48 protein-coding genes, 1 tRNA gene and 4 pseudogenes are annotated in these 50,629 nt (G+C 72.4%); 30 read left to right on the top strand and 23 right to left on the bottom strand.

Annotation, left to right across the window (positions count from 1 at the left end; genetic code table 11):
* Window positions 1–567 (bottom strand): annotated as a pseudogene (locus tag IG94_RS43795) (hypothetical protein); the annotation flags it as partial.
* 31 nt (window positions 568–598) lie between these two features.
* Here IG94_RS43795 and IG94_RS42675 point away from each other — a divergent pair.
* The 9 genes and pseudogenes from IG94_RS42675 to IG94_RS43790 form a co-directional block, all read left to right on the top strand.
* Complete coding sequence (locus IG94_RS42675; RefSeq protein ID WP_224326460.1) at window positions 599–1,456, top strand: hypothetical protein; 858 nt, start codon at window positions 599–601, stop codon at window positions 1,454–1,456.
* Window positions 1,457–1,535: 79 nt separating this feature from the next.
* A complete protein-coding gene (locus IG94_RS0132470) occupies window positions 1,536–1,958 on the top strand; it encodes a phage tail protein (protein WP_031045606.1) in 423 nt (140 codons plus the stop codon).
* A gap of 32 nt (window positions 1,959–1,990) precedes the next feature.
* The gene (locus IG94_RS0132465) at window positions 1,991–2,710 is read left to right on the top strand and encodes a CIS tube protein (RefSeq protein ID WP_031045602.1); all 720 of its coding nucleotides are present in this window, start codon (window positions 1,991–1,993) and stop codon (window positions 2,708–2,710) included.
* A complete protein-coding gene (locus IG94_RS0132460) occupies window positions 2,710–4,626 on the top strand; it encodes a VgrG-related protein (RefSeq protein WP_031045598.1) in 1,917 nt (638 codons plus the stop codon). Before IG94_RS0132465 ends, IG94_RS0132460 begins: the two co-directional genes overlap by 1 nt.
* A gap of 70 nt (window positions 4,627–4,696) precedes the next feature.
* A complete protein-coding gene (locus IG94_RS0132455) occupies window positions 4,697–5,167 on the top strand; it encodes a GPW/gp25 family protein (RefSeq protein ID WP_031045595.1) in 471 nt (156 codons plus the stop codon).
* A complete protein-coding gene (locus IG94_RS0132450; RefSeq protein WP_031045592.1) occupies window positions 5,167–7,125 on the top strand; it encodes a putative baseplate assembly protein in 1,959 nt (652 codons plus the stop codon). The genes IG94_RS0132455 and IG94_RS0132450 overlap by 1 nt, the downstream gene beginning before the upstream one ends.
* 59 nt (window positions 7,126–7,184) lie before the next feature.
* Entirely contained in the window at window positions 7,185–7,694 is a 510-nt protein-coding gene (locus IG94_RS0132445; protein ID WP_051159849.1) for a phage tail protein, read from the top strand.
* Window positions 7,691–9,067, top strand: a complete 1,377-nt coding sequence (locus IG94_RS0132440) for a zinc ribbon domain-containing protein (protein WP_031045588.1) — start codon at window positions 7,691–7,693, stop codon at window positions 9,065–9,067. The genes IG94_RS0132445 and IG94_RS0132440 overlap by 4 nt, the downstream gene beginning before the upstream one ends.
* 239 nt (window positions 9,068–9,306) lie before the next feature.
* Window positions 9,307–9,660: pseudogene (locus tag IG94_RS43790) on the top strand (NF041680 family putative transposase); the annotation flags it as partial.
* 23 nt (window positions 9,661–9,683) lie between these two features.
* On the opposite strand, the gene IG94_RS0132435 reads toward IG94_RS43790, so the two are convergent.
* The gene (locus IG94_RS0132435) at window positions 9,684–10,145 is read right to left on the bottom strand and encodes a hypothetical protein (protein WP_224326458.1); all 462 of its coding nucleotides are present in this window, start codon (window positions 10,143–10,145) and stop codon (window positions 9,684–9,686) included.
* Between the two features lie 106 nt (window positions 10,146–10,251).
* Here IG94_RS0132435 and IG94_RS44140 point away from each other — a divergent pair.
* Together IG94_RS44140 and IG94_RS0132425 are read left to right on the top strand one after the other, a co-directional pair.
* Window positions 10,252–10,563: pseudogene (locus tag IG94_RS44140) on the top strand (alpha/beta hydrolase); the annotation flags it as partial.
* A gap of 124 nt (window positions 10,564–10,687) precedes the next feature.
* Window positions 10,688–11,530, top strand: coding sequence for a putative protein N(5)-glutamine methyltransferase (locus tag IG94_RS0132425; RefSeq protein ID WP_078892517.1), 843 nt, complete (start codon window positions 10,688–10,690; stop codon window positions 11,528–11,530).
* A 35-nt stretch (window positions 11,531–11,565) separates the two neighbouring features.
* Here IG94_RS0132425 and IG94_RS0132420 read toward each other — a convergent pair.
* Window positions 11,566–11,642 (bottom strand) — tRNA-Thr (locus tag IG94_RS0132420).
* 218 nt (window positions 11,643–11,860) lie between these two features.
* Between IG94_RS0132420 and msiK the strand changes: the two genes are divergently transcribed.
* From msiK to IG94_RS0132405, 3 genes are all read left to right on the top strand, one after another.
* Window positions 11,861–12,997, top strand: a complete 1,137-nt coding sequence (gene msiK, locus IG94_RS0132415; protein ID WP_031045577.1) for a diacetylchitobiose ABC transporter ATP-binding protein MsiK — start codon at window positions 11,861–11,863, stop codon at window positions 12,995–12,997.
* 265 nt (window positions 12,998–13,262) lie between these two features.
* Entirely contained in the window at window positions 13,263–13,718 is a 456-nt protein-coding gene (locus IG94_RS0132410; protein WP_031045575.1) for a hypothetical protein, read from the top strand.
* Window positions 13,719–13,796: 78 nt separating this feature from the next.
* On the top strand, window positions 13,797–14,534 hold the full coding sequence (locus IG94_RS0132405) for a nucleotidyltransferase family protein (protein WP_031045573.1): 738 nt from the start codon (window positions 13,797–13,799) through the stop codon (window positions 14,532–14,534).
* Window positions 14,535–14,603: 69 nt separating this feature from the next.
* Here the strand turns inward: IG94_RS0132405 and IG94_RS0132400 are convergent, their stop codons facing one another.
* The 3 genes from IG94_RS0132400 to IG94_RS0132390 all read right to left on the bottom strand — a co-directional run bounded on the left by IG94_RS0132400 (window position 14,604) and on the right by IG94_RS0132390 (window position 16,201).
* Window positions 14,604–14,861 (bottom strand): hypothetical protein, encoded by a 258-nt coding sequence (locus IG94_RS0132400; RefSeq protein WP_031045570.1) that lies wholly within the window; start codon window positions 14,859–14,861, stop codon window positions 14,604–14,606.
* Window positions 14,858–15,205, bottom strand: a complete 348-nt coding sequence (locus IG94_RS0132395) for a hypothetical protein (RefSeq protein ID WP_031045568.1) — start codon at window positions 15,203–15,205, stop codon at window positions 14,858–14,860. Before IG94_RS0132395 ends, IG94_RS0132400 begins: the two co-directional genes overlap by 4 nt.
* 87 nt (window positions 15,206–15,292) lie before the next feature.
* A complete protein-coding gene (locus tag IG94_RS0132390) occupies window positions 15,293–16,201 on the bottom strand; it encodes a helix-turn-helix domain-containing protein (RefSeq protein WP_052410968.1) in 909 nt (302 codons plus the stop codon).
* Window positions 16,202–16,581: 380 nt separating this feature from the next.
* Between IG94_RS0132390 and IG94_RS0132385 the strand changes: the two genes are divergently transcribed.
* Both IG94_RS0132385 and IG94_RS0132380 read left to right on the top strand, forming a co-directional pair.
* Window positions 16,582–17,457, top strand: a complete 876-nt coding sequence (locus IG94_RS0132385; protein ID WP_031045563.1) for a helix-turn-helix domain-containing protein — start codon at window positions 16,582–16,584, stop codon at window positions 17,455–17,457.
* Window positions 17,454–17,651 carry a DUF397 domain-containing protein gene (locus IG94_RS0132380; protein WP_031045561.1) on the top strand — a complete coding sequence of 66 codons (198 nt, stop codon included), beginning with the start codon at window positions 17,454–17,456 and terminating at the stop codon, window positions 17,649–17,651. The genes IG94_RS0132385 and IG94_RS0132380 overlap by 4 nt, the downstream gene beginning before the upstream one ends.
* 70 nt (window positions 17,652–17,721) lie before the next feature.
* Here the strand turns inward: IG94_RS0132380 and IG94_RS0132375 are convergent, their stop codons facing one another.
* The 6 genes and pseudogenes from IG94_RS0132375 to IG94_RS0132350 form a co-directional block, all read right to left on the bottom strand.
* The gene (locus tag IG94_RS0132375) at window positions 17,722–19,434 is read right to left on the bottom strand and encodes a DoxX family protein (RefSeq protein WP_078536020.1); all 1,713 of its coding nucleotides are present in this window, start codon (window positions 19,432–19,434) and stop codon (window positions 17,722–17,724) included.
* A gap of 128 nt (window positions 19,435–19,562) precedes the next feature.
* Window positions 19,563–20,504, bottom strand: a complete 942-nt coding sequence (rlmB, locus tag IG94_RS0132370) for a 23S rRNA (guanosine(2251)-2'-O)-methyltransferase RlmB (RefSeq protein ID WP_031045556.1) — start codon at window positions 20,502–20,504, stop codon at window positions 19,563–19,565.
* Between the two features lie 122 nt (window positions 20,505–20,626).
* On the bottom strand, window positions 20,627–22,027 hold the full coding sequence (cysS, locus tag IG94_RS0132365) for a cysteine--tRNA ligase (RefSeq protein WP_031045554.1): 1,401 nt from the start codon (window positions 22,025–22,027) through the stop codon (window positions 20,627–20,629).
* A gap of 311 nt (window positions 22,028–22,338) precedes the next feature.
* Window positions 22,339–22,815, bottom strand: a pseudogene (gene ispF, locus IG94_RS44440) (2-C-methyl-D-erythritol 2,4-cyclodiphosphate synthase); the annotation flags it as partial.
* Complete coding sequence (gene ispD / locus IG94_RS0132355) at window positions 22,805–23,593, bottom strand: 2-C-methyl-D-erythritol 4-phosphate cytidylyltransferase (RefSeq protein WP_031045548.1); 789 nt, start codon at window positions 23,591–23,593, stop codon at window positions 22,805–22,807. The pseudogene ispF and the gene ispD, both read right to left, overlap by 11 nt.
* A 342-nt stretch (window positions 23,594–23,935) precedes the next feature.
* Window positions 23,936–24,418: a CarD family transcriptional regulator gene (locus IG94_RS0132350; protein ID WP_003953493.1), complete on the bottom strand. Its 483-nt coding sequence runs from the start codon at window positions 24,416–24,418 to the stop codon at window positions 23,936–23,938.
* 642 nt (window positions 24,419–25,060) lie between these two features.
* On the opposite strand from IG94_RS0132350, the gene IG94_RS0132345 reads away from it, so the two are divergent.
* Window positions 25,061–25,786, top strand: coding sequence for a copper chaperone PCu(A)C domain-containing protein (locus IG94_RS0132345; protein ID WP_031045545.1), 726 nt, complete (start codon window positions 25,061–25,063; stop codon window positions 25,784–25,786).
* A gap of 95 nt (window positions 25,787–25,881) precedes the next feature.
* Here the strand turns inward: IG94_RS0132345 and phoP are convergent, their stop codons facing one another.
* The gene (phoP, locus tag IG94_RS0132340; RefSeq protein WP_011029519.1) at window positions 25,882–26,553 is read right to left on the bottom strand and encodes a two-component system response regulator PhoP; all 672 of its coding nucleotides are present in this window, start codon (window positions 26,551–26,553) and stop codon (window positions 25,882–25,884) included.
* A 5-nt stretch (window positions 26,554–26,558) separates the two neighbouring features.
* On the bottom strand, window positions 26,559–27,830 hold the full coding sequence (gene phoR, locus IG94_RS0132335) for a two-component system sensor histidine kinase PhoR (protein ID WP_031045533.1): 1,272 nt from the start codon (window positions 27,828–27,830) through the stop codon (window positions 26,559–26,561).
* Window positions 27,831–28,054: 224 nt separating this feature from the next.
* On the opposite strand from phoR, the gene phoU reads away from it, so the two are divergent.
* The 5 genes from phoU to IG94_RS0132310 all read left to right on the top strand — a co-directional run bounded on the left by phoU (window position 28,055) and on the right by IG94_RS0132310 (window position 31,940).
* On the top strand, window positions 28,055–28,744 hold the full coding sequence (gene phoU, locus IG94_RS0132330) for a phosphate signaling complex protein PhoU (protein ID WP_031045531.1): 690 nt from the start codon (window positions 28,055–28,057) through the stop codon (window positions 28,742–28,744).
* A 116-nt stretch (window positions 28,745–28,860) separates the two neighbouring features.
* A complete protein-coding gene (locus IG94_RS42135; RefSeq protein ID WP_164711395.1) occupies window positions 28,861–29,016 on the top strand; it encodes a hypothetical protein in 156 nt (51 codons plus the stop codon).
* A 303-nt stretch (window positions 29,017–29,319) separates the two neighbouring features.
* Window positions 29,320–29,676 (top strand): SCO4225 family membrane protein, encoded by a 357-nt coding sequence (locus tag IG94_RS0132320; RefSeq protein WP_043485210.1) that lies wholly within the window; start codon window positions 29,320–29,322, stop codon window positions 29,674–29,676.
* A gap of 49 nt (window positions 29,677–29,725) precedes the next feature.
* Window positions 29,726–30,994, top strand: a complete 1,269-nt coding sequence (locus IG94_RS0132315; RefSeq protein ID WP_031045527.1) for a lanthionine synthetase LanC family protein — start codon at window positions 29,726–29,728, stop codon at window positions 30,992–30,994.
* Between the two features lie 76 nt (window positions 30,995–31,070).
* The gene (locus IG94_RS0132310) at window positions 31,071–31,940 is read left to right on the top strand and encodes an AraC family transcriptional regulator (protein WP_031045524.1); all 870 of its coding nucleotides are present in this window, start codon (window positions 31,071–31,073) and stop codon (window positions 31,938–31,940) included.
* Window positions 31,941–32,008: 68 nt separating this feature from the next.
* Here the strand turns inward: IG94_RS0132310 and IG94_RS0132305 are convergent, their stop codons facing one another.
* Window positions 32,009–32,389: a VOC family protein gene (locus IG94_RS0132305; protein WP_031045521.1), complete on the bottom strand. Its 381-nt coding sequence runs from the start codon at window positions 32,387–32,389 to the stop codon at window positions 32,009–32,011.
* A 252-nt stretch (window positions 32,390–32,641) separates the two neighbouring features.
* Between IG94_RS0132305 and IG94_RS0132300 the strand changes: the two genes are divergently transcribed.
* The 4 genes from IG94_RS0132300 to IG94_RS0132285 all read left to right on the top strand — a co-directional run bounded on the left by IG94_RS0132300 (window position 32,642) and on the right by IG94_RS0132285 (window position 37,727).
* Entirely contained in the window at window positions 32,642–34,144 is a 1,503-nt protein-coding gene (locus IG94_RS0132300) for a peptide MFS transporter (RefSeq protein ID WP_211269706.1), read from the top strand.
* Between the two features lie 18 nt (window positions 34,145–34,162).
* The gene (locus IG94_RS0132295; protein ID WP_031045516.1) at window positions 34,163–36,169 is read left to right on the top strand and encodes a CocE/NonD family hydrolase; all 2,007 of its coding nucleotides are present in this window, start codon (window positions 34,163–34,165) and stop codon (window positions 36,167–36,169) included.
* Window positions 36,170–36,257: 88 nt separating this feature from the next.
* Window positions 36,258–37,289 (top strand): helix-turn-helix domain-containing protein, encoded by a 1,032-nt coding sequence (locus IG94_RS0132290; RefSeq protein WP_224309939.1) that lies wholly within the window; start codon window positions 36,258–36,260, stop codon window positions 37,287–37,289.
* 3 nt (window positions 37,290–37,292) lie between these two features.
* Window positions 37,293–37,727, top strand: coding sequence for an SgcJ/EcaC family oxidoreductase (locus IG94_RS0132285; protein WP_031045512.1), 435 nt, complete (start codon window positions 37,293–37,295; stop codon window positions 37,725–37,727).
* A gap of 159 nt (window positions 37,728–37,886) precedes the next feature.
* On the opposite strand, the gene IG94_RS0132280 is transcribed toward IG94_RS0132285, so the two are convergent.
* Window positions 37,887–38,858 (bottom strand): TetR/AcrR family transcriptional regulator C-terminal domain-containing protein, encoded by a 972-nt coding sequence (locus tag IG94_RS0132280; protein ID WP_031045509.1) that lies wholly within the window; start codon window positions 38,856–38,858, stop codon window positions 37,887–37,889.
* Window positions 38,859–39,044: 186 nt separating this feature from the next.
* Here IG94_RS0132280 and IG94_RS0132275 point away from each other — a divergent pair, with 186 nt between their 5' ends.
* Genes IG94_RS0132275 through IG94_RS0132265 form a run of 3 tightly spaced genes read left to right on the top strand, consistent with a single transcriptional unit; the run spans window position 39,045 to window position 41,891 of the window.
* Window positions 39,045–40,274: an FAD-dependent monooxygenase gene (locus IG94_RS0132275; RefSeq protein ID WP_031045506.1), complete on the top strand. Its 1,230-nt coding sequence runs from the start codon at window positions 39,045–39,047 to the stop codon at window positions 40,272–40,274.
* Between the two features lie 49 nt (window positions 40,275–40,323).
* On the top strand, window positions 40,324–40,779 hold the full coding sequence (locus IG94_RS0132270) for a VOC family protein (protein ID WP_031045504.1): 456 nt from the start codon (window positions 40,324–40,326) through the stop codon (window positions 40,777–40,779).
* A gap of 26 nt (window positions 40,780–40,805) precedes the next feature.
* A complete protein-coding gene (locus IG94_RS0132265) occupies window positions 40,806–41,891 on the top strand; it encodes a hypothetical protein (RefSeq protein ID WP_078892515.1) in 1,086 nt (361 codons plus the stop codon).
* A 90-nt stretch (window positions 41,892–41,981) separates the two neighbouring features.
* Here IG94_RS0132265 and IG94_RS0132260 read toward each other — a convergent pair whose 3' ends face one another.
* Window positions 41,982–42,944, bottom strand: coding sequence for a phosphotransferase family protein (locus IG94_RS0132260; protein WP_031045499.1), 963 nt, complete (start codon window positions 42,942–42,944; stop codon window positions 41,982–41,984).
* 329 nt (window positions 42,945–43,273) lie between these two features.
* Here IG94_RS0132260 and IG94_RS0132255 point away from each other — a divergent pair, with 329 nt between their 5' ends.
* A complete protein-coding gene (locus IG94_RS0132255; RefSeq protein ID WP_224326454.1) occupies window positions 43,274–44,755 on the top strand; it encodes a S1 family serine peptidase in 1,482 nt (493 codons plus the stop codon).
* Between the two features lie 89 nt (window positions 44,756–44,844).
* Here IG94_RS0132255 and IG94_RS0132250 read toward each other — a convergent pair whose 3' ends face one another.
* The 6 genes from IG94_RS0132250 to IG94_RS0132225 all read right to left on the bottom strand — a co-directional run bounded on the left by IG94_RS0132250 (window position 44,845) and on the right by IG94_RS0132225 (window position 50,500).
* Entirely contained in the window at window positions 44,845–46,605 is a 1,761-nt protein-coding gene (locus IG94_RS0132250; protein ID WP_031045493.1) for an endo-1,4-beta-xylanase, read from the bottom strand.
* A 60-nt stretch (window positions 46,606–46,665) separates the two neighbouring features.
* Complete coding sequence (locus IG94_RS0132245; RefSeq protein WP_063763425.1) at window positions 46,666–47,748, bottom strand: NADP-dependent oxidoreductase; 1,083 nt, start codon at window positions 47,746–47,748, stop codon at window positions 46,666–46,668.
* Between the two features lie 56 nt (window positions 47,749–47,804).
* The gene (locus IG94_RS43205) at window positions 47,805–48,395 is read right to left on the bottom strand and encodes a TetR/AcrR family transcriptional regulator (RefSeq protein ID WP_031045488.1); all 591 of its coding nucleotides are present in this window, start codon (window positions 48,393–48,395) and stop codon (window positions 47,805–47,807) included.
* Window positions 48,396–48,498: 103 nt separating this feature from the next.
* Window positions 48,499–48,777, bottom strand: coding sequence for a hypothetical protein (locus tag IG94_RS0132235; RefSeq protein ID WP_031045485.1), 279 nt, complete (start codon window positions 48,775–48,777; stop codon window positions 48,499–48,501).
* A 302-nt stretch (window positions 48,778–49,079) separates the two neighbouring features.
* On the bottom strand, window positions 49,080–49,631 hold the full coding sequence (locus IG94_RS0132230; protein WP_031045483.1) for a hypothetical protein: 552 nt from the start codon (window positions 49,629–49,631) through the stop codon (window positions 49,080–49,082).
* A 110-nt stretch (window positions 49,632–49,741) separates the two neighbouring features.
* Window positions 49,742–50,500 carry a GntR family transcriptional regulator gene (locus tag IG94_RS0132225; RefSeq protein ID WP_031045481.1) on the bottom strand — a complete coding sequence of 253 codons (759 nt, stop codon included), beginning with the start codon at window positions 50,498–50,500 and terminating at the stop codon, window positions 49,742–49,744.
* Between the last annotated feature and the right edge of the window lie 129 nt (window positions 50,501–50,629).

The following is a 50,629-nucleotide window of genomic DNA, read 5'->3' as shown; positions in this document are numbered from 1 at the left end:
CACCGCCCCCGGGTCCACCGCCCCCACCCCGGCATCCCCGGCATCCCCGGCATCGTCCGCCCAGGCCCCGGTGCAGCGCGCCGTCGACGCGGCGCAGGCCGGTGGGGCGAGCGCGCCCTCCGCCACCCCGGCGTCGCCCCCCGTCCAGCGGCCGGTCCAGGGCACCGCCCCGGGCACTGCCGCCCAGGCCGGGCAGCCTCCCGCCGTACCGCTCTCCCAGCCGGGAACCGGCAGGAAGCCCGCCTCCGCGCACCCCGTGCAGCGGAGTGCCGCGGCGCCGCGCCGGGGCGGTCTGGGCGCCCCCACCTCCTCCGGGCCCGTGGACCCCGTACGCCAGTCAACGACGCCGGGTGCCGCCCGCCGTACGCCCGCGTCACCCGCCTCGGCGACGGCGTCCGCGCAGCCCCCGCACCGGGCCCCGCTCGGCGCCCCGCTCCCCGGGCCCGGCTCCGCACCGCCCGGCACCGCGGCCCCCGAGGGCCGTACGCCCCCACCGGTCCAACGAGCCACGGCGGCCACCACGACCACCTCGTCCGCCTCCACGGCCACCACAGCCACCACAGCCACCCCCTCGACACCGCCTTTCAGGACCACGGCCATGCCCACCGCGCCGACCACGACCTCGGCCGCGGCGCCGACCGCGGGAGCCGTCGCCCCGCTCTCGGTCCCGTCCGCCCCGCTCCCGGTGTCCTCCGCGGTGCCCCCGCTGCCGGCCGCGCCCCGGGCCTCCGTCGCGCCGACCCTCGCGTCACCGCCGCCCCTGCCCGGCGCCGCCCCCTCCGCCTTCGCCGCCGCCACGGCACCGACGCCGGACGCGGCCGTGCAGCGCGCCCCGGCCGGCTTCCCCTCCGCGCCCACCGCGGCCACCGGCCCCGTGCGCCCCACCGTGCAGCGCTCCCCCGCCAAGGCCGTGCCCCTGCGCCGGCCGGCGTCGTCCCCCGGAGCGACCGCCGTAGCGACCCCGCTTCCGGTGGCGCCCCTGGCCCCGCCCCGGCCGGCGGCGCCCCACGCGCCCCTGCCCGTCAGCACCCAGGCGGCCCCGGCGCCCGCGGCCACCGCGTCCGACGCCGCGCCCACGGTGCAGCGCCTCTTCGGCAGCGGCAGCCGCAGCGGCGGTCGCAGCGGTGCCATCAGCGCCCTGGCCTCCCAGGCGGCGGCCACCGTGACCAGCACCTTCCCCGGCCTGCGCTCTTCCTCGTCCCGGCAGAACCCGGCCGAGCCCCCGCCGCCCTACGAGCCCCCGCCCGCGTACTCGGCCTCCGGCAACGGTCCCGAGGGAGGCGGCCCGCCTCCGGAGTACACGGCGGTCCCGGAGGGCGGGCTCGACCCGCGCGAACTCACCGAGTTCCAGCTCGACCAGCTGGTGCACCGGATCATCGGCCGCGTGACCCGTCTCGTCCGCACCGAACTGCGTATGGACCGCGAACGGATCGGCAGACTGCGCGACCCCCGCTGACCGGCACTCCGGAGCGACCGGACCCACCGGAAGCCGCGCCCGCCCGCCACCGTTCCCCCGACAGAAAGGCCGACCCCCGATGACCCGCAAGGACCCGGGCTCCTCCATATGGTTCAGCCTCGCCATCGACGGCGAGAGCCTCGGTTACTTCAACGGGTGCGAAGGCCTGTCGACCCAGGTGGAGGTGGAGCAGCGCCAGGAGGGCGGCAACAACGGGTTCGTCTGGCAACTGCCCACCCGCGTAACCTTCTCCAACATCCGGCTGACCCGTCCGCTCACCCCGGACACGGCGAAGGTCGCCAAGTGGATCTCCTCCGTGCAGACCGGCGTCAAACGGCCCACCGCGCAGATCTCGGCCCTGCGCGCGGACGGGTCCCTGGTGGCCCGCTGGGGGCTGATCGACGTCCTGCCCGTCAGCTGGCAGGGCCCCACCCTCGACCCGGGCAACCTGTCGGTGGCCAACGAGGTCTTGGAGATCGCCCACCACGGGTTCACGGACTGACGGCGTCCCAGAGAGCAGAGAGGAACACCCCCATGGCCAGCAGCAAGGGCGCCGGCAAGAGTCTCGTACGCGCCAACCTCGCCATCCACGAGCCGCCCACCGGCACCTCGACCTCGCCCGGTGGCCTGATCAAGAGGTTCCCCTTCGAGTTCAACCCGGCCCAGCTGTCGATCAGTCAGCGCACCCACTGGGTGGCCACCCCCACCGCGGCCGTGCGGGAAGCGGCGAAGCCGGAGTTCCAGGGCGCCCAGCCGCGGGAGATGACCCTGGAGATCTTCCTGGACTCCTCGATGAAGCCCGACGGCAACACCGTGATGAAGAAGGTCGAGTCGCTGCTGGTGTGCTGCGAGGTGACCGCCAAGAGCCTGGCCGCCAAGCAGCCTTCGCCGCCGTGGGTGATCTTCGAGTGGGGTTCGTTCTCCACCGCGCGGTTCACCGCGTACGTGTCGTCCATCGAGACGCAGTACACGCTCTTCGGCACCACCGGCATCCCCATCCGCGCCACCTGCCAGGTGGCGCTGGTGGAGATCCCGGGACCGACCCCGGGCCAGAACCCGACCTCCGGCGCCCTCACCGCCCAGCGCGTGCACCGGGTCGTCGCGGGCGACTCGCTCCAGTCGCTGGCGTGGAGCGAGTACGGCAGCGCCAACGCGTGGCGGGTGATCGCCGAGGCCAACGGCATCGACGACCCGTCCCACCTGCCGACCGGCACCGAACTGATGCTCCCCGCCACCGGGGAGGTGCCGCGGTAATGGTGCGTCCCTCGTTCTCCAGCATCGTCGAGGTCAAGATCGGCGGCGCGAAGCTGCCGGAGACCGTCGCCGCGATGCTCACCGACGGCTGGGTCGACCAGGGCGTCAACGTGCCGGCGGCGTTCCGCCTCACCTTCCGCGACCCCGACCACCTCCTCCTCGGCCAGCTGAACGTGCAGTTCGGCACCAAGGTCGTCATCACGCCCATCGCCGACGGACAGGGCAAGGGCAACCCGCTGCTGACCGGTGAGGTCACCGGCCTGGAGGCCGACTTCGACGGCGGGGGCAGCTTCACCGTCATCCGCGGCTACGACCACGGCCACCGCCTGATGCGCCAGCGCCGCGTGGCCGCGTACCGCAACCAGAAGGCCTCCGACATCGCCCGCGATCTCGTGGGCAAGGACGGCGTCTCCGTCGGCCGCATCCAGCCGACCAAGGGCACCTACACGTTCATCAGCCAGTCCAACGTCACCGACTGGGACTTCCTCGCCCGGCTCGCCGACGAGAACAAGATGATCATGTACCTGGACTCCAAGGGGAAGTTCCGGTTCGTCACGCCGAAACCGTCGGCCGGCGCGCCCTCCCCGAACACGGACGGCGACAAGAGCACCTTCGTCCTCCAGGCCCGCCACGACATCCTGCGGCTGCGGGCCGCCGTCACCGCCGCCGACCAGATCGGCAAGGTCGAGTCGCGCGGCTGGAACGTGACCACCAAGAAGAAGATCACCGAGGTCGCCCCGGCCGTCACCGACCCCGGCATCGACATCGGTTCGACCCCCGGCACGGCGGCGGGCAAGTTCAAGCCCGGCAAGCTCGTCGAGACCGCCAACCCCTACGACAAGCAGGACGAGGTCCAGAACGCCGCGAAGGCCCTCGCCTCCGACGTCACCTCCTCCTTCGCCGAGCTGGAGGTCGCCGTCCACGGCCACCCCGACCTGCGGCCCGGCGTGCCCGTCGCCCTCGCGGACGTCGGCAAGCCCTTCGAGGGCAAGTACACCGTCACCTCGGTGCGCCACCACTTCGGCGACGGCGTCCCCTACCAGTCCTGGATCACGGTCAGCGGCCGCCAGTGGCGCTCCCTGTACGGGCTGGCCTCGGGCGGCAGCGGCGGCACGGACCCCGCGAGCGCCTCGCGGCTGCCCAGCGTCGCCAACGCCATCGTCACCGACGTGCAGGACCCCCTCAAGCAGGGCAGGGTCAAGCTGCAGTTCCCGTGGCTGGACGACACCTACGTCAGCGACTGGGCGCGCAGCGTGCAGATGGGCGGCGTGGCGGGCGGCGGCATCTTCCCCATGGACGTCGGCGACGAGGTGCTGGTCGCCTTCGACCGCGGCGCGCTCGACCACCCGTTCGTGATCGGCGGTCTCTACAACGGCCGGGACGTGCCGACCAAGAGCGACGTCCCGCTGCACGACAGCCTGAAGAAGAAGGCCGCCCGGCACACCCTGTCCGACCGCACCGGCAACCGCGTCGACCTGCTCAGCCAGCGCACCGGGGGCCGCAAGCAGGGCGTCCGGATCGCCAGCGGCAACGACAAGCTGACCATCAACCTCGACCGCACCAAGACCGAGATCACGGTGGACAGCAAGGGCTCGGTCAGCATCACGGGCAGCCGCTCCGTGTCGGTGGAGGCAGGGTGGGACCTCACACTGGAAGGGCGCCGGTCGGTCACGGTGAAGAGTGGCGGACCACTCACCCTGCAGGGAAAGGGCCTGGTCAACCTCAGTTCGATGACCGGTGTCGTCAACGTGAACGCGAAGGGCGCCCTCAATCTGTTCGCGACCGGTATGGCGTCCCTCACCGGCCTCGGCAACGTGTCGATCACCTCTCCCGTCAACGTGAACGTCAAGGGGGTCAAGGTCGACCTGGTGGGCGCCGTGTTCGTCAACATGGTGAAGTATCCGCTCCCGGCATGACCGGGCAACGGCCGTACCGGGACGCCGGGTTCGCGGCAGACACAGGAAGAAGAAGGCAGGTGGCCCACTGATGGCCGAACAGTTCGTCGGCTCCGGCTGGTCGTTCCCCCTGCGCATCGGGCCGACCGGCGGCATCGCCCTCGTCAGCGGCGAGCAGGAGGTGGAGGAGGCCATGCGGCTCATCCTCGCCACCGCGCCGGGCGAGCGGCCGATGCGGCCCGAGTTCGGCTGCGCCATCCACGACCTGGTCTTCGCCCCGGTCAACGAGCAGACCGCCGGCCGCATCCAGCACGAGGTGTACGTCACCCTGGACCGCTGGGAGCCGCGCATCGAGGTCCAGGACGTCGAGGTCACCACCGGTGACGGGCAGAACGTCCTCTACATCGACGTCCGTTACTCGATCCGGGGCACCAACAACCCGCGCAGCCTCGTCTTCCCGTTCTACGTCATCCCCTCCCACGACGAGCCCGACCTCCCCGACGGATCGGGCGGTTCCGCCGGACCCGCCGGCCTCCCGGGCTCTCCCGAAAGCGACCGCTGATGCCCCTGCCCTCCCCGAACCTCGACGACCGCCGCTTCCAGCAGTTCGTCGACGACGCCAAGCGCTACATCCAGCAGCGCGCCCCGGAGTGGACCGACCACAACGTCTCCGACCCCGGCATCACGCTCGTCGAGACGCTCGCGCACATGGCGGACCAGATCGTCTACCGCCTCAACCGCGTCCCGGAGAAGAACCACCTCGCCTTCCTGGACCTGGTCGGCATCACGCTCTTCCCGCCCTCCGCCGCCCGCACGGACGTCACCTTCTGGCTGTCGGCGCCGCAGGAGGACGCGATCCTGGTCCCGGAGGGCGCCGAGGTCGCCACCCTGCGCACCGACCGCGACGAGGCCGTCGTGTTCGCCACCGAGGGCGACCTGCGCGTCATACCGTGCACGCTGCGCTACCTCGTGACGCAGCAGCAGGGCGAGGCGGTCGCCGACCGCACCCCGGACCTCGCCGAGAGCAAGGACGTGCTGTGCTTCGCCGAGGCCCCGGCCCCCGGCGACTCCATGCTCATCGGTCTCACCAACGCCGTCCCGCACTGCGCGCTCGCCCTCGAACTCGACAGCCGCGTCGACGGCGTCGGCGTCGACCCCCGTCAGCCGCCGCTGGTCTGGGAGGCCTGGACCGAGGACGGCTGGCAGCCCTGCGAGGTCGACCGCGACGGCACCGGTGGCCTCAACCGCCCCGGCGACATCGTGCTGCACATACCCAGCGGGCACGTCCTGTCCCGCAACGGCGGCCACGAGGCCGGCTGGATCCGCTGCCGGGTCACCGACCCGCTGCCCGGCCAGCCCTTCTACACCACCTCGCCGACCATCCGCTCCACCGAGGCCTACACCATCGGCGGCACCACCGGCGCCGTGCACGCCGAGACCGTCTACGACGAGGCGCTCGGCGAGTCCACCGGCCTGCCCGGCCAGCGCCTGAGGCTCGAACACGCCCCCGTCGTCGCCGACGACCCGCCCGTCCTGCTGCAGACCGCCGCGGGCGAGGGCTGGCAGGACTGGCACGTCGTCCCGCACTTCTCGGGCTCCCACCCCGACGACCACCACATCACCCTCGACGCCGCCACCGGCGAGATCGCCTTCGGCCCCGCCGTCCGCGAGGCCGACGGCACGCTGCGCCAGTACGGCGCCGTCGCCCCCAAGGGCGCCGTCGTCCGCGCCCGCCGCTACCGCACCGGCGGCGGCCGGGCCGGCAACGTGGCCCGCGGCGCCGTGCAGGTGCTGCGCACCTCCATCCCGTACGTCTCCGAGGTCGTCAACCGCGAGGCCGCCCGCGGCGGCGTCGACGGCGAGACCGTCGAGGAGGCGAAGCTGCGGGCCCCGATCACGCTGCGCGCCCAGGAGCGCGCCGTCACCCTGCGCGACTACGAGGAACTGGCCCGCCGCGCCGCCCCGGAGACGGCCCGCATCACCTGTCTGGAGGGCGAGGAGAGCGAGTACGGCTCCCACGCGGTCCGCGTCCTCGTCGTCCCGCAGGCCGTCCCCGACCCCGGTGGACGCCTGCGCTTCGAGCAACTCGTGCCCGGCGACGCGCTCCTGAGCCGCATCACCCGCCACCTGGACGAGCGGCGCCTCATCGGCACCCGGCTGGCCGTCGGACCGCCCTACTACCAGGGGGTCACCGTCGTCGCCACCGTCCACGCCTTCCGCGACGTCGACGCCGACCGCGTACGCCGCCAGACCCACGACGCGCTCTACCGCCATCTCGACCCGCTCACCGGCGGCGCCGACGGCAAGGGCTGGCGCTTCGGCCGCCCCGTGCAGGCCGGCGAGGTCTTCGCCGTGCTCCAGCGGGTGCCCGGCGTCGAACTCGTCGACGAGGTCGTCCTGCACCCCGCCGACCCGCTCACCGGCAAGCGCGGCGAACCCACCGACCGCATCGACCTGGAGGCGCCCGCACTGGTCTTCTCCTTCGACCACCGGGTCCGCGTGATCGGGGACGGCGCGTGACGGCCACCTCGTACCGCGGCTCCGTCGACGGGCTCGGCTCCTCGCTGCCCATCGCCTCGATGCTGCCGGCCGTCTTCGCCGACGACGACCTCGCGCTGCGCTTCGTCGGCGGCCTCGACGACGTCATCGCGCCCATTCTGAGCGTCCTGGACTGCCTGGACACCTACTTCGACCCCGCCCTCACCCCGGCCGACTTCGCGCAGTGGCTCGGCACCTGGGTCGGCGCGGAGACCGACGGCACCGAGCCCGAGCCCATGCTGCGCGCGGCCGTCGCCGCCGCCGCCCGGCTGCACCGGGTGCGGGGCACCCTGCAGGGCCTGTCCGAGGCGGTCCGGCTCACCTTCGGCGTCGAGCCGGAGATCACCGAGAGCGGCGGCGCCGAATGGAACGCCCGCCCGCTCGGCCCGTTCCCCGGCAGACCCCGCCCGCAGCTGCACGTCGCCCTGCGGCTGCCCGACCCGAGACCGGTCGACACCCACCGCCTGGACTCGCTGGTCGCCGCCGCCCGTCCCGCCCACATGCCCTACACGGTCGAAGTGACCGCCTCCGAAAGGACCCCGGAGAGATGACCACGCAGAACTGCGCCGAGTGCGGGACGCCCGCGGAACCGGGCCAGTCCTTCTGCGACGCGTGCGGCGCCGTACTCAGCTGGGAGCAGACCGGCGCCGCCCGTGCCGCGGCCGCACAGTCCGCGGCCGCCCCGGCCGGCGGCGCCGCGGGCCCGGGCGCGGCCCAGGCCCGTACCGGCGGCACCGCCACCGCCGCCGCGGACCGTGCCGCCGACCACCGGGCCGACGGCACGGAGGACAACCCGACCGTGCGCCAGGCCGGCCGCCCGGCGGGCGGCGCGCAGCCCGCCGGCTCCCCGGCCGCCGCCGTGTCCCAGGGCCCCGGCGGCCACGGCGGCACGGGCGCTGCGGGTGCTGCGGGCGCCGGGTACGCGGGCGCCGCGGCCGGCACCCCCGCCGCTCCGCCCGCCCGCACCCCCGACACCGACGAGACGGCCCCGGTCGTCGCCGCGCCGGACGCGCTCACCGACACCATGTCCGACCGCGCGCGCTCCCTCCTCGTCCCCGTCGCCGACCCCGAGCCCCCGGCCGCCCCGGCGCCCCCGGCCGTCGCCCCGGTCCTGCCCGGCCGCCCCGACGCCGACCGGCCGCAGGTCCGCGCCCCCAGCCACCAGCAGGACATCGCAAACGGCCCGCCCTGCCCGTGGTGCTCCACCCCCAACCGCCCCGACCGCCACTACTGCGCCCGCTGCGCGATGCCCCTGGTCGCGAGCGGCGACCAGGCCAGCGTGCGCCTCCCCTGGTGGCGCCGCATGTTCGGCGGACGGCGCCGCGAGAACCCGTGGGCGGGCGACCGTCCCCGTCTGCGCCGCGTCTTCGACCGCATCGGCACCTGGATCACCGTCGTCGTGGTGGCCACCCTCGGCATCCTCGGCTTCGTGTACATCCCCGACGGCTACCACGCCACGCGCGACCACTTCGCCAAGCGCGCTCCGGTCTACCCGGACACCTTCAAGGCCTCGCGCTCCTACACGGGGCACAAGCCGGAACTCATCAGCGACCGGCTCAGCAACACCTGGTGGGGCCCGGGCGTCGGGGACTCCGGCCAGGGCCAGTGGGTCGAGGTCAACTTCCTGGAGCCGACCCGCCTCCTGGACCTGATCATCACCCCCGGTGTCTCCACCCGCGCCCAGAAGCTGTCGGAGTCCGCGCTCCCGCACCGGATCAAGGCCACGATCACGATGAAGGACGCGTCGGTCAAGGAGCGGGACATCACCCTGGACCAGGGTGCGGGCGGCCAGCGGATCCCGTTCCGCGTCGGCGAGGTCACCAAGGTGCGCTTCACCATCGAGACGGCCCACGCGGCCTCCCGCGACAAGCAGGTGGCCATCGCGGAGATCGAGTTCTTCGGCCCCTCCAGCGCGAACCGCTGACCGGACCGCCGGCCGGCGAACCACCGGCCGGTGAGGGGACGGCCCGTCCCGGACGACACGTCATGCAGACGGCGTGCGGCCCGGGACGGACCCTCCGGTCGCGTCGCAGGCCCCGCCCGACGGGCCGACGGGCCGACGACACCGCCGGACCGCGGGTCCGGGCCCCGGCACCGGGCCCGCAACCATCAGGGCAGCCTCGGAGCCCCGGTGCGAGGGCGTCGTAACCGCCCGGCGAGAGCGAGGCGGCTGTCGACCGGCTCTGGCAAGCGGTCCCGCAGAGATTCGACCTTGAGCACACTTTCAGAACGATCAAGCAGACGCTCGGCTGGACCCGCCCCAGGCTCCGCGACCCCGAGGCCGCCGACCGGTGGACCTGGCTGATCATCGCCGCTCACACCCAGCTCCGCCTCGTCCGGGGCCTGGTCACCGATCTCCGCCGCCCCTGGGAACGGCCGGCTCCGCCGAACAAGCTCGCCCCGGCCCGGGTCCGGCGCGGGTTCAGGAACCTCCGCCTGGTCCTCAAGACCGGAGAAGCGCACTCGCGCCCCACTCATCACAAGAAGGGCACCAAGCCCAGACGCTTCACGGGATGAGCGGCAGGCTGGGTGTTCCCGGATCAGGCGCGGAGCAGTGAGGTGTGGATGCGGGCAATGGCCCGCAGCACCTCGTCGCGGTTCTTGGCCTGCTGCATCCATGCGGGCAGGCGGGCCACTACGGTCATCTTCCGGCCGTGGTCGTACCAGGGAATGCCTTCACGCAACGGCGCCTGGACGAATCGCCTGATCAGGTCCAGGTGCGCCAAGTTGTAGGCCCATACCCACCCGTGCCGGGTCTCGGTCTGCAGCCACAGACGGACACCGAAATACGGGTCTCTGGCCGACCCATAGGGGTCCCGGAGCAAGGTCAAACCTCCACGGCGCGATTCCTTCGCCGTCCCGCAGTTTCGACAGATGAGACGCCTTGGCACGAAGACGCCCTGGTCGCGTACTCCGACAGGATCCGGCGCTGTCCCGACATGCGCCACTGCGTCACAGTCGGGACAGCGCACGAGGACGGACTCCAGGAAGTCGTACTTCATGCTGCGTGGGTCCCGGAACCGATGGTGGGGTGTGGAGATCGGACTCATCGAACCAGTATGCGAGCCAAGCCCCGAAGGCTCCTACGGGATAAACCTCGCGCTGGTCGCCTTCAACCGGGACACAGCCGCCGCGTGCGAGCGAAATCCCGGCGACGTCCTGCCCTACGTCGGCACCCGGCAGGCCGTCCAGGACATGGACCTGATCCGGCAGGTCCTCGGCGACGAGAAGCGGCGCTGCTTCAGGATCTCTTACGGCATCGAACTCGGCGGCGTCTACGCCCACTTGTTCGAGGGCCACGGTGCCTACGACAGCGGCAACGGCTGCGTCCGGGAAGCCGTCGACGCGTACCTGCTGGACGGACGCCTCCCCGCGCCCGGCGCGGTCTGCGAGGCGGAGCCGCTGCCGGAGGGGAAGTAGGACCAGCGGGGAAGCAGGGCCGGAGGGAGGAAAAGCCCCTGACTCCCTCGACCGCCGCTGCTAGGCTCCCGGACCGTCCGCAGACCGGCCCGCCCGGCCGGGAAGCTCCCCCGGAAAGGCCCCGATGCCGTCCTCTCCCTCCAGTCCTTCCAGCCCCGCCACCCCCTCCAGCCCCGCCGGCACGCCCCCCGGCGACGTGCTGGCGCGCACGGTGGCCACGCTGCGGGGCGCGGGATGCGTGTTCGCCGAGGAGGAGGCGCGGCTGCTCCTCGACGCCGCGCCGGCACCCGCCGACCTGGAGCGGCTCGTGGGACGCCGGGTCGACGGGGAGCCGCTCGAAGTCGTCCTCGGCTGGGCCGAGTTCTGCGGCCTGCGGGTCAGGGTGGAGGCCGGGGTCTTCGTCCCGCGGCAGCGCACCCGGTTCCTGGTCGACGCCGCCGCGGAACTGGCCGGACGGCCGGGCGCCGTGGTCGTGGACCTGTGCTGCGGCACCGGCGCGATCGGCGCCGCCGTCGCCGCGCGAGTCCCCGGCATCGAGCTGTCCTGCGCCGACGTCGACCCGGCCGCGGTGCGCTGCGCCCGGCTGAACGTCGGCCCCGACGCCCGCGTCTACGAGGGCGACCTCTACGACGCGCTGCCGGACGCGCTGCGCGGCCGCGTGGACGTCCTGGTCGTCAACGCCCCGTACGTGCCGACGGACGAGATCGCGATGATGCCGCCCGAGGCCCGCGACCACGAACCGCGGCACGCGCTCGACGGCGGCGGCGACGGCGTCGAGGTGCACCGGCGGGTGGCGGCCGGCGCACCGGCGTGGCTGGCGCCCGGCGGCACCCTGCTGATCGAGACGAGCGAGGAGCAGGCGCCGCTCACCGCCCGGGCGATGAAGGACCACGGCCTGGTCCCGCGGGTGTCGACGAACGACGAGATGTACTCCACGATCGTCACCGGAACCCGCGCGGGCCGCTAGGACGCACTCTCGGGAACGGGCACCACGGGAGCTGCTGGAGCCCCCTGTCGGATTCGAACCGACGACCTTCGCTTTACAAGAGCGGCGCTCTGACCAGCTGAGCTAAGGAGGCGTGCGCGCGACTGCGTGCGCGGCCCGACCACTCTACACAGAGCCGGTGAACGACGGGATTCGAAAATTTCGGCGAAGTTCACAGGCCCACAGGTACTGACAGATCAGGTGAACGCCAGGTACCGTCCTGCCAGCTTCACCTGTGTGGACTACACCACACCACCTTCCTACAACGGATCGTCCGGCACGTTCCTGCCGGTAGAAGGGGGCCCATTCACCATGGCCACTGTTACGTTCGACAAGGCGACCCGCGTCTACCCGGGTTCCACGAAGCCCGCCGTCGACGGTCTCGACATCGCGATCGAGGACGGCGAGTTCCTCGTCCTGGTCGGCCCCTCCGGTTGTGGCAAGTCCACCTCGCTGCGCATGCTCGCGGGGCTCGAGGACGTCAACGGCGGCGCCATCCGCATCGGCGACCGGGACGTCACCCACCTGCCGCCGAAGGACCGGGACATCGCCATGGTGTTCCAGAACTACGCGCTGTACCCGCACATGACGGTCGCCGACAACATGGGCTTCGCCCTCAAGATTGCGGGCGTCAACAAGGCGGAGATCCGGCAGAAGGTCGAGGAGGCCGCGAAGATCCTCGACCTCACCGAGTACCTGGACCGCAAGCCGAAGGCCCTCTCCGGCGGTCAGCGCCAGCGTGTGGCGATGGGCCGCGCGATCGTGCGCGAGCCGCAGGTGTTCCTCATGGACGAGCCGCTGTCCAACCTGGACGCCAAGCTCCGCGTCTCCACCCGTACGCAGATCGCCTCGCTCCAGCGCCGTCTGGGCATCACCACCGTCTACGTCACCCACGACCAGGTCGAGGCCATGACGATGGGCGACCGCGTGGCGGTCCTCAAGGACGGTCTGCTCCAGCAGGTCGACACCCCGCGCAACATGTACGACAAGCCCGCCAACCTCTTCGTCGCCGGCTTCATCGGCTCCCCGGCCATGAACCTGGTCGAGGTCCCGATCACCGACGGCGGCGTGAAGTTCGGCAACAGCGTCGTCCCGGTCAACCGCGACGCCCTGAAGGCCGCCTCCGACAAGGGCGACACCACGGTCACCGTCGGTGTCCGCCCGGAGCACTTCGACGTGGTCGAGCTGGACGGCGGCGAGGCCAAGACCCTGACGAAGGAGGCCGACGACGCCCCGGCCGGCCTCGCGGTCTCGGTGAACGTCGTCGAGGAGACCGGCGCCGACGGCTACATCTACGGCAGTGTCCAGGTCGGCGACGAGACGAAGGACCTCGTGGTCCGCGTCAGCAGCCGCGCGGTGCCGGAGAAGGGCGCGACCGTCCACGTCGTGCCGCGGCCGGGCGAGGCGCACGTGTTCTCGTCCTCCACGGGCGAGCGCCTCACCGACTGAGCGACGGCGGACCGAGCGACGGCGGCGGGAATCCCCGCCCCGGCACACCACGCTCCCGGGTGAATTCACCCGCGTTGACGAGAAGAGCCCCGCGGCCTGCTGCGGGGCTCTTCCTCTTGTCGACAAACACCCCACCAAAACAGACATCTCACCCAGCCCCCGTCAACCCCTTACCCACTCACCACCCCTCCCCCATCCCCCAATAGGGTGACTAAATGTCGCCAAATCATTACCGGGCGCTACCCTCACTCGCGTGAAGCACTCCGTGAAGCACTCCGCCACCCGACAGACGCGACGCGGCCGGGGCCCCGCCCTCCGGATCGGCCGCTCTCTCGCCTTCGTCCTGCCCGTCGTCCTGGTGCTCTCCGGGACTCTCGCGGTCACCCGGGTCGACTGGTCCGGCGACCCGGCGGACTCGATGCTCGCCGCGTCGGAAGCCGCCTCGTCCAAGACCGCCCCGCGGGCCGCAACCCGCGCACCGCACGAGGTGCTGCGCGACCGGCTGCTGACCGAACTGCAGGAGGAGGACCCGGGCACCGCCCTCACCCACCTCCAGCAGGCGGTGAACGAGCGCCCGTCGCTGGCCGACCACTGCGCGACCATCGCCCGCGCCCTCGGCCGGGCCGCCGTGAAGGTCTACGGCCCGAAGCGCGCCCAGTCCTACTCCCGCCCCGTCTGCGACACCGCCTTCGCCTCGGGCGTCCTGGCCGCCCACGGCTAGGACCGTCGGCGACACAGTCGCCGAGGCCGACGAAGAGGCAGCCGAGAGGGCCCGCGGAGCGCCGCGTAAGGTTCGGGCATGACCGATCCGCACGCCGCGTCCCGCGGGCCCGTCCAAGCCGTCGTCCTGGCCGGCGGACAGGGTTCCCGGCTGCGCCCGTACACCGACGACCGGCCCAAGCCGATGGTCGAGATCCCCGGCACGGGCACGCCGATCATCGGCCACCAGCTCGCCTGGCTCGCCGAGGAGGGCGTGACGGACGTCGTCATCTCCTGCGGCCACCTGGCAGAGGTACTGCAGGACTGGCTGGACACGACCGACCTGCCCCTCTCCGCCACCACCGTCGTCGAGACCGAGCCCCTGGGCCGCGGCGGCGGCCTCAAGTACGCCGCCGCGCACCTCCCCCACCCGGACCGGCCCTGGTACGCCACCAACGGCGACATCTGGACCCGTTTCTCGCTGCGCGACATGGCCGACTTCCACGCCGAGCGGGACGCCGTCGCGACCCTCGCACTGGCCCGCCCCAGGCTCCCGTGGGGCGCCGTCCAGACGGACGGCTTCGGCCACATCACCGACTTCATCGAGGCACCGCCGTCCACCTTCGAGATCAACGCCGGCGTGTACGTCTTCTCGTCCGCCTTCGCCGCGATGCTCCCGGAACGCGGCGACCACGAGCGCACCACCTTCCCCCGCCTGGCCCGCGAACGCCGCCTGGCCGGCTTCCCCCTCCCCCAGGGCTCCTACTGGCGCGCCATCGACACCGCCAAGGACCTCACAGAGGCCTCCCGAGAACTGGCAGCCCTGACAGGCCGCTGAAGCACTCTGAGCACCAGCGAATCCCGTGCTGCGGACCTGCCGGAGCGTTCCCTGCGCGGGAGTGCCGCATCAGAAGCCCAGGTAGGTGATCTGGAGGACGTAGACGCGTTCGTCCCGCACGACGATCTGGTAGGTGAACATCCCGCCGGGGACCGTGATGTCGCCGCCCTTCGGATCGTCTCCACCGTACGCACGGCCGTGCAGGTACTGGGCTTCTGCCGCCCTGACCAGCTCGGCGGCCTTGCGTTCCACGGCGGTGAGGAAGACGGGCGGGGCGGTACGGGCGGCTTCCTCCGCGCCGAAGGCGTACTCCCAGGCCCAGCTCAAGCGTGTACTGCCTTCATCGCCTCGTCGAGGACGGTACTCAGCTCTCGCAGCGCTTCACGGGCCACGTCCGCGTCCTCGTGTTCCAGGTCGTTCTTGGCCCGGGAGTGGCGGGCCGCGAGGTCGGGCCGGCGGGCGATCTCGATATCACGGGCCCACGCCAGGGCCCAGCCGCGTACCGGGCTGAGCGACTGCCATTCCAGGGCCTTGGCGAACGCCTCCTCCTTGGTCTGCTGCATCTCCGGCAGACGCCCGGGCGCAACGACGGCGAGGGCGGCTCGCAGCGCGTCCGGCGTCTGCTCGGGACGGGGGACCAGCTCGTGTCCGTGTTCGGCCTGAGTGCTCATGAAGTCCTCCCGGGAGTGCACCGGCCAGGGTAGTCGTCCGGGACGGCTGGTGAATCGGGACGCGAACATCGAGTGCGTTTCTCCTGGTCAACGAGTGTGTGAAGGGCCCTGCTCAGAGGGCGTCTCGGGCGGCGCCTCGCCGGCGGTCGGGCGGCAGTCGCGGCAGCGGTCTTCGGTTTCGGGGGCGCGGAAGCCGCGGTCGCAGCCGTCGCAGTTGCGTACCTCGTAGCGGGGCGGTGGTGGGCAGGCGGGGGTCCTGAACGGCGGCGGGGGTGGCAGCTGGGCGGCGAGGCGGTGGGCGAGGAGGGCCGCGGGGCGGCGCAGCGGGTCGTCCGGCAGATCGGCGGTCAGGGCGTGGCGTACGCCGCTGGGGGTGGCCTCCCGCTCCAGCCAGGCGGCGACGCCGGGGACCAGATGAGCCGTGTCGGACGCGGAGAGCAGGAGGCGCGAGTCGTGTCGGCGCAGGGTGGTGAGGAGGTCGGTGGCCTGTTGGAGGAGTACGGGGGCGGTGCAGCCGGGCTGGGGGACGGCGGGGAGTGCCTTCGGCTTCGGGCGGGGCGTTGCGGGTGGGCGGGCGGTGTCGGTGGGTTCGCTGCGGGTGGCTGCTTTGGGCTGGTTGCAGGAGACGGTGCGGGTGATGATGCGGCCGGTGGTGGTGCGGACGCGTTCGCGGCGCAGGTAGCCGTGGGCCTCCAGTTCGCGCAGGGCGGCGGCGATGCGGGTGGGGCCTTCTGTGAAGCGGGCGGTGAGGGACTTGATGTCGGCGCCTGCTCCGGTGGGCAGCGACTGGATGTGGCAGCCGAGGCCGATCGCGAGGAGCGAGAGTTCCTCGTGCTGGACCAGGTGGTTGCCGATCACCACGAAGCGGGTGGTGTGGCGGGTGTTCTCGTGGACGATCCCGCGCCCGTGCGGAGTCCGGTGTCGGTGCGGGCGGGTCGGATCGGCGGTGTGGGCTGACTGGGCGCGCAGGGGCGCGCTAGGGTTTTGGGTACCCATCGGGAAGTCTCGTTTCCTAGGTGGTCAGGCCCTCGCTCTGGGATGCCAGTCCCGGCGGGGGCCGAAGTCTTTTCGGATGCGGTCGTTTGCGCTGAGCGTAAGGGAGTTGAGGGGCCCGAAATCCAGCTGAGCCGGTGATGTTCACCCACCCGAGTGACGACTCTCCTCGGGAGGAGGGGTGGGGCTTGGTGGGGTTCTTTCTCCCGAGTTCTTTGTATGGGTAGGCGCCGACGGCACCGAAACCTCGAAAAGTGGGTTCCGGTGGCGTGCAACGCCGTTCAGGGGCTGTCCGCCGATTGTCCAGTGCTGTCCGGGCCGCCCGAGCCGTTGGTGCGGGTAGGGCGTCGCGGTACGGCGCGGGACGACGGAGGGGTGCGGCGATGACGGCAGTGGACGGTGAGGCGGTACAGCCTGCGGAGACGGACGAGCCGGGGTGGGAGGTGGACCCGGACGACGAGTGGGGCATCGCGGTCATCACCACGGTGGGGCGCCAGTTGAAACTGCGCCGCGAGGCCGCGGGGCTGCGCGCCGGCGAGTTCGGGGTGGCGGTGGGGTACGGGGAGGACCTCGTCTACAAGGTGGAGGGCGGGAAGCGGATTCCCCGGCAGGAGTATCTGGATCGGGCCGACGAGGTGTTGGGAGCCGGTGGGCTCATCTCGGCGGCCTGGGAGGACGTGAAGAAGGTTCGGTACCCCAGGAAGGTTCGGGACTTGGCTCGTGTGGAGGCTCAGGCGGTCGAGCTGACCGCTTACGGCACCCACAACCTCCACGACCTGCTGCAGACAGCGGACTACATGAGGGCTTTGTTCGAGATGCGGCGGCCGGCGCACCCTCGGGACCAAGTGGATCGCCTGGTGAGCGCGCGCATGGCCCGCAAGGCGATTTTCGAGCGCGATCCCGCTCCGGAGTTGTGCTTTGTCCAGGAAGAAGCGACGCTCAGGCGGCCACTTGGGGGCAGAATGGTTCTGCGCCACCAGTTGGAACACCTTGTGGAACTCGCTCAGATGCGGACTGTCGAGATCCAGGTGATGCCGATCGACCGTGCTGTCCATGCCGGCATGGGAGGCGAGATCCAGGTGCTGAAGTTCGCAGACGGCACGGCAGTTGGTCGAGCCGAGGGGGACTTCGGCAGCCGTCCGGTCGCCGAGTTGAAGCATCTTCGGATCATGGAACTGCGGTGTGGCATCATCCGGGCTCAGGCTCTCTCGCCTGGGGAGTCGCTGGCTTTCATCGAGCAAGTGCTGGGAGAGACATGATCCGTGGGGACGGCTCGGAGCTGCGGTGGTTCAAGAGCAGCTACAGCGACAGCAGCAACAGCAACGAGTGCGTTGAGGTCGCCGCCACGCTGAGCACGGTGCACGTACGCGACTCCAAGAGCCCGCAGGGCGCTCAACTCGCGCTCGCGCCGGAGGCGTGGGTGGGGTTCCTCGCGTACACCGTGGCGCGCTGACACCCGCAACGTCACGCGCCCCGCGCCCGGTTGGCTGCCGGGGCGGGGCGCGCTGGTGTAGGCGCGGGGCCTAGCCCAGGAGGCCGCCCACCAGGCGGCTGCCCGGTTCCCCGGTGGAGGACGAGCCGCCGTCGCCGGTCTCCTCGGTGCCGGTGCTGCCGCCGCCGGTCGAGCCGCCCGTGCCGCCCGTCGAGGAGCCGCCGGACGTCGGTCCCGCCGAGGTGCTCGGCGCCCGGTTCTCCGGGGTGGACTGCTGGGGCGGGGCCTGGCCCGAGGTGCCCTGGGTCTGGCTGGGCACGGTGCCGCCGCCGGTTGTCGTGCCGCTGCTGTCGCGGGTCGCGCCCGGGGTGGTCGCCGAGCCCTGCGAGGGCGTGGACGCGCCGCCGGTGGCGCCCTGGGTGGGGGAGGCGGACGCCTCCGGGGAGGTGGAGGTGGACCCGGGCGAGCGGGTGCCGGGCTCCTGCGGGAGCGGGCTGCCGGGCAGTTCGTTGCGCGGGGACTCGCCGGGCCCGGGGACGACCACGCGGTCGGAGTCGCGTACGGCGCCGCCGAGCACCGAGCCGATCAGGAGGGTCGCACCGGCGACCAGGAAGGTGACGAGGGCGCCGCGGCGCAGGACGTAGCGGCGCAGGTCCCAGATGTCGGCGCGGGGGCCGAGCCGGCGCCAGGCGCTGCCGGCGAGCCTGCCGTCCACGGAGTAGACGGGGGCGCCCGCGATGATGAGCGGGGACCAGGCGGCGAGGTAGATGATGTCGGGCGCGTCGTAGACCGGGACGCTCTTCCAGCTGACGGTGAGCAGGAGCGCCGCGGACAGGCCCGCGCCGATGCAGGCGGCCACGCGCTGCCAGCAGCCCAGGACGGTCAGGACGCCCACCAGGACCTGGAGGAAGGCGATGACCAGCCCGGCGCCCACCGGGTGGGCGAGGGCGAACTGGCGCAGCGGCTCGGCGACGTCCCACGGGTGCAGGGTGTTGAGCCACTTGACCATGGAGCCGCGTTCGCCGCCGTCGAAGTAGACGGGGTCGCAGAGCTTGCCCATCCCGGCGTAGACGGAGATGAAGCCGAGGAAGACGCGCAGCGGCAGCAGCACGACGCCGAGGTTCATGCGGCGGCCGGGGAAGTAGGCGTGCCGCGCGGGGTCGTCGCCGCGGCGCCTGCTGCGCGGCCCGTCCGGGGCGGTGCCGTCCTCGTAGCCGTCCCCCGCGTGCGGGGCCGGACCGAAGTACTCGTCGCCGTAACCCGGTTCGTCGTCGGCGCTGCCGACGGTGCGCATGGCGGGCAGCAGCCGGGTGCCGTCGGGGACGGGCCCGCGCTGGGCGCCGACGAGGGGCGTCTCGAGCGTCTGGGTGTCGGGACCCTCCCCGTACCCGCCGTCCTCGTACCCCAGGGGCTCGCCACCGAGGTCGACCCGGGGGATGACCTGCGTGGCCCCGGCGTCGGCGGCCGGGGCGGCGGCCTGGTGGCCGGCGCCCGCCCGCACCGCCTGGAGCAGGCGGTGCGCGCCGGTGTCGTCCGGATCGGACCGCCCGCTCCACACGACGGGCCGGCGGCGGGCGGCCGCGGGGGTGCGGGCGGTGGCCTGGGTGGCGCTCAAGTGCTGCGCGATCCGCGGGGACTGGGCCCGCCGCGCGGAGGCACCGAACTGCACGCGGAAGCTCGCGTGGTTGACGATGACCTGCGCCGGATCGCTCGGCACCTTCACCATGCTCAGCGCGGGAGCGTCGTCGTATCCCGACGAGCGGTCCCCCGTGGGTGTGCGGGGTGTTCTGGTGTCCACACTCATCTAACCGAGTGATGTGTCGTTAGGACACTGCCTTGACCGCCCCGATCTGTCCGGACCGCGTCAAGCATGTCCGGACAGCCTCGAACGCCCCGTTCGGGTTACTTCGCGAACATCCGTTCGCGGCGGAGTCAGCTCCGGCGGCGCGCCGCCTCGTAGAGCACGATGCCCGTGGCGACACCCGCGTTCAGCGACTCCGCGCCGCCCGGCATCGGAATCCGCACCCGGACGTCGCAGGTCTCGCCGACGAGCCGCGACAGGCCCTTGCCCTCGCTGCCGACGACGACCACCACCGGCCCGTCCAGCACGTCCAGGTCGCCGAGTTCGGCCTCGCCGTCGGCGGCGAGGCCGACGACCGTGATCCCGGCCTTCTGGTACGACTCCAGCGCCCGCGTGAGGTTGGTGGCGCGCGCCACCGGCGTACGGGCGGCGGTACCGGCGGACGTCTTCCACGCGCCCGCCGTCATGCCGGCCGCGCGCCGCTCGGGCACCACGACGCCGTGGCCGCCGAAGGCGGAGACGGAGCGCACGACGGCACCGAGGTTGCGCGGGTCGGTCACGCCGTCGAGGGCGACGATCAGCGGGTCCGCGCCCTCGTCGTGGGCGGCGGCGACCAGGTCCTCGGGGTGCGCGTACTCGTACGGCGGCACCTGGAGCACGAGCCCCTGGTGGTTCAGCCCGTTGGTCATCCGGTCCAGCTCGGGGCGCGGCGCCTCCATGAGGTTGATGCCGCCGCGCTCGGCGGCCAGCTGCAGCGCCTCGCGCACTCGTTCGTCGTTGTCGATGAACTGCTGGACGTAGAGCGTGGAGGCGGGCACCCCGTCGCGCAGTGCCTCGTAGACGGAGTTGCGTCCGACGACCAGCTCGGACGTCGACCGCCCGCCGCCGCGCCGCTGCTGCGGACGGCCGGTGGCGCGGCGCGTCTTGGCGTTGGCGGCGCGCTGCTTGGCGTGCCCCTTGCGCATCTCGGCCGGGGGCGTCGGCCCCTTGCCTTCCAGGCCCCGGCGTCGCTTGCCGCCGCTGCCGACCTGCGCGCCCTTCTTGCCGGACATGCGGCGGTTGTTCGCGGCCATGAGTTACCTGTCTCCGCTCTCTACGGGAGTGTGCGTGAAGCGTGCGTCTCAGTGCAGTGTGCCGCCCGGGGGGCCGGGCGGCACAATCGATCTACGGGTCCGGACCTCGCGGCCCGGCCGGATCAGCGGGAGCCGAGGCTCCAGCGGGGCCCCTGCGGGCCGTCCTCGATGACCAGTCCGGACTGCCCGAGCTGATCGCGGATCGCGTCGGCGGTGGGCCAGTCCTTGCGGGCCCGCGCGGCCTCCCGCTGGTCGAGCACGAGCCGTACGAGGCTGTCGACGACGTGCCGCAGGTCCTCGCCCTGCTCCTGTTCCCCGGCCCAGTGCGCGTCCAGCGGGTCCAGGCCCAGCACCCCGAGCATGGCCCGCACCTCGGCGAACCGCGCCACGGCGGCCTCCTTGTCGTCGGCGGCCAGCGCGCTGTTGCCCTGCCGGACGGTGGTGTGGACCACGGCGAGCGCCTGCGGGACGCCCAGGTCGTCGTCCATCGCCTCGGCGAAGGCGGGCGGCACCTCGGCGGCGGGCTCGACGGCGCCGCCGGCCAGCTCGGTGACGCGCTGCACGAAGCCCTCGATCCGCGCGTACGCCGACTCGGCCTCGCGCAGGGACTCCTCGCTGTACTCGATGGTGGAGCGGTAGTGCGGGGTGCCCAGGTAGTACCGCAGCACGACCGGCCGCCACTGCTTGACCATCTCGCTCACGAGCACGCTGTTGCCGAGCGACTTCGACATCTTCTCGCCGCTCATGGTGACCCAGGCGTTGTGCACCCAGTAGCGGGCGAAGGTGTCGCCGAAGCCCCTGGCCTGGGCGATCTCGTTCTCGTGGTGGGGGAAGATCAGGTCGATCCCGCCCCCGTGGATATCGAACTCGGTCCCCAGGTACTTGTGCGCCATCGCCGAGCACTCCAGGTGCCAGCCGGGACGCCCCCGCCCCCACGGCGTCTCCCAGCTCGGCTCCCCGGGCTTGGCCGCCTTCCACATGGCGAAGTCCCGCGGGTCCCGCTTGCCGCTCTCGTCGTCTCCGGCGGGCTGGCGCAGCTCGTCGATGTCCTGGTTGGACAGCGAGAGGTAGCCGGGCAGCGACCGTACGTCGAAGTAGACGTTGCCGTCGGCCTCGTAGGCGTGCCCGCGCTCGATGAGGCCGCGCATCATCTCGACCATCTCGGTGATGTGCCCGGTGGCACGGGGCTCGTACGTCGGCGGCAGGCAGCCGAGGACGGTGTAGGCGTCGTTGAACGCCCGCTCGTTCTCGTAGCCGATGGACCACCAGGGGCGGCGCTGCTCGGACGCCTTCCTGATGATCTTGTCGTCGATGTCGGTGACGTTGCGGATGAACGTGACGTCGTAGCCGCGGTACGCGAACCAGCGGCGCATGATGTCGAAGTTCAGCCCCGACCGGATGTGCCCGATGTGCGGGGCGGCCTGCACGGTGGCGCCACAGAGGTAGATCGAGACACACCCGGGTGTGAGGGGGGCGAAGTCACGGATCTGCCGGGCGCTGGTGTCGTACAGCCGAATAGTCACGAGTCCAGGGTAGTAGGCGCGGCACAGTGCACAGGGCCCCACTGGCGCGTTGTTGCCCAACCGAGGCACTGGGGCGAGGCCAGCCTCCCGCCACCCGAGCCCCCGGCCCCCTGCGGGCGACGGCAACCTCTCGCCCCCCGGTCCCCTTCGGGCGACGGCGGCCCCTCACCCCCGAGCCCCTGCGGGCGACGGCGGGCTCTTGCCCGACCGAGTCGGGTGGTGGGTGGGCACAGGCCGGGGTCCAGGGGCGGAGCCCCTGGCGGGGCGCGGGGCGGCGCCCCGCACGGCACGGCATCGCAGGGCACCACCACCCCCCGCCCGGGGAACCCCAGCCCGTCCGTCGTCGCCCCCGACACCGACACCGGCGCCCCCACCGCCGCGGAGAGCACCGACTGCGCCTCCTCCCGCCGCTTGCCGATCTTCGGCCGCGCCCCCACCACCTGCACCGCGACGTTCCCGATCCGGAACCCCGCCGCGCCGACGATCCGCGCCGCCTCCGTCAGCAGCGTCACCCCGGACGCCCCGGACCACTCCGGCCGCCCGGTACCGAAGTGCTGTCCGAGGTCACCGAGCCCCGCCGCGGAGAACAACGCGTTGCACGCCGCGTGCGCGACCACGTCCGCGTCGGAGTGCCCGGCCAGCCCCGGCCCCTCGCCGTCCCACTTCAGACCGGCGCACCACAGCTCACGCCCGTCCTCGAAGGCGTGGATGTCGGTCCCGATCCCGACCTGCGGCAGCACCACGTCCCAGCCGGCGGCCCCGGCGCCCCCGGCACCCTCAGAACCCATCGTTCAGCCTCCTGCGCGCCAGCACGGCCTCCGCGAGGACCAGGTCCAGCGGCCGCGTCACCTTGAACGCCTCCTCGTGCCCCGGCACGACCACCACGGTCAGCCCGAGCTGCTCGACCATGCTCGCGTCGTCCGTGACGTTCTCGGTCACCGTTTCGTGGGCCCGCAGCAGCGTCTCCCGGTCGAAGCCCTGCGGCGTCTGCACCGCCCGCAGCCGCGCCCGTTCCGGCGTCGCCACGACCGGCTCCGGCTCGCCCGGCACCCTGGCGGGCCGCACCTCCTTCACCGTGTCGGCGAGCGGCAGCGCCGGCACCACGGCGGGCGCGCCCTCCCGCACGGCGTCGATCACCGCGTCCACCGTGTCCACCGGCACCAGCGGCCGGGCCGCGTCGTGCACGAGGACGATCCCGTACTCGGGCGGCAGCGCCTGCAGACCGAGGGCCACGGACTCCTGGCGCGACTCGCCGCCGGGCACCACGAGGAAGTCCGTACGCTCGGGCAGCGCGTGCGCGTCGAGGAGGCTCTTGACCTCGGCCGCGCCGTCCGGCGGGGCGACGACCACGACGAGGGAGACCCCCCGGGAGGCGGCCATCGCCCGGATCGCGTGGATCAGCATGGGCGTGCCGCCCAGCGCGCGCAGGGCTTTCGGAGCGCCCGGTCCGAGCCGTACGCCCCGGCCGGCGGCCGGAACGACGGCCGCGGTCCTGGTGTTCGTACGGTCGCCGGCGGACGCCTCCGCCGGCGTGCCGGCGGGCGAGGGACGCGATTCGTCAGACATCGGTTCCTGTCAGGTTTGTGTGCTCGACCTAGGTGGGTAGGGCCTCATCGTGCCGGGCGCGACGCCTTGACCGGACCCTTCCGTGACCCTGGTCGAGCCTGCAGTCCGGGCCCGGCACGCCAGGACCCGGGGAAGCCTCCCGGGACGAGCGTACGAGGATCATGGTCGCCGGGAGCCCCGGACGTGGGAAACGGTGTTCGGGACGTCCACGAAGGTGCCCGTGAGGGACAGAAGCCGGGTACGAACATGCCGCAGCGCCCGGCAACAGCTCGGCTGTCATCGGGCACCGCGGCATTTCAGTGCGCCGGACCGGGTGGTGTGCGGTCCGCGCCCCGCCTCAGGTCAGGAGGCGAGCACCTCGTCGAGCAGGGCCTCCGCCTTGTCCTCGTTGGTGTTCTCCGCGAGAGCCAGCTCGCTCACCAGGATCTGGCGGGCCTTGGCGAGCATGCGCTTCTCACCGGCGGAGAGTCCGCGCTCGCGCTCGCGGCGCCACAGGTCGCGTACGACTTCCGCGACCTTGATGACGTCGCCGGAGGCGAGCTTCTCCAGGTTTGCCTTGTAACGACGCGACCAGTTCGTGGGCTCCTCGGCGTACGGCGCGCGCAGCACCTCGAAGACCCGGTCCAGTCCGTCCTGACCGACCACATCACGCACGCCGACGAACTCCGCATTGTCCGCTGGCACACGTACCGTCAGGTCGCCCTGGGCGACCTTCAGCACCAAGTAGGTCTTGTCCACGCCTTTGATCTGGCGAGTTTCGATAGCCTCGATCAGCGCGGCCCCGTGATGGGGATAGACCACGGTGTCGCCAACCTTGAACGTCATGTGACAGGTACCCCTTCCGTGGCTATCCAGGGTAACACGGATTCGACGTCTTCTGAATGGCGTTTTCGCAGGTCAGGGCATATCTCGGGGCTTGACAACACCAACAGGAACGTGCTGCGCGGAGCGAGCGGAAGAAAGTATTCGCAGGTCGGAGCGGCTCTTCAGGTCGGGTGAAACACGCACGCCACACACATCCGGAGGGCCACCCACCGGCCCGAAGATCCCGATATGTCCGGTTCCACCCGTGCGACTTACGCTACTCCGTTCGGTGGCCGGGACGGGGTTCCGGCCGAATCCGGAATTGATCACGACACGCCCCGCCGGCCCGGCGATGATCAATTTCCTGGCCGTCCGCGCATTCCTTCACGGAAAATTCGCGCCCGTTCGGCGACCCGTATGGACGTCCGTATGCCGGAGTGCTTCTTATCCGAATGGCGGACGAGTACGCACCGCAAAGCGACCGGGGAACGGCCGGCCCGCGGGTCCGGGCCTACCGCCTGCCGGGCGAAGCCGCCGGCCGTTCGGGGAGGGTCGGGTGCGGCGGTCCGAGAACGGCTCGATAGCCTGAGGCCGCTGACAGTCACTTAGGGCGGCTTTATCCGTTGCCGCCGTCTCGCTCGAGTCCTAGGAGTTGCCGCCGCCGTGAGCAGCAGCCTTCGACGCGGCGCACTCGCCGCCGCCGCCATCGCGTTCTCGATCGCCTCGCTCGCCGCGTGCGGCGCCGGTCACAACGCCCAGTCGCTGGAGATCAAGCCCGACCACGCTGCGACGGCCGTCGGCGACATCAAGATCCAGAACGCCGTGGTCATCACCCAGCCCGACCGCGAGTCGACCGGACCGGCCGTGGTCTCCGCCACCCTGTTCAACAGCGGCAAGACGGACCAGACCCTGGAGTCGATCACCGTCTCCGGCACCGAGAAGTCCGCCGAGCTGAAGCCCGCCAAGGGCGAGAAGGGCGACCTGACCGTCCCGGCCGGCGGCTCCCTGATCCTCGGCGGCAAGGACAACGCCGCCGCGGTCCTGCCCAGCAGCCGCGAGGCGATCCAGGACGGCAACGCGCAGAAGATCACCTTCACCCTCAGCGAGACCGGCGAGGTCGGCCTGCGCGCCTTCGTCGTCCCGGCCGAGGGCTACTTCACCGGCTGGGGCCCGAGCGAGGTCCCCTCGGCCCCCGGCGCGTCCGCGGAGCCCTCCGGTGACGCCTCCGGCGAGCCCGCCGACGGCGAGGCCTCCGGCACCCCGGAGAACGGCGAGACGGCCCCCGGAGCGGGCGGGGCCACGGGCGAGGCCGACGCCACCTCCCAGGGCACCGGCACGGAGACGGGCGCCGGCACCGAGGCGGAGACGGGCGCCGAAACCGGCAACTGAGCGTCGTACGCACGACAACGACACGTACGGAGGAAGGGCGGGGGCTCTCGACTGAGAGCCCCCGCCCTTCCTCCGTATCAGCCGTGTCGGCGGGCCTACGGCTCGAACTTGTAGCCGAGCCCGCGCACGGTCACCAGGTACCGCGGCGCGCCCGGGTCGGGCTCGATCTTGGCGCGCAGCCGCTTGACGTGGACGTCGAGGGTCTTGGTGTCACCGACGTAGTCGGCGCCCCAGACCCGGTCGATCAGCTGCATGCGGGTCAGCACGCGGCCGGCGTTGCGCAGCAGCATCTCCAGCAGGTCGAACTCCTTGAGCGGCAGGTCGACCTTGGTGCCGCCGACGGTCACCACGTGCCGGTCGACGTCCATCCGGACGGGCCCGGCCTCCAGGGCGGCCGGGGCGACCTCCTCCGGCTCGCCGCGGCGGCGCAGTACGGCACGGATGCGGGCGACCAGCTCGCGGGAGGAGAAGGGCTTGGTGACGTAGTCGTCGGCCCCTATCTCCAGCCCGACGACCTTGTCGATCTCGCTGTCCTTGGCGGTCACCATGATGACGGGGACGTTGGAGCGGCCGCGCAGCTGGCGGCAGACCTCGGTGCCCGGCAGGCCGGGCAGCATCAGGTCGAGGAGCACGAGGTCGGCGCCGTTGCGCTCGAACTCGTCGAGTCCGTCGGGGCCCGTGGTCGCGATGGCGACCTCGAAGCCCTCCTTGCGGAGCATGTACGACAGGGCGTCGGAGAAGGACTCCTCGTCCTCGACGACGAGCACACGGGTCACGGAAGGACCTCCGGGGCGGGAAGCGTTTCGTACGGGGATGTATGGGGGGATGAGTCGGACCGCTCGGTCTCGTCGCTGAGCCCGGCGTGGTCGGAGCGCTGCCGCGCGCGGTCGCGGGCGAGGCCCGACTCCGGCAGCCGCAGGGTGAACGTGGAGCCCTGGTTCTCGGCGCTCCACACCGTGACCTCCCCGCCGTGCGAGGCGACCACGTGCTTGACGATCGCGAGACCCAGACCGGTGCCCCCGGTGGCCCGGGAGCGGGCCGGGTCTACGCGGTAGAAGCGCTCGAAGACGCGCTCCTTGTCCTTCTCCGAGATGCCGATGCCCTGGTCGGTCACGGCGATCTCGATCACGTCGCCGCCGCCTGCGGCGACGCGGCGGGCGGCTATGCCGACGCGGGTGCGGGCCGGCGAGTAGTTGACGGCGTTCTCGACGAGGTTGCCGAGGGCGGCGGCGAGCTGGCCGCGGTTGCCGCGCACGTGCAGGTCCGCGGTGCCGCCGGCGGCCATGGTGATCTGCTTGGTGCCGGCGGCGTGCCGGCAGCGGTCGATCGCCTCGGCGACCAGCTCGTCCACCCGGACGGGCTCGGCGTCGTCGAGCGGGTCGTCGTTCTGGACCCGGGACAGGTCGATGAGCTCCTGCACCAGGTTGGTCAGCCGGGTCGCCTCGATCTGCATCCGCCCGGCGAACCGCTCCACGGCCTCCGGGTCGTCCGCGGCGTCCATGACGGCCTCGGACAGCAGCGAGAGCGCGCCCACCGGCGTCTTCAGCTCATGGCTCACGTTGGCGACGAAGTCACGGCGCACCGCCTCGATGCGGCGGGCCTCGGTGAGGTCCTCGACCAGCAGCAGCACCAGCCGAGAGCCGAGCGGCGCGACCCGGGCGGAGACGGCGAGGGCCTCCCCCCGCCCGTTCCCACGGCGCGGCAGGTCCAGCTCGACCTGCCTTATCTCCCCGTCCCTGCGGGTGTCCCGGGCCATCTGCAGCATCGGCTCGACGGCGAGCTTGCCGCCCCGCACCAGGCCGAGGGCGTACGCCGCCGAGCTGGCCTTGACGACGGCGTCGGCCTCGTCGAGGACGACCGCGGACGACCTGAGGACCGACAGGACCGTGTCCACGCCGGGCGGGAGTACGGGGTCGGTGTGCAGGGACGTTCGCGTGGGGCGCTTCTGCTCGCGTTCGCTCCAGCGGAACGCCAGCACGGCGATGACGCCGGTGAGCACTCCGGCGATCGCTGCCACTGCGGCGACCGCCGCGTTCACGTCCATGCCTCCAGGTTAGGCACGCCGGACAGCCGCGCCCCAGCCATCGGGGTGCGACCTCGAACACTCGTCGCCCAGAGTTCACCTTGGAGCCAGGGGTGGTTCATTTGGGGTGCCGGAAACGGACGCGTACAGGCCGGAACGTGTAAGCGTGGGGGCACGGCGAGGGGTGCGAGCCGGTGCGAGCAGGCCTGTGAGCCCCCTAAACGGACGTACGAGAGGGAACCCTGATGCGGGACGCGTACCACGAGGAACTTGACTCGATCGGTGACGGACTGGTGGAAATGGCCCGGCTGGTCGGGTCGGCCATCGGACGCGCCACGACCTCGATCCTGGACTCCGACCTGAAGCTGGCCGAGGCCGTCATCGAGGCCGACCAGCGGGTCGACGAGCTCCAGCACGAGCTGGAGGCCCGGGCGATAACCCTGCTGGCCCGGCAGCAGCCGGTGGCGACGGACCTGCGCATCGTCGTCACGTCGCTGCGGATGTCGGCCGACCTGGAGCGCTCGGGCGACCTGGCCCAGCACGTCGCCAAGCTGGCCCGGCTGCGCTACCCGCAGCGCGCGGTGCCGCACGACCTGCACGCGACCATCCTGGAGATGGGACAGCTCGCGCAGCGCCTGATGGCCAAATCCGCCGAGGTGATCATCACCAAGGACGTCGACCTGGCCCTCCAGCTGGAGCAGGACGACGACGCGATGGACCTCCTGCACCGCGCCCTCTTCCAGCACCTGATGGACGACCGCTGGAAGCACGGCATCGAGACGGCCGTCGACGTCACCCTCCTGGGCCGCTACTACGAGCGCTACGCCGACCACGCGGTCGCGGTCGCCAAGCGGGTCGTCTACCTGGTCACCGGCGAGCACGCGGACGAGCTCCAGCCGGACATCCAGCCGGCGACGCAGGCCGAGGGGGCCTGAGCCCCCGCCGGCGCGGGAGCGGAGCGGGGGGGGCGCGCGTTCACCTCAGTGCGCCGTTGATGCGACGGCCGCCCGGGGCGTGCAATGGAGGCCGGCACCAGCTTCCAGGAGGAACCATGGCCGATTCCCCCAGCACGAAGCCCGACCCCGCGCAGGAACGTCCCACCGAACAGCCCGTCGAGATCCGCAGCCTCCCGCTGATCGCCGCGTGCGGCTGCGGCTCGGGCTGCGGCTGCGGCTGCCAGTCGGGCAGCCCCTGCCAGTGCGGCTGACGCGGTACCGCTGCCGCAGCACGCCCCGGTAGCGGTACCGCGGCGTGCGTGCCGCGGCGGCCGGACCCACCCGGCCACCCGCGGCACGCGCGCCCGCCGCGCACTCCGTATGCAGGCCCGTCACCCCGTGGGTACGGCATCGCCACGCGCCGTGGGCAGGGCATCACCACGTGCCCGTGGGTACGGCGTCGCTCGACCTGAGTACGGGTACTCAGGCCCCGGACCGGCTCCCCGTCCGACCCTGGATGCGGCAGGAAGCCGGACGAAGGCGATCCACGACGATCCACGGGAGACCGAGACCTGATGAAGACGAGCGACCGCATACGCGCCCTCACCCGCCTGACCGTCGCCAACCGCGTCTCGGCGGCCTACCTGGCCCTGGTCGGTGGCGCGATGGCGATCGCCGCGGCGCAGCCCCTCTTCGCGACCGGCCCGGACGCGTCCCTCATCTGGGTCTGGCCGGCCCTGTTCACCTTCCCGGCCTTCGGCTTCGTCGCCTGGCTCGGCGAGGCGGCCTGGCGCGGTGACGCCCCGACGTGGCTCTACATCGGCGGCATCGCGCTGTCGGCCCTCGTCCAGTCCCTGGCGCTGGGATCGGTGTGGCACTCCCTGCGCGGCCGCCGGGGCGGACGCCGGGAACGGCTGAGCGCGGCGGGCTGAGGCCGAGATCCCTCTGGGCCGCCCGGGGCGCGGATGCCAGAGTGATCCCATGACGGCACCAGAGGCCACGCACGTGGCGGTCGGCGAGGTCGAGGACGTCGCGGCGGACGGGCTGCGCTGGCTGCTCGGCGCCGCGCGGGAGACTCCCGGGGGCGGTCTCGCCTGGCCGGCCGGGCCGTCGGACGACGCGCTCGACCCGATGCTCTACAGCGGCACGGCCGGCACCGTCCCCGTACTCCTGGAGGCCTGGCGCCACTTCGGCGACGACTCCTACGCCGACGCCGCGCTCCGGGCGGCCCGGGAGCTGGCCGCCCGGGTCGACGACCTCGACGACGACTCCCTCTACTTCGGCCGCACCGGCCTGGCCCTGGTCCTGCGCGTCCTTCAGGAGGAGCTGGGCGACACGGCCGCCGGAGCCGCCGCCGACCGCGCCCTCGCCCTCGTCCGGTCCCGCTTCGACGGCACCCGCTGGGGCTCCCTCTTCGAGCTGATGGGCGGCAACGCGGGCATCGGCCTGGGCGCCCTCCTGACCGGCGACCCGGAGCTGGCCGTCCTCGCCCTGGAGCCGTACCTGCGCACCGCGGAGCGGACCGCGAACGGCGTCCACTGGGCCCACCGCCCGGACACCGACGCCCGCATGCACCACCTCTCCCACGGCACCCTCGGGATCGCGGTGGCCCTCGCCCGGGTCGGCGCCGCCACCGGCCGCACGGACCTGCTCGACCTGGGGCTGACCGCCGTACGGGATGTCGTGGCGCGGGACGAGGCGGGCCCGGACGGCTTCCTCGTTCTGCACTCCACTCCCCAGTTCCGCCCCGACGTGATCGATCCGGTCAGCTACGGCTGGTGCCACGGCCCGGCGGGCGACGCCCAGGTCTTCCGGGCCCTGCGGGACGTCACGTCCGACCCCGCCTGGACCGCTCTCGCCGACCGCTGCTGGCACACGGTCACCCACTCCGGGCTGCCGCGGCGGCTGCGCCCCGGCTTCTGGGACAACAACGGCCGCTGCTGCGGCACCGCGGGCGTCCTCGCCCTGGCCTGCGACCGGATCGCCGAGCAGGGGGACGACCAGGACACGCGCGACTTCGCCGGCGTCCTCGTCACCGACCTCGTCGCCCGCGCCGTCCGGGACGCCGACGGCACCCGCTGGTCCAACTTCGACCACCGTTCCACCCCGGGCGACCTGGAGCCGCAGACCGGCTGGGCGATGGGCGGCGCGGGCATCGTGCGCGAGCTGCTCCGCTTCGTCCGCGTGGCGCGCGGAGGCAGCCCGCGGTACGTCTTCACGTGGCCGGACCAGCCCGCGGTGCCCGCCTGACCGAACCGGACCGCTGCGATCGGGCGCCGTCCTCCCCACCCCTGCCACGGTTGAGGGCAAAAGGAAGGGAGGTCCCGTGATCCCGGCACTGAACCACCTGGTCGACCTCGTCGAAGAGCACCTGGGCGCGGAACCGGACGTACCCGCGCTGGCCGCGGCGCTCGGCACGACCGGGTACCACCTGCGCCGGATGTTCTCGTCGCTGGCGGGCATGCCGCTGTCGGAGTACGTCCGCAGGCGCCGCATGACGGTCGCCGCCTCCGACGTCGTACGCGGCGGCGACGACCTGCTGAGCGTCGCCGTCCGGTACGGGTACGGCTCGACGGAGGCGTTCGGACGCGCGTTCCGGGCGGTGCACGGCGCCGCTCCGCGTGACGTACGCCGCGACGGAGGCCCCCTTCGGACCCAGCCGCAGCTCAGGTTCCGCCTGACCGTCGAAGGGAGCACTCCCATGGACACCCGCTTCGCCGACCGCCCCGCCTTCCGCCTGATCGGCCACGCCACCCGCGTCCCGCTCATCCACGAAGGCGTCAACCCGCACATCCAGGAGCACGTCGCCGCGCTCCCCCGGGAGGCGCACGTCCGCCTGAAGGCCCTCGGCGACACCGACCCGGCGGGACTGCTCCAGGTCTGCGACGACCTCGCCCCCGACAGCGCGGAGGGCAGCGAGCTGACCTACCTGCACGGTGTCGCCGTCTCCGCCGCCACCCCGGCCCCCGACGACCTCGACGCGATCGAGGTGGCGGCCGGCACGTGGGCGGTCTTCCGCAGCTCGGGTGCCTTCCCGGACGCCCTGCAGACGACCTGGGCGGCGACCGCCTCCGAGTGGTTCCCGTCCAACCCGTGGCGGCTGCGCCCCGGTCCGTCGATCGTGGCGGTCCTGGAGCGCGCGACGGACTTCTCGACGGCGACGAGCGAGCTCTGGCTGCCGGTCGAACCGGCGTGAGCGGGTCCGCCGGCGGCCCCCGATGCCCCGGATGACCCCGATGCCCCCCGCCGCCCCGGCGACCCCGGTCAGACCGGGTTGAGGCGGGCCTTGAGCAGGCAGAACTCGTTGCCCTCCGGATCGGCGAGGACGTGCCACTGCTCCTCGCCGGTCTGGCCGATGTCGGCCGGGCGTGCCCCGAGTGCGAGGAGGCGTTCGAGTTCGGCCTCCTGATCGCGGTCGGTGGGGTTGACGTCGATGTGCAGCCGGGTCTTCCCGGGCTCGGGCTCGTCCCGGCGGCTGAGGATGATCGTCGGCTGCGGCCCGCCGAACCCCTCGCGCGGCCCGATCTCGAAGAACTCGTTCCCCTCGCGGTCGAGCACGACGAAGTCCAGCACCTCGCACCAGAATCGCGCCAGCACCTCGGGGTCGCGGCAACCGAGCACGAGCTCACCGATACGACATGCCATGGACGGGACCTGCTCTCCTCGTGGGGCGGAGGGGAGCGCCCGCCCGGAACGCGCTGGTGACCGTACCCGGCGGGACGGGCGGGCGCGACGGGTTCTCGACGGGCCCGAACCGGGGGCCGACGGGCCGGAACGGGGAGGGTCGGCGGGCCCCGAACCGGCGGCTGGGGAGGGCCGCCCTGCCGCCCCGGTGGACGTGGGCCGGATCACTCGGGTAAGCGGGTTATCAGCCGAGTGGCTGGAAAGCATCGCCAAGTGTCCCAAACCGACGTGAAGAACGCACAGCCCGACGGCCCGCCCCCCTCCGGGGACGACGCCGCCTTCTTCGGCCAGCCCCGAGGCCTGCTCACCCTCTCCGGACTGGAGGTGTGGGAGCGGTTCTCGTTCCTCGGCATGCAGGCGATCCTCGTCCTGTACTTCGCGGACACGGTCGCGAACGGCGGCCTGGGCATGGCGGCCGGCACGGCCGCGTCGGTCTCCGCCGCCTACGGCACCCTGGTCTACCTGGTCTCCGTCGCCGGCGGCTGGCTCGCCGACCGCATCCTCGGCTCGTACCGCGCGGTGCTGTGGGGCGGCATCCTGATCGCCTGCGGCCACTACGCCATGGCCGTCCCGGCGGGCGCCACGACCTGGATCGGCCTCGGCCTGATCAGCGCGGGCACCGGCCTGCTCAAGCCCAACGCGGCCACCATGGTCGGCAAGCTCTACCGCACCGACGACGAGCGCCGGGACGCCGGGTTCGCCGTCTACTACATGGCGATCAACATCGGCGCCTTCGCGGGACCGCTGGTCACCGGCTGGCTCAGCGACCACCAGGGCTGGCACTGGGGCTTCTCGGCGGCCGCGGTCGGCATGACCCTCGGCCTCGCCCAGTACGTGCTGGGCCGCCGCCACCTCGCCGGCCGCCGGCACGCGGCCGAGTTCGCGCTCGCGCCGGACGCGATGCGCCGCGCGGTCCGCCTGATCGCCGCCGGCGTCGTCGCCGTGGCCGTCGTCGCCACGGTGCTCGCACTCGCCGGGTGGCTCACCATGAGCCGCTTCGTCGACCTGCTGACCCTGATATCGGTGCTCGCCCCGGTGGCCTACTTCGCGGTGATGTTCGCCAGCCCCCGGGTCACGTCACAGGAGCGCGGCAGGCTGAAGCCGTACGTGGTGATCTTCCTGGCCTCCACCGTCTTCAACTACATCCTGTTCCAGGCGTACTCGACGATGATGCTGCTGGCCTCGACGGACGCCGAGACGACGCTCCTCGGCTTCGGCTTCCCCGCCAGCTGGTACGCCTCGGCGCTCGGTGCCTTCGAGGTCGCGCTCGCGCCCGTGGTCGCCGCCCTGTGGGTGCGCATGGGCCGCAGGCAGCCGCACGCGTCCAACAAGATCGCGATCGGCGTCGTCCTGGGCGGCCTCTCCTTCCTCCTGATGGTCCTGCCGACCTCCGGGGACTCCGGCGGCCACCTGATGTCGGCCTGGTGGATCGTCGGCTCGTACCTCCTGCTCGGCCTCGGCGACATCGTCCTGGAGACGTCCGGCATGTCGGCCACCACCAAGCTCGCGCCGACCGCGTTCTCCAGCCAGACCATGTCCCTGTGGTTCCTGTCGCTGGCCCTCGCCAACGGCATCCAGGCCCAGACCGTCAAGCTCTACGACCACGTCTCCCAGCCGGCCTACTTCGGCGTGAACGGCGCGATCGCGGTGGCCGCGGGCCTCGCCGTGATGGCCGCCGCCCCGTACCTGCGCCGCACCATGCACCCCGTCCACTGAAGCTTCTGGAACCCCCTCATGCACATCCGCACCACCTTTCCCCACTCCGTCACCTGCGAAGACGTCCGCATCCCGCTCCCCGACGGCACCCTCCTGTACGCCCGCGTGTGGCGCCCGGTGACCGAGGACCCCGTACCCGCCCTCCTCGAGTACCTCCCCTACCGGCTGTCCGACTGGACCGCCCCCCGCGACGCCCAGCGCCATCCCTACTACGCGGGCCACGGCTACGCCTCCGTGCGCGTGGACGTGCGGGGCCACGGCAACAGCGGGGGCGCGCCGGGCGACGAGTACTCGGCGGCGGAGCTGGCCGACGGCGTCGCGGTGATCGAGTGGCTGGCGCGGCAGCCCTGGTGCAACGGCCGGGTCGGCATGTTCGGCATCTCCTGGGGCGGCTTCAACTCCCTCCAGATCGCCGGCCTCGCCCCCGAGCCGCTGAAGGCGATCGTCACCGTCTGCTCCACCGACGACCGCTACGACAACGACGTGCACTACATGGGCGGCTCCGTCCTCGCCGTCGACATGCACGCCTGGGCGTCGACGATGCTCGCCTTCGCCTCCCGCCCGCCGGACCCCCGGTACGCCGGCGAGGGCTGGCGGGACATGTGGCGCGACCGCCTGGAGCAGCTGGACCCCTTCATCCACACCTGGCTGGACCACCAGACCCGCGACGCCTACTGGCGCCACGGCAGCGCCTGCGAGGACTACGGCAGGATCGACGCGGCGGTCCTCGCGGTGGGCGGCTGGCACGACCCGTACCGCGACACGGTGTTCCGCCTCCTGGAGAACCTGCCCGCCGACCGCGTCCGCGGCCTGATCGGCCCCTGGTCCCACCAGTACCCGGACCGCGGCCTGCCCCCGGGCCCGGCGATCGGCTTCCTCCAGGAGACCCTGCGCTGGTGGGACCACTGGCTCAAGGGCGAGGACACCGGCGTACGGGAGGACCCCCTCCTCCGTGCCTACCTCAACGACTCCCACCCCCCGGCCACGGTCTACGACACCCTTCCCGGCCGCTGGGTGGGCGAGCCGTCCTGGCCCTCCCCCAACGTCACCACGACCCCCCTGGCCCTCCGGGGCCGCCCGGTCCCGGTCCGCTCCCCGCAGCACACCGGCGTCGACGCGGGCCGCTTCTTCCCGTTCGGCAACGACGCCGACCTGCCGCCGGACCAGCGGGAGGAGGACGCCCGTTCGGCCTGCTTCGACTTCGACGCGGACGCGGAGACCTCGATCCTGGGCCGGCCGCGGGTGCGGCTGCGGGTGCACTCGGAGGCGGCGCGCGGCCAGGTGATCGCCCGCCTCTGCGACGTGGCCCCGGACGGCTCGTCGACCCTGGTCACCCGAGGCGTCCTCAACCTCTCCGCCCGCCACGGCCGCGACCGGGCGGTGCCCTGGACCGCCGGCACCACCGAGGAGGTCGCCTTCGACCTCAACGGCATCGGCCACACCTTCCCACCCGGCCACCGCATCCGCCTCGCCGTCTCCTCGGCGTACTGGCCGTGGATCTGGCCCCAGCCGGGCTCGGAGGCGGGCTTCACCCTGGACCCGGCGGGCAGCACCCTGGAACTCCCGGTCCGCGCGCCCCGTTCGCCCGGGGACACCGACGGCATCACCTTCGCCGCCCCGGAGCAGTCCCCGCCCCTCGACGTCCGCACGCCCGCCGCCCCGCACGCGTCCCCCCGCCCCGAGCGCCTGCTGACCCGCGACGTCGCCGAGGGCACCTGGCGCCTGGACGTCGACCCGCGCTACGGCGGCACGCGCGTGTACCCCGACGGTCTGGAGTTCACCGAGGACGCGCTGGAGACGTACACGATCCAGGAGTCGGACCCCCTCTCGGCCCGCACCCGCTCGGACTGGGCCGTCCGACTGCACCGCCCGGACCTCGGCTGGGACGCCCGGGTCCGCACCCGTTCCGAGATCACCTGCGACGCCACGCACTTCGTCACCTCGAACGAGGTCACGTGCACGGAGGGCGACGAGGTCCTGTTCCACCGCACCTGGGAGCGGCGCATCCCGCGTACGGCCGGCTGAGCCGGTCGGCCCGGGCGGGCGTCCTCACCCGGGCCGATGCGGGCTCTCCGGCCTGGAAGGGGACCCGGCCGGGTGGGACACTGCCCTGATGGACGGTGACGGGCCGCGGCCGAGCGGCGACGCGCAGGCCGAGGCCCGCGGTGGCCGAGTGGAAAGCGCCGAGGGCTTTCTGGAGACCCTTGAGCGCAGCGACCTGCCGCCGCTGCGCGGTGGCAGGCATCCGGGCGAGGGCTTCCGCGCCGACGTGGCGAACCGCGCCCTGGGCCCCTTGCGGCTGACCGAACTGGTGACCCCGCAGGGCGAGTGCTTCCGCGACGCCCGCTCGGCACGTGCCCGCGACAGCGGGCTGTGGCAGGTCGAGGTGGTGCTGCGGGGGCAGGTGCGGGCCGAGCAGGGCGGCAGAACCGCCGTGCTGGGCCCCATGGACCTGGTCCTCATCGACCCGGTACGGCCGGTGCGGTTCGCCAGTTCCGCGACCACCCACGTGACCATGCTGATGCCGCGGCACCTGCTGCGGCTCGGCGCGGACGAGGCGGCACGGCTGGTCGGCGTGGGAATCCCCGGCAGCCGGGGGCCCGGCGCTCTGGTGTCCTCGCTCGTACGGGACATGACGCGGACCGTGGACGGCTTCCGCGCGCACGAGGCGGACCGGTCGGCGGCAGCGGTGATCGAACTGGTCGCGGTGACGCTCGCGTCCCGCCTGGGCGACGTCCGCCCGGTCGAGGACGAGGTGCTGCGCACGAGAGTCGTCGGCTACATCGAGGCGAGACTGTCCGACCGGGATCTCACCCCGGCCAAGGTGGCGGCGGCGCACCACGTGTCGGTGCGCCGGCTGCACAAGCTCTTCCAGGACCAGCCCCTGACGGTCGCCGCGCTGATCCGCCGACGGCGCCTGGAGCGGTGCCGCGCGGATCTGGCCCGGAGGGACACCACGGTCGCCGCGGTGGCCGCCTCCTGGGGTTTCACGGACCCGGCGCACTTCAGCCGCCTCTTCAAGGCCACTTACGGACACAGCCCGCGGGCACGCGTGTCCAACGACGGTGCGCCGATCGTCAATGACCGCCTCGTCGGGGCCCGCGAGGATGGTGACCGGAAAGCCACGAAGCGGAAAGGGCTCTGAACCATGACCCCGTCACTCGACACCCTGCGTGCCGTCCCCGCCCGAATGATCGAGGGGTGGAACCGTGGTGACGCGGCCGCGTTCGCCGCGGACTTCGCGCAGGACGCCGAACTCGTCGATTTCGAGGGCACCGTCCACAAGGGACGGGACACGGTCATCGCCGCCCAGCAGCCGGTCTTCGACACGGTGCTGAAGGGCTCCCGGCTCGTGCACGGCGAGGTGCACTTCGCCCGGGTCGTCGCGCCGGACTGCGCCGTGGTGCACCACCGCTTCGGCATGACGATGGCCGGCGAGGAGGAGCCCCCGCCGAGCCGTTACTTCCTGCAGCTGTTCACGCTGGTCCGGCAGAACGGCCGCTGGGAGATCGCGACGCTGCAGAACGCCCGTCTGGTCTCCCTCGAGTCCGCCATGGCCCTGGACGCCCAGGCGGCCACGTAACGGAGCCCGGGGCGGCCAGCCGCCGAACGCCGTGCAACGGCGCCCCCGCCTGCTTACGCCGCCGCGCCGGAGCCGCGGTCGTGGCCACCGGTGTACAAAGCGGCGCGACCGCCTCCGCGGTCACCTCCGTGATCACTACCGTGCGCCCCTCCGCGGTCACTACCCTCCGTGATCACTGCCCGGACCACGGACCAGGGCGGCGAATCCGTCGAGGTGGCGGGCGAGCCCGTACTCGAACAGGACGTCCAGGTCGGGTGCGGCGTCGTCCGCCAGGGTCGCCAGGAGCGGGAACCTGCCGCTCTCCAACAGCTCGCGGCGGCGCGTCCGCTGACTGTCGGACCAGCGGTTCAGCGTCATCCCGGTGTTCCGCTCGGCCCGGACCTCGTCGGCCTTGGACAGCGCCACGGTGATGACGAGCGCGTGCAGGGTGAGCGTCTCCTGGAGCCGGACGTCCATGGGCAGGTCGAGCCCGTCCATGGCCCGCAGCGTCCATTCGGTGTGGGCCATCATGTTGGGCACCAGGGCCGGCCGGGTGAACGACACGACGTGGGGCAGCCACAGGTGCCGCCGGCACAGCCGCCACTGCTGACGGGCGACGAGTTCGAGCTTGGCGCGCCACCCCCGCGGCCCCTCCTCGGGCAGGCCGAGGTCGCCGAAGACGAGGTCGGCCATCTGCGTCAGCAGTTCCTCCTTGCCCGCGACGTACCGGTACAGGGACATCGGACCGAGGTCGAGCTCGGCCGCGAGCCGGCGCATCGTCAGGGCCTGGAGCCCGTCGGTGTCGGCGAGTTCGACGGCGGTCCGCAGGATGCGCAGCCGCAGCGCCTGCTGGTCGGGTGTCTCGGCGCCCCGCGCGACCGGCCCGGCACCCCGGTCCGCCGAGGGAGCCGGCTGCCGCCCGGCCCGCGCGCTGACCACCGTGCCGGACCCGACGCTCGCCTCGACGAGCCCCTCGTCCCGCAGGACGGCCGTCACCTTGGTGGCGGTCGCGATCGCGACCCCCCACCGCTGCGCGATGGCCCGGATGGACGGCACCCGGTCACCGGGGCGGAGGTCACCGCCGACGATCCGGGAGCGAATCTCCCCGGCGATCACACGGTAGGGCGGTTCGGGCTGCTGCGCTGACGGCACGGGGTCCTCCGCTGGCTGGGTGCGCCTCCAGGATCGCAGACCCAGTGTACTAGTCCACTTCACCGCGTGAACTAGTACACGCACTCACAGAAAACCCTGTTTTCCAGCCCTCCGATGTCAATACGTTGTACGCAGAGCACCGCACACACAACGACGTATCGACGACGACCGGAGAAGACGGAGACGATGGAGAACAGGGACATCCTCGTGTCAGGGGGCGGCATCGCCGGAGCGGCCCTGGCCTACTGGCTGCGCCGGTACGGCTTCCGCCCGACCGTGGTGGAACGCGCCCCCGCCCCTCGCACGGGCGGCCACGGAATCGACATCCGCGGCACCGCGCGCCAGGTGATCGAACGCATGGGCCTGGTCCCGCGGATCCAGGACGCCCGCATCCGCAACCGCGGCATGGCCTGGGTCAACGCGAAGGGCAAGGCGGTGGCCACCATGAACCTCGACGTGTTCGGCCCCTCCGGCGGCCCCGTCGCCGAGTGGGCGCTCCTGCGCACCGACCTGGCCCGGATCCTCTACGACGCGATCCGCGACGACGTCGAGTACGTCTTCGACGACGCGATCACCGGCGTGCGCCAGGACGCGGACGGCGTCACCGCCACGTTCGAGAAGGCCGAGCCCCGGCGGTTCGACCTGCTCGTAGGGGCGGACGGCGTCCACTCCGCCGTCCGCGGCCTGGCCTTCGGCCCGGACGACCGCTACGTGCGCGACCTCAACTCCTTCATCGCCCTCTACTCCATCGACTCGGACGCCGACCTCGGCGGCCGCCAGCTGATGTACACCCTGCCCGGCCGCGCCGGCCGCCCCGGCAGGACGGCGGCCCTGCGCCCGCTCGCCCAACCGGGCAGGGCGATGGCGGGGTTCTTCTTCCGCGACCCCGGCCTCGACTTCGACCGCCGCGACACGGCCGCGCAGAAGCGCGTCGTGGCCCGCCACTTCGCGGACGCCGACTGGGAAGTCCCGGGCCTCCTGGCCAAGATGTGGGACGCGACCGACTTCTACTTCGACCGGGTCGAGCAGGTCCACCTCGACACCTGGTCCACCGGCCGGACCGTGCTGGTCGGCGACGCCGCCTACTGCGCCTCCCCCATGTCCGGGATCGGCACCAGCCTCGCCCTGGTCGGCGCGTACGTCCTGGCCGGCGAGCTCTCCCGGGCCGACGGCGACCACCGCACGGCCCTCGCCGCGTACGAGGCGGCGATGCGCCAGTTCGTCGACCGGGCGCAGGAGTTCGCCCGCAGCTCCGGCGACGGCGGCCTGCTGCCCGACTCGTCCTGGCAGATGTGGCTGCGCAACCAGTCGGTGCGGGCCCTGCCGTACCTGCCCAGACGCATCGCCGGCCGGGGCCTGGAGCCGGTGGCCCACACGGTCACCCTCGCCGACTACACGACCCCCGCACACCACTGACTCGCCCCACCCACCCCACCACCATCACCATCACCATTAGGAGCACCTCATGAACGTCAGCACCTTCCTCTGGGTCGACGGCCAGGCCGAGGCCCTCGCGGCCCACTACACGGCGCTGTTCGCCGACTCCGGGACCGGCGAGGTCCAGCGGGACGCCGACGGCAACGTCACCACCGTCGACTTCACCCTCTCCGGCCAGCGCTACGTCGCCTACAACGGCGGCCCGCAGTACCCCATCACCCCCGGCATCTCCCTCTACGCGGAGTGCGACTCCCAGTCGGCACTCGACGCCCTGTGGGCGGGCCTGACCGAGGGCGGCAAGGAGGGCCCCGGCGGCTCGCTGGTCGACCGCTTTGGCGTCACCTGGCAGGTCTACCCCTCCCACCTGCGCGAACTCCTCCGCGACGCCGACCCGGCCACCGCCGAGCGCGTCCTCACCGCCCTCCACTCCATGACCAGGATCGACATCCAGGTCCTGATCGACGCCCGCGCGGCCCAGGCCTGACACCTCCCCCACGGAAGGCGCGACCCATGACCCCCACCAGTCCCCCCACAGCCAGTCCCCCGGCAGCCGGGCGGCACGTCCGCCTCGGACGCGCGGAGCCGAACCGCGGCCGCGTACGCGCCGCCTGGACCCTGGCCCTGCTGACGACGCTCTGCGCCGAGCTGACCTTCACCGCAGTCGCCGTCCCGAGCACCTGGGTGCTCCTGCCCCTGCTGCTGGTGATGTACGGCGCCGGCGTCCTGCTCGTCCGCGAGGCGGTGGTCCGCTGCGGCGGCGGCTGGCCGAGCCTCGTCCTGCTGGGCCTCGCCTACCAACTGGCCGAGGACGGACTCGGCCTGCAGGCCCTGAACAGCCCCGACATGTACGGCGCCGCCGACTGGGGCCTGCGCGCCCTCGGCGTCAACTGGACGTACTGGGAGTCCCAGATCGGCGTCCACGTGGTCCTCAGCGTGCTGCTCCCCGTCATGATCGCCAACCTGCTCTTCCCGGCGATGCGTGCCCGGCCCTACCTCCGCACCGGCGGCCTGGCCATCACCGGCGCCCTGGCGGTCCTCGGCGTCGTCGGCCTGCGCGTCTTCATCTCGGCGACGGAGGACCCGGGTTACCGCACCCCGCCGGCCTGGACACTCGCCTACGTGGCGGCCATCGCCGTCCTCGCCTGGCTCGCCCTGCGCGTACTCCCCCGCCGCCGCCCGCGTGACACGGCGGCCCGGGGCAACCGCCAGGCACCGCGCCCACCCCTCGTGGGCTTCATCTCCCTCTACCTGACGATGGCGTTCCTGACCACGCTGCTGCCGCTGGGCCTGGGCGGGGACCTGCTCTTCGGCGACGCGATGTCGCAGCCGTTCCGGCTGATCGCCGCGGCGATGACGGCGGTCCCGTTCGCCTGGCTCGCCGCCCGCTGGCGAACGGCGGCCAACTGGACCGACCGCCACCGCCTCTGGCTGCTCGGCGGGATCCTCGTCTCCCACACGGCGTTCATGATGCCGGGCTCCTGGACGAGCGCCCTGCTCGGCGCCCTCACCCTCGCCCTGGAACTGCTCGCCCTGAGGGCCCTGTCCCGTCAGGTACGACGCGGGGAGGGGGCGGTACCGGGGGCCGCCGGCGCCTGATGTCCCGGCGGTCGGTACGGAGAGCCCCTCCGTACCGACCGCACGGACATGTGCGGCCGCAGCAGGGCTTGCGCTCCCGAGTACCGGCGATCAGGACAGCGCGTCCATCAGGACCGTGACATAGGCGTCCAACCGCCCCTCCACGACCCCCGCCGTCAGGTCGCTCCTTCCCACCTCGCGCCACGCCCGCGCCAGCTGCCGCACCTCCTCCGAGCACGCCAGCGCGTCCCGCACCTGCCAGTACAGCCGCTCGCTCCGAGCCGCGGCCAGCACCCCGCCGGCCTCCTCGTACGCTCCGGAGAACCGCAGCCCCCACGCCGGCCCGTGCAACACCGCGAGGATCGCCGCACAGTGCGCCACGTCGAGATCGACCGGCCCCCAGGAGACCGACGCCCAGTCGACGACTCCTGTGATGCGGGACCCTGCCGTTCCGGCGGACGCGACGTCGAACAGCACGTTGCCGGGCTGGAAGTCCCGGTGCAGGAACCGCCCTTCGTAGGCCGGCCTCGGCTTCCGGATCACGTCGATCGCCGCAGCCCACACCGCCGCGTCGGCACACTGCGGAGGGACGACCGTGTCGGCCGTCGTCAACGCCGTGTACTCCGGCGGCCGCACGGCGGGCCGCAGGGCCTGAACGGCCACGAGTTGGCACGCCAGTTGATGCACGCGATCCTCCAGCCCGGCATCGGCGAGCACGGTCCGGCCCGGCAGATGCGTCATCAGGAGCGACGGATACTCGCAGTACTCCGCAATCGGATCAGCCGCGATCAGTCCCGGTGCCGTGACGCCGGTCCCGGCCAGCTGGGTCAGTGCGTCGGCCTCCCTGTTCAACGAGTCCTCGGCGTGCCTCAGATAGAAGGGGTCGACGAAAGACCTCAGCACCAGGCGACGGGTACCTCCGTCACGGGTACGGATCGTCAGTCTCCGCATCTCGGCGGTGACCCCGCCGTGCAGCGCGTCGACTCCCACGATCCGCTCACCGGCATCCAGTTGCCGACGGACCCAGGCCAGTGTCAACGGCCGGACGACCGCCTCCTCCTCATGATTGCTCACCGGACAACCTCACCATCCCCCAACTCCCATGCGCACGATCACCAGGCCGTTTCCGGACACGCTGATACGCAACTGAGCGGCTGCCGCGCCGCGCCTGATACGTGGTGGAGACCTTGCGGAGAGCCGCTGGGACCAGGCTCGGTGCCGGGCGGGACGGCCGGCTGTCGTCCGCCGCACCAGCCCGCACCAGCCCGCCGCAGTGATGGCCGGCGGCAGACGCGAGGGAGCCACTCATGCACATGTCGTCAGGCCGAAGGGCGGCCGCCGCCCTCACGACGGGGATCGCGCTTGCCGCGACCCTGCTCACACCCTTATCCGCGCAGGCCGTTGTGGGTGGCACCGAGTCCACCCGGGCCTACTCGTTCATGGGTTCGTTCCAGCCGTCCTACCCCGCCCCGCCGCGCGCGGACCGGCACGGCTGCGGGGTGGAGGTCCTCGCACCGCAGTGGGTCCTGACCGCCAGCCACTGCGCCGGCAGGAACCCGACCGGCGCGAAGGCGGGTGTCCCGCGCGGCTGGAAGGTCCGGGTCGGGTCACTGGACACCACGTCCGGCGGCGAGGTCGCCGAGGTCGATCACTACTACCGGCTGGCGACCAGTCACGACGAGGGAGGGTTCTGGGGCCGCGACCTCGCGTTGATGCACCTGCGGACTCCGGTTCGGGCCAAGCCGGTGCGGATCGCCTCGACCACGCCGCCGGACGGGACGCCCGTCCGCATCATGGGCTGGGGCATGACCTGCGACGACACCGACGACGCGGCGTGTTTCCCCACGCGGCTGCGGGAGGCCGACACCGTAGTGCAACCGATCTCGACGTGTCCGTCGGCCGCGCCCGGCGGAGAGTTGTGCATCGGCAGCCGCGACGGCAGCGTCGCCGCGTCGAACATGGACTCCGGCGGGCCCGCGCTGGTCCGCGACGGCGGCCAGTGGTCCGTGGCCGGTGTCGTCAGTGGCCCCGACGCGAGCGGCAAGACGCTGTACTCCGATGTCACCAAGCACGCCGACTGGATCAACGGCATCATCACGGGCACCGACGTGCCGCCCGATGATCCGATCCCGGACATGGAGGGCACGGTGGACCTGAGCGGCTGTGCGGGATCAGTGGTCCGCACTCCCGCCTCCCGGCCGCAGGACCCGGCACTGTTGCTGACCAACGGCCACTGCGTGCAGGGGCAGTGGCCCGCGCCCGGAACCGCTGCAGTGGACCGGCCGGCCGACCGCGAGGTGCAGATCGCCGACCGCCAGGGCTATCCGCAGACCACCGCCCGTACGAAGCGGCTGATGTACGCGACGATCACCGGCACCGACATCGCGCTGTACCGCCTGGACAAGACCTACGCGCAGTTGGCGACCGAGGGCGCGAAAGTCTTCCGCCTCACCTCCACCTCCGTGCGTGCGGGCGACCCGCTGACCGTGGCGTCCCTCGGCACCCGCCACCACTGCACCGCCGAGGCCGTGGTGCCGCACCTGCGGGAGGGCGGCTACCAGCTGGACAACTCGATCCGCTATGCCACCAGCGACGACTGCGCCCCCTGGCACGGCGACTCCGGTTCGGCGCTGCTGGCTCCTGACGGGGACACGGTCGTGGGTATCCACAACACCCACAACGACAACGGCGAGCAGTGCACCGACAACAACCCCTACGAGGTGGGCCCGGACGGAGAAGTAACCTCCCACCAGGGTCGCAGCTACGGCCAGCAGGTGCACATGATCACGGACTGCCTGGCCGAGGGATCGAAGCTGGACCTGTCCCGTCAGGGCTGCACCCTCACCGGTGCCACGCACAGCGGCCTCCGGACCCGCGAACCCTGACCCGCTCCACCCTCACCGGCGAGCCGGCCCCGGCACAGGCACGGCGGAGCGACGCGCGGGGCCGGCCGGCCTGGGCGCACCTTGATCCCTCACGCCTCGTCGAAGGTCTCGAGCAGGCGCTCGTACGCCGGCTTCGGCCGCAGGGCCGCGTCCCACGGCAGGGAATCGGCCGTGCGCGGAGGATAGGTCCTGATGTCGGCGGTGGAACCGTACCGGTCGGTGAATCCCCAGGTGGAGAACGAGGTGCAGTTCGGCTCCTCCAGGCAGACCCGCAACTTGCCCGCCATCTCGTCGGCCTGGGTCTGCTGCCCGTCCTCCTCGTCCTCACCTACGGGGACGTCCATCTCCGACACCCGCGCCTGAACGCCGAGTTCCGCCAGGTCCCGCACATGGCTGCGGAAGGTCTCCGGGTCGATGCGGTCGCCGGGTGCGTACTCATGGTTCTGGAAACCCACGCCGTCGATCGGTACGCCGCGTTCCTTGAGCCGCTCGACCAGGTCGTAAAGGGCGTCCCACCGCTCGCCTTCCTCCTCGATGCCGTACTCGTTGAGGAACAGCCGTGCCTTCGGATCGGCCCGGTGGGCGGCCCTGAACGCCTCGTCGATGTACTCCTCGCCCATGGCCTCGAACCACGGGCTCTGCTCGGAGCGCAGACCGAGGTCCCCGTCGGTGTAGCTCTTCTCGTCGTCGGACATGGGCTCGTTGACCACATCCCATTCCGCGACCTTTCCCTTGAAGTGCCCGGCGACCCCGGCGATGTGCCGGAGCATGGTCCGGCGCACCTCCTCGGGGTCGTCGTTCTCCCGCATCCAGTCGGGCAGAGCCTCGTGCCAGACGAGGGTGTGCGCGTGCACCTTCATGTCGTTCGCGCGGGCGAAGCGTACGAGGAGGTCCGCGTCGCGGTAGTCGTATACGCCCCGGCGTGGGTGGAGGAACTGCGGCTTGAACGCGTTCTCCGGAGTGAGCATGGAGAACTGGCTTCCCGCGAGCGCCCGGTAGCGTGAATCGGTGAGCAGCGGGTTCTCGGCCAGGGCAGTGCCGACGTCGAACGGCCGCCCCACGTCCGCGGCCCGCGCACGCAGCGAGTCGTCGGACCGCTCCTGGCGCAGCTGCGGCGCCTTGATCACGCGGAGCGAGTCGCCGCTCTCCGCCCGCGCGGTCAGCCGCGTCAGACGCCACCCCTCGCGGCGCTCGTCCTCGCCCGCCTCCGCGTCCGCCTCCACGTCGGCCTCCAGACCGAACCAGACAGTGCCCTCGGCAAACACCCCCGGGTCCTGCACGGTTCCCAGCCGCCGCCCGTCGGCTGCCACGCGGAAGGTGTCACCGATGCTCGACACGGCGAGCGTCACCGTCCCGGAGCAGCCGCAGTCGAAAGCCTTGGAGGTGGCCGGCTCATCGCCCTCACCGTCCCATATCTGCACCTCCACCTGTCCGTCGGCGGTCACGCCGACGCGGAGTGAGGGCCGCTCCTGCCGCCACTCGTCGTAGATGACCGGTACACGTCCGTACAACCGCAGCCATGAGCCGCCGCCGTCGTCGCCCACACCCGACATGCGCGCGGTGACGGTGAAGTCGCCGTCGGACCTGAGATGCGGGCCGGCCAGGTTCAGCGGAGGGTTGGGCCGGCCGCCGGAGGAGTCCTGCTCCACGATGCGCCGATCCAAAGCGCCGACCCGCAGGATGCCGTTCCGCGCGGTGGTGCCCGGCATCTGCGTCCAGTCGTGGTTCCGCAGCAGGTCTTCGTCGTTTGCGCCGCCCGCGTCTTCGCCCTGCGCCGTGCACCCGGCCGCCACCGCCATGACGAGCACCACGGCGGTCAGCCGCTGCCACGTCCCCCCACCAAGGCCCACGGTCCCTCTCACTCCCTTGTTCGAGACGAGATCAACGTCTCGAAACCGGGCCACAGTTCATCACACGCGAGGTACGGCGTCCTGGTGCGGCACGTCCCGGCTCGTGCGGCGGAGCGGGCCGGGACCGGCGCCGGCACCGACGCGGACCAGGCGTTTGCCGAGGTTGGTCCCGTCGAAGAGGCCCTGAAGTGCCGCCGGGGCCGCGTCGAGACCGTCGACGACGTCTTCCGCCCACCGCAGCCGACCGGCACCGACCCAACCCGCCAGGTCGCCGAACGCGGCCGGGAAGTCCGCCACATGGTCGAGGAAGATGAAGCCTTCCATCCGCGCCCGCCTGAAGGCGAGTTGCATGTAGTTCGCCGGGCCGCGTCCGTAGCCGGACGCGGTGTACCCGGACGAGACCGAGCCGCAGAGCGCGATCCGTGCGTGGAGTGCGAGGTGGTCGAGTGCGGTCTCCAGCAGCGGGCCGCCGACGTTGTCGAAGACCGCGGTCACGCCGTCGGGCGCGAAGGCACCGAGCGCCTTGCCGACGTCGTCGTGGTAGTCGACGCAGTCGAAACCGGCGACGTCCCGGACCCAGTCCACCTTGCTTGCGCTCCCGGCGGTGCCGATCACCCGCGCACCGCGCAGCTTGGCGATCTGTCCCGCCAGGGACCCCACACTGCCGGCCGCGGCCGTGACGAGGACGACGTCGTCCTCGGTCACCCGCAGCACCCGCTCGATCCCGATGTACGCGGTCAGCCCGCTGACCCCGAACACGCTGAGCATGTGCCGGGGATCCACGCCGGGCGGCACCGGGTTGACGCCGAACAGCCCCTCTCCCCGGGCCACGGCGTACTCCTGCCAGCCGAGCGTGCCGTAGACCCACTGCCCCTCGGCCAGCCCCGGGTCGCGGGAGGCGACCACGCGGCCGACGCCCGCACCCCGCATGACCTCTCCGACGCCGACGGAGTCGATGTAGGTGGAGGCCGGGTTGAGCCAGGTCCGCTGGGTGGCGTCGATCCCGAGCCAGGCGACCTCGACCAGAGCCTCCCCGTCGGCCAACGGTCCGATCGGCTCCGTCTCCACCCCGAACGTGTCCGGGGCGATACGGCCGGTCGGGCGTCGACGCAGGACGAGGCGACGGTTGCGGGTCGGCACCATGGTTTCCGCTTCCTCTCGGGTGTCTGGGGCGTGCGTATGCGGTCCGGTCATGCCGGTCAAGCACGGGTGGCGTGCACGAAGTTCGCGACGAGCTCGTCGGCGATGGCACTCGCGGCGCCCTCGGCAGCGATGCGCACCGCCTCGCCGTCGAGGGCCCGGCGCAGCAGCCGGGCCATCACCACCCGGTCGAAGCGACGCATCTCGCCGCGCTCCTGCCCGTACTCGAAGATGTCGATCAGGTCCCCGAGCGACTCGTCCACCATCGAGTCGTAGTCCGGGCCGCCGGCCGTCGTCCGGTACGAGACGACCGCGACGAGGGCCCGGGTCCGGCCCGGCTCGCGCGCGCAGTAGGCCGCGAAGGTACGGATGTACCCGGAGAGCTTCGCGACCGCGCGCTCCTCCGCGTCCGTCCGCCGCCGCAGCTCCGCACCCAGGTCGCTCACCACGACCTGGACGACGGCGGCGAGCAGTTCGTCACGTCCCGAGAAGTTGCTGTGGTAGGCCCCGCGGCTGTAGCCCGCCTCCTCGGCGACCGCCTCGACCGACACGCTCGACACCCCATGGGCGGCGAAGAGCCCGATCGCAGCCTCGACCAGCTCGACCCGCGTCCGTTCCCGCCGCTCGACGCGGGTGAGTCGCTTCGTCACCCGAGTAGAATACCAAGCCGTATCCGAATACGACACCGTATTCATCCCGCCCGCGTCATCCGCCCGCCCCGACCTCAGCGGCGCCCTCCCTCCTCCCCGCCCCTCACTTGGCGGGTCCGATACGGAGGACGGCGACGGTCCTGCGGATCTCGGCGACCGTCAGGCTCATGGCATCGTTGATGGTCGCGGCGGGTCCCACGCCGCACTTCATCGTGACGCCACCGTCGCCGTTGGACGACGTGCCGCCGCCACCGGAACAACCGGCGACGCCGAAGCCCGACCCCGTGAGCGGCGCGACCAACTCGACCGAGTCGCCGTTGACCGCCGTCACCTCGATCGGCCCGAGCCCGTACGCCTCCGGCACGGTCACAACGTCCCCCACGGCGACCTCGACCTCGCACGTCCCGTCAGCACACGGCCCGGCCGGCGAGGACGACGGCGGCGCCGCCTCCCTGCCGCCGGACACCGGCGACTCGGCGCCGGACCTGCCGGGTCGGCTCTCGGCGGAGTGCCCGTCCGCGGACTCCGGGGAACACGAGGTGAGAAGGGCGCACACGGCGGCGACACCAACGGCAGCAACGGCAGTCGAAGGAGTCCTACGCATCATGGACGCCATGGAACCCCGCCCCGGACGGGACCCCTCCCGGCGGACTCGCGCCGCACCTGTCGCCGGGTGCGGGGACATCAACCGCAGTACGTGTTGCGCAACAACGTGTTGATCCGCTTGCCGTCGGCCTCGGTCACCTTGTGGTTCCCGACGCTGAACCGCTGCGCGGCGTGCCGGTCCGGGTCGGCGACGTTGCGCCGGAGGTCAGCGCACTGGGCGTCGGCCTTGGCATCAGCCCCGGCCAGACCCTCGGGCGTACCCAGCGCCGGATCGATATACCGCAGGCCGCTCTGCAAAGCGGCGCTACGAGCGGCGCCGAACGCCTCGTCGACGGCGCTGCCCGCGCCCCCACCGGGATCGGGGCCGGGATCCACCGGGAGGTCGGCATCGGCGGAGGGAGACGAAGCACTGGGGCCGCCGGCGCGCGTGGCGTCCGGCGCCGGTGCCTGCGCCGTGGGACTCTCCGACGTCGGTGACGCGGTCGGCCGATCGGCGGCGGCCTCGCCCGTGCCGCCGCTCCCGCACCCCGCCAGCAGCAGCGCCGCACCGGGGGCGAGGAGCAGGGCGACGGCGCCCGGCCGCGCACATGGTTTCCGGCGCATGAGGTCCCCCGCGTGGTTCAGAGCCAACGGCTGTTCATGGCGCACCCATGCTTGTACACCGCGTCCGGGACCGGTCCCGGACGCGGTGAAACCGCACTCGAACGGCGCGCCTCGACAACTCCCCGGTCCCACCCGGCTCACGCCTCGAAGTCGTACTCCAGGATGTACGAGGCGGCGTCCAACGTCATTTCGTTGACTTCGACGGCACGGCCCTCGCCCGTGTACGCGGTGCGGCAGACGAGGATGACCGGGGTGCCCGCGGACATGCTCAACTGGTCCGCCTCATCCTTCGACGGCATACGGGAGCGGACTTCCTCGCGGAAGCGCAGCGGCTTGTGGCCGAGTTCCGCGAGCCTGGCGTACGTCCCGCCCCGGCCCGTGTCCTCCTCGGTGACCGCGGACCCGGCGACGAGCGAGGTGGGCAGGTAACTCGTCGCGAGCAGAACGGACTTGCCGTCGAGAACGAAGCGCCTCCGCCGGACACACACCGTCTCCCCGTCGGCCAGATCCAGGACCGCACCGACACCGTCGGGCGCGGCTTCCTCGGACACGGAGACCTGGTCCACCTGAAGTGAGCGGTCCTCGATGTCGGCCGACCAGATGGACCGCCCGTTGCCCCAGTGCTGTTGGGCCAGGCGCTGGATGCCCCGGCGCCGGAGCGGGCGGAACTCCCGGACGAACACGCCGGCGCCCTTGCGGGCTTCAGCGACGCCTTCGTCCCGCAGGACGCCCAGAGCTTGGCGAGCCGTCATGCGGGCCACGCCGTGCACGGCCATGAGGTCGTTCTCTCCCGGGAGCCGATCACCGGGGCCGTACTCACCCGACCGGATCTCCTCGCGCAGCGTGTCCGCAATCCGCTGGTACTTGGGTCGACGGTCGTCTCCGGTGTTGGCCATCCGGCGGGTCTCCTCTCCCTCTCTAGACACCTTAGAAGTTGTCTCAATTGGTGATCGCCCGCCCCGTGCGGATCGGAGACCGGGACAGGTCGGTGGCTTGACCGTGCTGTGAGACTTGCAACATGGACA

The sequence above is a fragment of the Streptomyces olivaceus genome (assembly GCF_000721235.1).
In the GTDB taxonomy this organism is placed as follows: domain Bacteria; phylum Actinomycetota; class Actinomycetes; order Streptomycetales; family Streptomycetaceae; genus Streptomyces; species Streptomyces olivaceus.
Note: the sequence above shows the minus strand (reverse complement) of the source record. Positions and strands in the feature narration are given on the sequence as shown.

Excerpts from the sequence above, each read along its gene's own strand:
- IG94_RS0132455 (WP_031045595.1), top strand. The coding sequence starts at position 4,697 with ATGGCCGAACAGTTCGTCGGCTCCGGCTGGTCGTTCCCCCTGCGCATC.
- phoU (WP_031045531.1), top strand. The coding sequence starts at position 28,055 with ATGCGGGACGCGTACCACGAGGAACTTGACTCGATCGGTGACGGACTG.
- IG94_RS0132305 (WP_031045521.1), bottom strand. The coding sequence starts at position 32,389 with ATGGCATGTCGTATCGGTGAGCTCGTGCTCGGTTGCCGCGACCCCGAG.
- IG94_RS0132390 (WP_052410968.1), bottom strand. The coding sequence starts at position 16,201 with ATGGGTACCCAAAACCCTAGCGCGCCCCTGCGCGCCCAGTCAGCCCAC.
- ispD (WP_031045548.1), bottom strand. The coding sequence starts at position 23,593 with ATGTCTGACGAATCGCGTCCCTCGCCCGCCGGCACGCCGGCGGAGGCG.
- IG94_RS0132435 (WP_224326458.1), bottom strand. The coding sequence starts at position 10,145 with ATGAAGTACGACTTCCTGGAGTCCGTCCTCGTGCGCTGTCCCGACTGT.
- IG94_RS0132265 (WP_078892515.1), top strand. The coding sequence starts at position 40,806 with ATGACCCCCACCAGTCCCCCCACAGCCAGTCCCCCGGCAGCCGGGCGG.
- IG94_RS0132290 (WP_224309939.1), top strand. The coding sequence starts at position 36,258 with ATGGACGGTGACGGGCCGCGGCCGAGCGGCGACGCGCAGGCCGAGGCC.
- IG94_RS0132465 (WP_031045602.1), top strand. The coding sequence starts at position 1,991 with ATGGCCAGCAGCAAGGGCGCCGGCAAGAGTCTCGTACGCGCCAACCTC.
- IG94_RS0132460 (WP_031045598.1), top strand. The coding sequence starts at position 2,710 with ATGGTGCGTCCCTCGTTCTCCAGCATCGTCGAGGTCAAGATCGGCGGC.
- rlmB (WP_031045556.1), bottom strand. The coding sequence starts at position 20,504 with ATGGCCGCGAACAACCGCCGCATGTCCGGCAAGAAGGGCGCGCAGGTC.
- IG94_RS0132295 (WP_031045516.1), top strand. The coding sequence starts at position 34,163 with ATGCACATCCGCACCACCTTTCCCCACTCCGTCACCTGCGAAGACGTC.
- IG94_RS42675 (WP_224326460.1), top strand. The coding sequence starts at position 599 with ATGCCCACCGCGCCGACCACGACCTCGGCCGCGGCGCCGACCGCGGGA.
- IG94_RS0132470 (WP_031045606.1), top strand. The coding sequence starts at position 1,536 with ATGACCCGCAAGGACCCGGGCTCCTCCATATGGTTCAGCCTCGCCATC.
- IG94_RS0132270 (WP_031045504.1), top strand. The coding sequence starts at position 40,324 with ATGAACGTCAGCACCTTCCTCTGGGTCGACGGCCAGGCCGAGGCCCTC.
- IG94_RS0132315 (WP_031045527.1), top strand. The coding sequence starts at position 29,726 with ATGACGGCACCAGAGGCCACGCACGTGGCGGTCGGCGAGGTCGAGGAC.
- IG94_RS0132405 (WP_031045573.1), top strand. The coding sequence starts at position 13,797 with ATGACCGATCCGCACGCCGCGTCCCGCGGGCCCGTCCAAGCCGTCGTC.
- IG94_RS0132225 (WP_031045481.1), bottom strand. The coding sequence starts at position 50,500 with ATGGCCAACACCGGAGACGACCGTCGACCCAAGTACCAGCGGATTGCG.
- IG94_RS42135 (WP_164711395.1), top strand. The coding sequence starts at position 28,861 with ATGGCCGATTCCCCCAGCACGAAGCCCGACCCCGCGCAGGAACGTCCC.
- IG94_RS0132395 (WP_031045568.1), bottom strand. The coding sequence starts at position 15,205 with ATGAGCACTCAGGCCGAACACGGACACGAGCTGGTCCCCCGTCCCGAG.
- IG94_RS0132285 (WP_031045512.1), top strand. The coding sequence starts at position 37,293 with ATGACCCCGTCACTCGACACCCTGCGTGCCGTCCCCGCCCGAATGATC.
- phoR (WP_031045533.1), bottom strand. The coding sequence starts at position 27,830 with ATGGACGTGAACGCGGCGGTCGCCGCAGTGGCAGCGATCGCCGGAGTG.
- IG94_RS0132380 (WP_031045561.1), top strand. The coding sequence starts at position 17,454 with ATGATCCGTGGGGACGGCTCGGAGCTGCGGTGGTTCAAGAGCAGCTAC.
- msiK (WP_031045577.1), top strand. The coding sequence starts at position 11,861 with ATGGCCACTGTTACGTTCGACAAGGCGACCCGCGTCTACCCGGGTTCC.
- IG94_RS0132375 (WP_078536020.1), bottom strand. The coding sequence starts at position 19,434 with ATGAGTGTGGACACCAGAACACCCCGCACACCCACGGGGGACCGCTCG.
- IG94_RS0132450 (WP_031045592.1), top strand. The coding sequence starts at position 5,167 with ATGCCCCTGCCCTCCCCGAACCTCGACGACCGCCGCTTCCAGCAGTTC.
- IG94_RS0132245 (WP_063763425.1), bottom strand. The coding sequence starts at position 47,748 with ATGGTGCCGACCCGCAACCGTCGCCTCGTCCTGCGTCGACGCCCGACC.
- IG94_RS0132320 (WP_043485210.1), top strand. The coding sequence starts at position 29,320 with ATGAAGACGAGCGACCGCATACGCGCCCTCACCCGCCTGACCGTCGCC.
- IG94_RS0132275 (WP_031045506.1), top strand. The coding sequence starts at position 39,045 with ATGGAGAACAGGGACATCCTCGTGTCAGGGGGCGGCATCGCCGGAGCG.
- IG94_RS0132445 (WP_051159849.1), top strand. The coding sequence starts at position 7,185 with ATGCTGCCGGCCGTCTTCGCCGACGACGACCTCGCGCTGCGCTTCGTC.
- IG94_RS0132440 (WP_031045588.1), top strand. The coding sequence starts at position 7,691 with ATGACCACGCAGAACTGCGCCGAGTGCGGGACGCCCGCGGAACCGGGC.
- IG94_RS0132425 (WP_078892517.1), top strand. The coding sequence starts at position 10,688 with ATGCCGTCCTCTCCCTCCAGTCCTTCCAGCCCCGCCACCCCCTCCAGC.
- IG94_RS0132385 (WP_031045563.1), top strand. The coding sequence starts at position 16,582 with ATGACGGCAGTGGACGGTGAGGCGGTACAGCCTGCGGAGACGGACGAG.
- IG94_RS0132350 (WP_003953493.1), bottom strand. The coding sequence starts at position 24,418 with ATGACGTTCAAGGTTGGCGACACCGTGGTCTATCCCCATCACGGGGCC.